This is a genomic window from Methylobacterium sp. E-046 (genome assembly GCF_022829625.1).
GTDB classification, from domain to species: Bacteria; Pseudomonadota; Alphaproteobacteria; order Rhizobiales; family Beijerinckiaceae; genus Methylobacterium; species Methylobacterium longum.
In genome coordinates, this window is sequence record NZ_JAKSYP010000090.1 from 166,759 (window position 1) to 222,682 (window position 55,924).

Annotated in this window: 53 protein-coding genes (2 of these 53 running past the window's edge); 26 read left to right on the forward strand and 27 right to left on the reverse strand. The window is 70.8% G+C overall.

Features of this window, described 5'->3' with window-relative positions; translation table 11 throughout:
* Nucleotides 1–719, reverse strand: partial view of an efflux RND transporter periplasmic adaptor subunit gene (locus MKK82_RS08075; protein ID WP_238285019.1) — the 5' portion only. Its footprint begins 391 nt before the window's first position; the window shows 719 of its 1,110 coding nt (coding positions 1–719); it begins with the start codon at nt 717–719; the stop codon falls past the left edge of the window.
* Between the two features lie 304 nt (nt 720–1,023).
* Nucleotides 1,024–1,419 (reverse strand): exopolysaccharide production protein YjbE, encoded by a 396-nt coding sequence (locus MKK82_RS08080; protein ID WP_243985259.1) that lies wholly within the window; start codon nt 1,417–1,419, stop codon nt 1,024–1,026.
* 311 nt (nt 1,420–1,730) lie between these two features.
* Between MKK82_RS08080 and MKK82_RS08085 the strand changes: the two genes are divergently transcribed.
* The 4 genes from MKK82_RS08085 to MKK82_RS08100 all read left to right on the forward strand — a co-directional run bounded on the left by MKK82_RS08085 (nt 1,731) and on the right by MKK82_RS08100 (nt 5,226).
* Nucleotides 1,731–2,492, forward strand: coding sequence for a 5-oxoprolinase subunit PxpA (locus tag MKK82_RS08085; protein ID WP_238285017.1), 762 nt, complete (start codon nt 1,731–1,733; stop codon nt 2,490–2,492).
* Nucleotides 2,489–3,226, forward strand: a complete 738-nt coding sequence (locus tag MKK82_RS08090) for a 5-oxoprolinase subunit B family protein (protein WP_238285016.1) — start codon at nt 2,489–2,491, stop codon at nt 3,224–3,226. Before MKK82_RS08085 ends, MKK82_RS08090 begins: the two co-directional genes overlap by 4 nt.
* Nucleotides 3,223–4,239 (forward strand): biotin-dependent carboxyltransferase family protein, encoded by a 1,017-nt coding sequence (locus MKK82_RS08095; RefSeq protein WP_238285014.1) that lies wholly within the window; start codon nt 3,223–3,225, stop codon nt 4,237–4,239. Before MKK82_RS08090 ends, MKK82_RS08095 begins: the two co-directional genes overlap by 4 nt.
* 198 nt (nt 4,240–4,437) lie before the next feature.
* On the forward strand, nt 4,438–5,226 hold the full coding sequence (locus MKK82_RS08100; protein WP_243985232.1) for an aldolase: 789 nt from the start codon (nt 4,438–4,440) through the stop codon (nt 5,224–5,226).
* A 6-nt stretch (nt 5,227–5,232) separates the two neighbouring features.
* Here MKK82_RS08100 and MKK82_RS08105 read toward each other — a convergent pair whose 3' ends face one another.
* Nucleotides 5,233–6,480, reverse strand: a complete 1,248-nt coding sequence (locus MKK82_RS08105) for a lytic murein transglycosylase (protein WP_238285011.1) — start codon at nt 6,478–6,480, stop codon at nt 5,233–5,235.
* Nucleotides 6,481–6,677: 197 nt separating this feature from the next.
* Here MKK82_RS08105 and MKK82_RS08110 point away from each other — a divergent pair, with 197 nt between their 5' ends.
* From MKK82_RS08110 to MKK82_RS08120, 3 genes are all read left to right on the forward strand, one after another.
* Complete coding sequence (locus MKK82_RS08110; RefSeq protein ID WP_238285009.1) at nt 6,678–7,184, forward strand: SRPBCC family protein; 507 nt, start codon at nt 6,678–6,680, stop codon at nt 7,182–7,184.
* A gap of 148 nt (nt 7,185–7,332) precedes the next feature.
* Nucleotides 7,333–8,745 carry a pyruvate kinase gene (gene pyk / locus MKK82_RS08115; protein ID WP_238285005.1) on the forward strand — a complete coding sequence of 471 codons (1,413 nt, stop codon included), beginning with the start codon at nt 7,333–7,335 and terminating at the stop codon, nt 8,743–8,745.
* An 85-nt stretch (nt 8,746–8,830) separates the two neighbouring features.
* Entirely contained in the window at nt 8,831–8,959 is a 129-nt protein-coding gene (locus MKK82_RS08120) for a TFIIS helical bundle-like domain containing protein (protein ID WP_238285004.1), read from the forward strand.
* 49 nt (nt 8,960–9,008) lie between these two features.
* Here MKK82_RS08120 and MKK82_RS08125 read toward each other — a convergent pair whose 3' ends face one another.
* On the reverse strand, nt 9,009–10,196 hold the full coding sequence (locus MKK82_RS08125; RefSeq protein WP_238285003.1) for a patatin-like phospholipase family protein: 1,188 nt from the start codon (nt 10,194–10,196) through the stop codon (nt 9,009–9,011).
* Nucleotides 10,197–10,613: 417 nt separating this feature from the next.
* Here MKK82_RS08125 and MKK82_RS08130 point away from each other — a divergent pair, with 417 nt between their 5' ends.
* On the forward strand, nt 10,614–11,141 hold the full coding sequence (locus MKK82_RS08130; RefSeq protein ID WP_238285002.1) for a GcrA family cell cycle regulator: 528 nt from the start codon (nt 10,614–10,616) through the stop codon (nt 11,139–11,141).
* 9 nt (nt 11,142–11,150) lie between these two features.
* Here the strand turns inward: MKK82_RS08130 and MKK82_RS08135 are convergent, their stop codons facing one another.
* Complete coding sequence (locus tag MKK82_RS08135; RefSeq protein WP_238285000.1) at nt 11,151–12,077, reverse strand: TAXI family TRAP transporter solute-binding subunit; 927 nt, start codon at nt 12,075–12,077, stop codon at nt 11,151–11,153.
* A 271-nt stretch (nt 12,078–12,348) separates the two neighbouring features.
* On the opposite strand from MKK82_RS08135, the gene cysK reads away from it, so the two are divergent.
* From cysK to MKK82_RS08160, 5 genes are all read left to right on the forward strand, one after another.
* A complete protein-coding gene (cysK, locus tag MKK82_RS08140; RefSeq protein WP_238284998.1) occupies nt 12,349–13,323 on the forward strand; it encodes a cysteine synthase A in 975 nt (324 codons plus the stop codon).
* Between the two features lie 279 nt (nt 13,324–13,602).
* Complete coding sequence (locus tag MKK82_RS08145) at nt 13,603–14,100, forward strand: hypothetical protein (RefSeq protein ID WP_243985234.1); 498 nt, start codon at nt 13,603–13,605, stop codon at nt 14,098–14,100.
* A 76-nt stretch (nt 14,101–14,176) separates the two neighbouring features.
* Nucleotides 14,177–14,377: a hypothetical protein gene (locus MKK82_RS08150; protein WP_243985235.1), complete on the forward strand. Its 201-nt coding sequence runs from the start codon at nt 14,177–14,179 to the stop codon at nt 14,375–14,377.
* Entirely contained in the window at nt 14,377–14,694 is a 318-nt protein-coding gene (locus tag MKK82_RS08155; RefSeq protein ID WP_238284993.1) for a hypothetical protein, read from the forward strand. Before MKK82_RS08150 ends, MKK82_RS08155 begins: the two co-directional genes overlap by 1 nt.
* On the forward strand, nt 14,687–14,845 hold the full coding sequence (locus tag MKK82_RS08160) for a hypothetical protein (protein WP_238284992.1): 159 nt from the start codon (nt 14,687–14,689) through the stop codon (nt 14,843–14,845). The genes MKK82_RS08155 and MKK82_RS08160 overlap by 8 nt, the downstream gene beginning before the upstream one ends.
* 155 nt (nt 14,846–15,000) lie before the next feature.
* Here MKK82_RS08160 and MKK82_RS08165 read toward each other — a convergent pair whose 3' ends face one another.
* Together MKK82_RS08165 and typA are read right to left on the reverse strand one after the other, a co-directional pair.
* Nucleotides 15,001–15,252, reverse strand: a complete 252-nt coding sequence (locus MKK82_RS08165; RefSeq protein ID WP_373323249.1) for an RAG2 PHD domain containing protein — start codon at nt 15,250–15,252, stop codon at nt 15,001–15,003.
* Between the two features lie 128 nt (nt 15,253–15,380).
* Nucleotides 15,381–17,207 (reverse strand): translational GTPase TypA, encoded by a 1,827-nt coding sequence (gene typA / locus MKK82_RS08170; RefSeq protein WP_238284991.1) that lies wholly within the window; start codon nt 17,205–17,207, stop codon nt 15,381–15,383.
* 394 nt (nt 17,208–17,601) lie between these two features.
* Between typA and MKK82_RS08175 the strand changes: the two genes are divergently transcribed.
* Nucleotides 17,602–20,250, forward strand: a complete 2,649-nt coding sequence (locus tag MKK82_RS08175; RefSeq protein ID WP_238284990.1) for an ABC transporter ATP-binding protein — start codon at nt 17,602–17,604, stop codon at nt 20,248–20,250.
* 63 nt (nt 20,251–20,313) lie between these two features.
* The gene (locus MKK82_RS08180; protein WP_243985237.1) at nt 20,314–21,750 is read left to right on the forward strand and encodes a cytochrome P450; all 1,437 of its coding nucleotides are present in this window, start codon (nt 20,314–20,316) and stop codon (nt 21,748–21,750) included.
* Here MKK82_RS08180 and MKK82_RS08185 read toward each other — a convergent pair.
* The 5 genes from MKK82_RS08185 to minC (MKK82_RS08205) all read right to left on the reverse strand — a co-directional run bounded on the left by MKK82_RS08185 (nt 21,740) and on the right by minC (MKK82_RS08205) (nt 25,662).
* Nucleotides 21,740–22,624 carry an alpha/beta fold hydrolase gene (locus tag MKK82_RS08185; RefSeq protein WP_238284987.1) on the reverse strand — a complete coding sequence of 295 codons (885 nt, stop codon included), beginning with the start codon at nt 22,622–22,624 and terminating at the stop codon, nt 21,740–21,742. The genes MKK82_RS08180 and MKK82_RS08185 overlap by 11 nt on opposite strands.
* Before the next feature lie 368 nt (nt 22,625–22,992).
* Entirely contained in the window at nt 22,993–23,331 is a 339-nt protein-coding gene (gene minE / locus MKK82_RS08190) for a cell division topological specificity factor MinE (RefSeq protein ID WP_238284986.1), read from the reverse strand.
* Nucleotides 23,328–24,143, reverse strand: coding sequence for a septum site-determining protein MinD (minD, locus tag MKK82_RS08195; protein ID WP_238284984.1), 816 nt, complete (start codon nt 24,141–24,143; stop codon nt 23,328–23,330). Before minD ends, minE begins: the two co-directional genes overlap by 4 nt.
* Nucleotides 24,144–24,172: 29 nt before the next feature.
* Entirely contained in the window at nt 24,173–24,898 is a 726-nt protein-coding gene (minC, locus tag MKK82_RS08200) for a septum site-determining protein MinC (protein ID WP_238284983.1), read from the reverse strand.
* Nucleotides 24,899–25,008: 110 nt separating this feature from the next.
* Nucleotides 25,009–25,662, reverse strand: a complete 654-nt coding sequence (minC, locus tag MKK82_RS08205; RefSeq protein ID WP_243985261.1) for a septum site-determining protein MinC — start codon at nt 25,660–25,662, stop codon at nt 25,009–25,011.
* Nucleotides 25,663–25,845: 183 nt separating this feature from the next.
* On the opposite strand from minC (MKK82_RS08205), the gene addA reads away from it, so the two are divergent.
* Together addA and trxA are read left to right on the forward strand one after the other, a co-directional pair.
* Nucleotides 25,846–29,364, forward strand: a complete 3,519-nt coding sequence (addA, locus tag MKK82_RS08210) for a double-strand break repair helicase AddA (RefSeq protein WP_373323248.1) — start codon at nt 25,846–25,848, stop codon at nt 29,362–29,364.
* 292 nt (nt 29,365–29,656) lie between these two features.
* Complete coding sequence (trxA, locus tag MKK82_RS08215) at nt 29,657–29,980, forward strand: thioredoxin (RefSeq protein ID WP_010682902.1); 324 nt, start codon at nt 29,657–29,659, stop codon at nt 29,978–29,980.
* Nucleotides 29,981–30,096: 116 nt separating this feature from the next.
* Here the strand turns inward: trxA and MKK82_RS08220 are convergent, their stop codons facing one another.
* The 4 genes from MKK82_RS08220 to trpA form a co-directional block, all read right to left on the reverse strand.
* Nucleotides 30,097–30,999, reverse strand: coding sequence for an outer membrane protein (locus tag MKK82_RS08220; RefSeq protein ID WP_243985239.1), 903 nt, complete (start codon nt 30,997–30,999; stop codon nt 30,097–30,099).
* Between the two features lie 234 nt (nt 31,000–31,233).
* Entirely contained in the window at nt 31,234–32,559 is a 1,326-nt protein-coding gene (locus tag MKK82_RS08225) for a bifunctional folylpolyglutamate synthase/dihydrofolate synthase (RefSeq protein WP_238284980.1), read from the reverse strand.
* A gap of 8 nt (nt 32,560–32,567) precedes the next feature.
* Nucleotides 32,568–33,464, reverse strand: a complete 897-nt coding sequence (accD, locus tag MKK82_RS08230; RefSeq protein ID WP_238284979.1) for an acetyl-CoA carboxylase, carboxyltransferase subunit beta — start codon at nt 33,462–33,464, stop codon at nt 32,568–32,570.
* A 69-nt stretch (nt 33,465–33,533) separates the two neighbouring features.
* The gene (gene trpA, locus MKK82_RS08235) at nt 33,534–34,373 is read right to left on the reverse strand and encodes a tryptophan synthase subunit alpha (protein ID WP_238284977.1); all 840 of its coding nucleotides are present in this window, start codon (nt 34,371–34,373) and stop codon (nt 33,534–33,536) included.
* A gap of 199 nt (nt 34,374–34,572) precedes the next feature.
* On the opposite strand from trpA, the gene MKK82_RS08240 reads away from it, so the two are divergent.
* The gene (locus MKK82_RS08240) at nt 34,573–35,247 is read left to right on the forward strand and encodes an HAD-IA family hydrolase (RefSeq protein ID WP_238284976.1); all 675 of its coding nucleotides are present in this window, start codon (nt 34,573–34,575) and stop codon (nt 35,245–35,247) included.
* A 96-nt stretch (nt 35,248–35,343) separates the two neighbouring features.
* Nucleotides 35,344–38,013, forward strand: a complete 2,670-nt coding sequence (locus MKK82_RS08245) for an MGH1-like glycoside hydrolase domain-containing protein (protein WP_238284975.1) — start codon at nt 35,344–35,346, stop codon at nt 38,011–38,013.
* Nucleotides 38,014–38,042: 29 nt separating this feature from the next.
* On the opposite strand, the gene MKK82_RS08250 is transcribed toward MKK82_RS08245, so the two are convergent.
* The 8 genes from MKK82_RS08250 to MKK82_RS08285 form a co-directional block, all read right to left on the reverse strand.
* Nucleotides 38,043–38,450 carry a MucR family transcriptional regulator gene (locus MKK82_RS08250; RefSeq protein WP_238284974.1) on the reverse strand — a complete coding sequence of 136 codons (408 nt, stop codon included), beginning with the start codon at nt 38,448–38,450 and terminating at the stop codon, nt 38,043–38,045.
* An 811-nt stretch (nt 38,451–39,261) separates the two neighbouring features.
* Nucleotides 39,262–39,978 carry an LrgB family protein gene (locus MKK82_RS08255; RefSeq protein ID WP_238284973.1) on the reverse strand — a complete coding sequence of 239 codons (717 nt, stop codon included), beginning with the start codon at nt 39,976–39,978 and terminating at the stop codon, nt 39,262–39,264.
* Between the two features lie 4 nt (nt 39,979–39,982).
* A complete protein-coding gene (locus tag MKK82_RS08260; protein ID WP_238284972.1) occupies nt 39,983–40,387 on the reverse strand; it encodes a CidA/LrgA family protein in 405 nt (134 codons plus the stop codon).
* Between the two features lie 333 nt (nt 40,388–40,720).
* A complete protein-coding gene (locus tag MKK82_RS08265) occupies nt 40,721–41,182 on the reverse strand; it encodes a TerB family tellurite resistance protein (protein WP_238284971.1) in 462 nt (153 codons plus the stop codon).
* A 145-nt stretch (nt 41,183–41,327) separates the two neighbouring features.
* Nucleotides 41,328–42,035: a DJ-1/PfpI family protein gene (locus MKK82_RS08270; protein WP_238284970.1), complete on the reverse strand. Its 708-nt coding sequence runs from the start codon at nt 42,033–42,035 to the stop codon at nt 41,328–41,330.
* Nucleotides 42,036–42,142: 107 nt separating this feature from the next.
* Complete coding sequence (locus tag MKK82_RS08275) at nt 42,143–42,853, reverse strand: TenA family protein (protein ID WP_238284968.1); 711 nt, start codon at nt 42,851–42,853, stop codon at nt 42,143–42,145.
* Nucleotides 42,854–42,856: 3 nt separating this feature from the next.
* A complete protein-coding gene (locus MKK82_RS08280; RefSeq protein ID WP_238284967.1) occupies nt 42,857–43,531 on the reverse strand; it encodes a response regulator in 675 nt (224 codons plus the stop codon).
* Complete coding sequence (locus tag MKK82_RS08285; protein ID WP_238285314.1) at nt 43,528–44,949, reverse strand: ATP-binding protein; 1,422 nt, start codon at nt 44,947–44,949, stop codon at nt 43,528–43,530. The genes MKK82_RS08280 and MKK82_RS08285 overlap by 4 nt, the downstream gene beginning before the upstream one ends.
* 363 nt (nt 44,950–45,312) lie before the next feature.
* Between MKK82_RS08285 and MKK82_RS08290 the strand changes: the two genes are divergently transcribed.
* From MKK82_RS08290 to dksA, 4 genes are all read left to right on the forward strand, one after another.
* The gene (locus tag MKK82_RS08290; protein ID WP_243985241.1) at nt 45,313–46,197 is read left to right on the forward strand and encodes a hypothetical protein; all 885 of its coding nucleotides are present in this window, start codon (nt 45,313–45,315) and stop codon (nt 46,195–46,197) included.
* A gap of 175 nt (nt 46,198–46,372) precedes the next feature.
* Nucleotides 46,373–47,746, forward strand: coding sequence for an MBOAT family O-acyltransferase (locus MKK82_RS08295; RefSeq protein WP_238284964.1), 1,374 nt, complete (start codon nt 46,373–46,375; stop codon nt 47,744–47,746).
* 2 nt (nt 47,747–47,748) lie between these two features.
* Complete coding sequence (locus tag MKK82_RS08300; RefSeq protein WP_238284963.1) at nt 47,749–48,777, forward strand: hypothetical protein; 1,029 nt, start codon at nt 47,749–47,751, stop codon at nt 48,775–48,777.
* Nucleotides 48,778–48,950: 173 nt separating this feature from the next.
* Complete coding sequence (gene dksA, locus MKK82_RS08305) at nt 48,951–49,370, forward strand: RNA polymerase-binding protein DksA (RefSeq protein ID WP_010683819.1); 420 nt, start codon at nt 48,951–48,953, stop codon at nt 49,368–49,370.
* 24 nt (nt 49,371–49,394) lie between these two features.
* Here dksA and MKK82_RS08310 read toward each other — a convergent pair whose 3' ends face one another.
* Genes MKK82_RS08310 through MKK82_RS08320 form a run of 3 tightly spaced genes read right to left on the reverse strand, consistent with a single transcriptional unit; the run spans nt 49,395 to nt 52,286 of the window.
* Entirely contained in the window at nt 49,395–51,122 is a 1,728-nt protein-coding gene (locus MKK82_RS08310; RefSeq protein ID WP_238284961.1) for a TadE/TadG family type IV pilus assembly protein, read from the reverse strand.
* Entirely contained in the window at nt 51,106–51,753 is a 648-nt protein-coding gene (locus MKK82_RS08315; RefSeq protein ID WP_238284959.1) for a TadE/TadG family type IV pilus assembly protein, read from the reverse strand. The genes MKK82_RS08310 and MKK82_RS08315 overlap by 17 nt, the downstream gene beginning before the upstream one ends.
* Nucleotides 51,747–52,286, reverse strand: coding sequence for a TadE/TadG family type IV pilus assembly protein (locus tag MKK82_RS08320; RefSeq protein WP_238284958.1), 540 nt, complete (start codon nt 52,284–52,286; stop codon nt 51,747–51,749). The genes MKK82_RS08315 and MKK82_RS08320 overlap by 7 nt, the downstream gene beginning before the upstream one ends.
* 585 nt (nt 52,287–52,871) lie before the next feature.
* On the opposite strand from MKK82_RS08320, the gene MKK82_RS33860 reads away from it, so the two are divergent.
* From MKK82_RS33860 to MKK82_RS08335, 3 genes are all read left to right on the forward strand, one after another.
* Complete coding sequence (locus tag MKK82_RS33860; RefSeq protein WP_279602863.1) at nt 52,872–53,279, forward strand: hypothetical protein; 408 nt, start codon at nt 52,872–52,874, stop codon at nt 53,277–53,279.
* Complete coding sequence (locus tag MKK82_RS08330; RefSeq protein ID WP_238284957.1) at nt 53,276–53,761, forward strand: hypothetical protein; 486 nt, start codon at nt 53,276–53,278, stop codon at nt 53,759–53,761. The genes MKK82_RS33860 and MKK82_RS08330 overlap by 4 nt, the downstream gene beginning before the upstream one ends.
* Before the next feature lie 347 nt (nt 53,762–54,108).
* Nucleotides 54,109–55,924 carry the 5' portion of a TonB-dependent siderophore receptor gene (locus tag MKK82_RS08335; protein WP_238284954.1) on the forward strand. Its footprint extends 353 nt past the window's final position, so only the first 1,816 of its 2,169 coding nucleotides appear in the window; it begins with the start codon at nt 54,109–54,111; its stop codon lies beyond the right edge, outside the window.

Genomic DNA, 55,924 nt, shown 5'->3' on the forward strand with positions numbered 1-55,924 from the left:
CTCTGCGGCGGAACCTCGGCGTAGGCCGCCTGCGGGGGCACCGGAAGGCTCTCGCCCGGCGGCAGCGTCACCTGAACCAAGAAGTCCGCGCGCTCGATCAGCCGCGTGACGAGGGGTGAACGATCGATGATCGCCTTGCCGAGCACCGAGCCCCATTCCTGTCGCGCCGTGGCCGCGAGGGTCCGCACCTGCGATTCGGCCGTGGTCACGGCGGCGCGGTCGGTCAGGAGGGTGCCTTCGGCTGTCTCGATCTGGGCGACCGCCACGATCCCCGCGCCGAGGCTGCGCGCGCGCCGGGCGGCGCTGCCCGAGACCTCGACCCGCGCCTGGGCCGTCTGAAGCGACGCGACGGCGCCCGCGTAGCTGTTGGTGAGCTCGGTGATCCGGGCGAGATCGAGGACGCTTCCGTAAGCGGTCAGCTCCTGCTGGTGCGGTACGGACGGTCGCGCTTCGGCGACGAGGCCGATGCGCTGCCGTTCGAGCGCCGACAGCCGGACCAAGGTGCGCCCGTCCTCGATCGCCGTGCGCGGCGTCGGGAGCCGCGCATCCGCGGTCGGGCCACTGCGCAGTGTCGGGATCAGCGGCTCGAGACGTGCGCCGATTTCCGACAGGATCGGGGCGGCGCGGGCGCGGAGACGCTCGCCGGGCTCGGTGAGAACAGCGGCCCCGGCGGCGAGCAGCAACCCCCCGATCAGCAGGAGCGTACGCCGCTGACCCACGTCCCCATCTCCCCAGTGATTGCCGAATTTACCCGGTCTTGTTTGCCAAATTTGCCTGGATAAGTACAGTGATGTCGGTTCCAGCCAATCCCGTCGTACCCCTCCGCATCCTCCGGCTCCGATGATGGCGGCCATCGCGGAAAGCCGCGCCAACGACGCCGTCGCGAGGCTTAAACACCGATCCGGGGCGTGGGACCACGCCGGTTCGCGCGTCCCGTCGCGCAACCACCGGTATCCACATGCAAGCAAGCCCGCCTCGGAACCGAGGCGGGCTTGCGCAGGACGTTTCGACGGAAGTCGTGGATCAGCAGTTGTCGTCGGCCGGAGCCGTCTGCCGATCGGCCGCCGCCTTGTTCATCGCCCCGACGGTGCCCGGCGAAGCCGGCTGCTGTCCGCCGGCGAGGTTCGCCGCGGCCGGATCGGTCGAGTTCGACTTCCCGCCCGTATTCGCCTGTGCCTGCGCGGGGGCGGTCTGCGTGGCGCCAGCGTTGTTCATGGCGCCGACCGTTCCGGGCGAGGCCGGCTGCTGGCCGCCGGCAAGGTTCTTGCTGGACTTGTCGACATCGGAGCTGCTGGGATTGGACGCCTGCTGATCCGGGCTCTTGGCCTTCGTGGTGCCGGTGCTGCAGGGCGCGGCGAGCACGGGACCGGCAGTAAACGCCAACAGCGCAAGCGCGCTTGCCAGATGAGAGACCTTCATCAATTGCTCCTCCATATTTTTGCATGAGTTTAAGTGCCGGATCGACCTGAGAGTTCCTTGAAAAGTGGAACTTTGAACGGGCTGACCCCCGCCCTGCGCTGCAGCGGCGCGCGATGACAGCAGCTCGAAGCCGACGCGCCGGCGCCGGGTCCGGGTCTTGCGGTCGGAGCCGCCCGGACGTCGGATCGGCCGCGCCGCCATGGAGGCGCACGTGCGACTTCTGGTAAGAGAGGGTGTTGAATGAGCGCAGACCTGGCCGTGCGGCATGCCGAGGCGACAGGTCCGGACCCGGCGGCGAAGGAGCGAGACCGTTGATCAGCGTGGATCTGAACTCCGATCTCGGTGAGGGCTACGGTGCCTATGCCTGCGGGGACGACGCGGCGATCCTCGGGATCGTGACCTCCGCCAACGTGGCCTGCGGCCTGCACGCGGGCGATCCCGAGATCATGGCGCAGACCTTCGCGCTGGCGAAGGAGCGCGGCGTCGCGGTGGGCGCCCATCCGGGCTTCCCGGACCTGTGGGGCTTCGGCCGCCGCCGCATGCCGTTCACGCCGGCCGAGATCGAGCGCCTCGTGGCCTATCAGGTCGGCGCCGCGCAGGCGCTGGCGTGCTATGCCGGACACCGCATCACCTACGTGAAGGCGCACGGGGCGCTGGCCAACGTCGCCGCCGAGGAACGGCCGGTGGCCGACGCCATCGCGCGGGCGGTCCGGGCGGTGGATCGCGACCTCGCGCTGCTCGCCATCGCGCTCACCGCGCAGGTCCAGGCGGGTGAGGCCTGCGGCCTGGAAGTGCACCAGGAGATCTTCGCCGACCGCGGCTACACGGAGGCCGGCCTCCTGATCCCGCGCAGCCAGCCCGGTGCGATGATCACCGACGCGGGCGAGGCCGCCGACCGCGTCCTGCACATGGTCGAGACGGGGACGATCCGAACGGCCGGGGGCAGCGCCCTTCCGACGCCGATCCGGTCGATCTGCGTGCACGGGGATTCGGCCCATGCCGTGGCCACCGCCCGCGCCGTACGCACCCGGCTGGAGGGGGCGGGCGTCACGCTGGCGCCGTTCCGGCCGTGAGCGACGTCCCGGATGAACCCCGGCTCCTCGATGCCGGCGAGGCGGCCCTGGTGGTCGAGTTCGGCACCACGGTCGATCCCGCGATCAGCGACCGTGTCCTCGCGCTCGACGACGCCCTCGGCGCCGCCCCCCTCGCGGGTCTGCTGGAGCGGGTGCCGACCTACCGGTCCCTGATGCTGCACTACGACCCGCTGGTGCTCGACCGCGAGACCCTCGTGGCCCGGGTCCGGTCGCTCGCGGCGGGCGCCACGGCGCGGGCAGCCACCCCGACGCTGTGGACGCTGCCCTGTTGCTACGACGCCCCGCACGGCGAGGACATCGTTCAGGTCGCCCAGCGGGCGGGCCTGTCGCCCGACGCGGTGGTCTCCACCCACGCGGGGGCGACCTACCGGGTCTACATGTACGGTTTCGCCCCGGGCTTCGCCTATCTCGGCGGCCTGGCGGACGTACTGGCGGTGCCCCGGCGGCAGAGCCCGCGGCCGCCCCATCCACGAAACGCCGTGATGATCGGCGGCGGCCTCGCCGCAGTCGCGACCGTGCCGATGCCGACCGGCTGGTACGTGCTCGGCGCCACGCCGGCCCGCCTCTACGCGCCGGAACGCGACCCGAGCTTCTTCGTGGGCGCGGGGGACCAGATCCGCTTCGAGCCCGTCGATGCGGCGACCTTCGACGCGCTGACCGCGCGCGAGGCGGCGGGCGAGGCGGTGGCGCGCCGCGGGGAGGCCCGCCGATGAGTATCCTCGCGATCGAGGCCGCCGGGCCGGGCGTCACGCTTCAGGATGGCGGGCGGCACGGCTATCTGCGCTTCGGCATCACGGCCGCCGGGCCGATGGATCCGCTGATGCACGCCAGCGCCAATCGCGCGGCCGGCAATCCCCTCGACGCCACCGCGATCGAGGTCTCGACCGGCGGCATCACGGTGGGTGCCGCGGGCGGACCCCTGGGGCTCGCCCTGCTCGCGCCGGGCTTCCGCGTCGCGCTGGACGGCGCGGCGCTGCCCGAGGCGGTCGCCCTCACCCTGGAGCCCGGCCAGATCCTCGCGGTGCGGGCCGGCGATGCGGGGTCGTGGGGCTACCTCGCGGTGAGCGGCCGGCTGGATGTCGCGCCGGTCCTCGGATCCAACGCTACCCACACCCGCTCCGCGCTGGGCGGTTTCGACGGTCGCGGCCTCGCCGCCGGCGACCGCCTGCCGGTGGCCGATGGCCGCGCGGGGGACGGCGCGCCCCACCGGCTCGTCGTCCCGTGGCTGGCGCGGAACGCGCGGACGATCCGGGTCGTACCGGGACCGCAGGACGACTACTTCGCCCCCGATCAGATCGCCGCCTTCCTCGACGGCCCCTGGACCGTCTTGCCGCGGGGTGACCGGATGGCGTGCTTCCTCGACGGGGAGCCGCTGAAGCACGCCCGCGGCCACGACATCGTCTCCGATGGCGTGGCGATGGGGGCGATCCAGGTGCCGGGGAACGGCCTGCCGATCGTGCTGATGGCCGACCGGCAATCCACGGGCGGCTACCCGAAGATCGCCACCGTGATCGGCCCCGACATCGGCCGGATCGCCCAACTGCGCGGCGGAACCAGCCTCACGTTCCAGAAGGTCACGGTGGCGGAAGCCGTCGCCGCGCGCCGGATCGAGCGCGATGCGGTCCGCGAGCCGGTCGCCCGCGAGCCGGTGGTGCGTACCGATTTCGCGTCGGACTTCCTGCTCGGGCTCAACCTCGTCGGCGGCGTCACCGATGGCGCTGGCTGACCAACGCGGGGGCCGCTCGGCCCGCCGCCCTCGCGAGCCCGCCATGACGGGAGGCGGGCGAGCGGGGGTGGGGATCCGCCGCCGGCGCTCCGGAACGGCGGCGTGGTCGCCAACGCCGTCGACGGCTTGAGCCCGCGCAATCTGCGAATTCACGGCCGCGACACGTCCAACCGCTATCGAGAACGGGAAGGTCCACACATGGCACACGCCGTCACCGCCTCCGGCACGCCGCCCTTGCGCAGCAACGAGCCCCTGAACGCCGACAGCGTGCGCCGCGCCCGGGTGGATCTCGCGGCCTGCCTCCGCTGGGCCGCCCGCAACGGCCTGGAGGAAGGCATCTGCAACCACTTCTCGGCCGTGCTGCCCGAGCGGCCCGACCTGTTCCTGGTCAACCCCTACGGACTCGCCTTCGCGGAGGTGACGGCCTCAAGCCTCCTCCTGTGCGATTTTCACGGAAACGTGGTCGAAGGGGATGGCCAGCCGGAAGCCACGGCGTTCCACATCCATGCCGAGTTGCACCGGCTGAAGCCCCGCGCCCGCGCAGCCTTCCACACGCACATGCCCTACGCGACGGCCCTGGCCATGCTGGAGGGCCAACCCCTGCTGTGGGCCGGGCAGACGGCTCTGCGGTTCTACGGCCGCATCGCTGTGGACGAGGATTACAACGGTCTGGCACTCGATTCCCGCGAGGGCGAGCGGATCGCCACCAGCGCCGGCGAGGCCGACGTGGTCTTCCTGAAGAACCACGGCGTGATGGTGCTGGGCGAGACGATCGCGGAAGCCTGGGACGACCTCTACTATCTGGAGCGGGCCGCGCAGGCGCAGGTTCTCGCCATGAGCACCGGGCGCACGCTCAAGATCGTGCCGGAGGCCGTCGTTCAGCGGGTGGCGGCCCAGGAGGCGGCCGGGCGCGCCGAGAGCGCGCGGCTGCACCTTGAGAGCGTCAAGCGCGTGCTGGCCCGGGACGAGCCCGCCTTCCTGGCCTGACCGCCGTCACGGCGCCGACCGGATCCTGTCCAGGAGCGGCGCGTCCGCGTAGCCGTCCGCTGACAGACCGACCGACCCCTGGAAGGCGCGCAGGGCCGCCCGCGTTCTCGGGCCGATCTTCCCGTCGACGCCGCCCGTGGGAAAGCCGCGCTCGGTCAGACGGTTCTGGATCTCGCGCCGCTCGTCGGCGGTGAGCGGCCGGTCACCCCGCGGCCAGTCGCGGGCGAAAGCGGGATCGCCGCGCAGGCGATCCGAGAGATGCGCCACCGTGAGCGCGTAGGCGAGCGCGGTGTTGTAGCGCAGGATCACGGCGAAGTTCGGCCGGAGCAGGAAGGCCGGGCCGCGGATTCCGGCGGGCAGGATCAGGGTGGCGTCCGCGGCGCCGTCCGCGAAGGCACGATCATCGACCGGCCGGACTCCGAGGGACCGCCACGCGTCGAGGCTGCGGGGCGTGGTCTCGTCGGCGAGCGCGGCGTCGAAGCCCGCGGGCAGCACCACCTCGCTGCCCCAACCCGCCCCGGATTTCCAGCCGTGGGCGCGCAGGTAGTTCGCCGTGGAGGCGAGCGCGTCGGGGACCGAGGTCCAGATGTCCCGCCGCCCGTCACCGTCGAAGTCGACCGCGAAGCGATGGTAGACGGTCGGCATGAACTGCGTGTGGCCCATGGCGCCCGCCCAGGATCCGGTGAGGCCACCGGGCATCCTGTCCAGCGGCGCCTCGTTCCAGGCCAGGATCTGGAGGGCGGCCGTCAGCTCGTCGCGCCAGTAGCCGGCACGGGCGGGATCGCCGCAGGCCAGCGTCGCGAGCGAGCGCACCACCGGCTTCACCACCGCGGGATTGTCGAGCACGGCACCGTAGCTCGATTCCACGCCCCAGAACGCCACGAGGATGTGGCGGTCGATCCCGTACCTGGCCTCGATCGCCGCGAGGGTGTCGGCATGTTCGGCGAGCTTGCTGCGGCCGGCCTCGACGCGGGCCGGGGTCACGCTGGCCTCGATGTAGTCCCAGAGCGGCCGGACGAACTCGCCCTGGCTCCCGGTGGCGGCGATCACTTCCGGATCGGCGGTCAGGTCGGCGAGCTGTGCGGTCGCGACGGTCTGCGGGACCGCTCGGGTCGTGGCGGCGGCGATGAGGTCGGCGCGGCAGGTGTCGAAGGGCTGCGCCGGCTCCGGCGCCGCGCGGGCGGTCACCGGCATGAGCGCACAGGCGAGGACGGCCAGGCCGAGCTCACGGGACATGCGCGGCGTGCTGCTCATCGCGGGCTCCGGCGATCCAGGTCGAAGGGGGCGCACAGGGTCGGACCCTCCGGAGGCCTTCTAGGCACGGATCGCTCGCGTGTCGCCCCGGAGATGGGATCAGAGGCCGAGACGCCGCTTCCGTGACCCCGGGGCCGGCGACGGGACGCGTCAGACGTACTAGATACGTCGACCTCAGCGCGATGGAGCCCAACCGCGTGACGCGCAATGCCCTCGCCGGACCTCTCGCCGTCCTCCTCGGCGTCCTCCTCGCCGACAAGCCCGCCTGCGCCATCGAAGTCACCCGCAGCCGCGACCTGCCCGCCCCGGCCGCGGCCGTCTGGGCACTGATCGGGGATTTCTGCGGGATCCAGCTCTGGCATCCCCAGGTGGAGCGCTGCATCGCGTCGGCGGACGACGACGATGACGGCATCCGCGCGCAGATCCGCGGCCTGGTCGTCAAGGGCGGCCTCGGCACCATCGTCGAGGTCGAGACGGCGCGGGACGAGGCCGGCATGAGCTACAGTTACAGCTTCATCCAGGGGCCGCTGCCGGTGCGCGCCTACAATTCCACGCTGGCGGTGCGCCCGAACGGGGCCGGCTCCACCGTGATCTGGACCGCGACCTTCGACGCCGAGGGGATGGGTGAGCCGGAGGCCGTGGCCGACATCGCGGGCGTGTTCGAGGCCGGGCTGGCCGGAATCGCCCGGGAGGCGGCCAAATAGCTCCGTCGGACTCGCGGTCTGCGACGGATATGCGCAGCTCGCGCGCCGGACCCCTCGCCTTGGCCCCATCCTGTACCGATGTGAGCGGCGTCGGCGCGCCTGATCGCCCGGCTCGAACCCGCGGCAGACTCAGGAGGCCGAGTTTTCCATGCGCCGACACCGCCACGCCAAGATTGTCGCCACCGTGGGCCCCGCCAGTGCGGCCCCCGAGCAGCTGCACGCCCTGTTCCTCGCCGGCGTCGACACCTTCCGGCTGAACTTCAGCCATGGCACCCAGGACGACCACGCCAAGGTCCACGCCGCGATCCGAAGGCTCGAGAAGGAGGTCGGCCGGCCGATCGGCATCCTGCAGGACCTGCAGGGTCCGAAGATCCGCATCGGCACGCTGCAGGGCGGTCGCCTGGAGCTGGAGGCCGGCGAGAGGGTGCGCTTCGTCCTGGAGGGCAGCGAGGGCAACAAGCAGGCGATCCCGCTCCACCACCCCGAGATCTTCGACGCCGTGGTACCGGGGCAGGAACTGCTGATCGACGACGGCCGGGTGCGGGTGCGGGTCACCGGGCCGGAGCGGACCGCCATCACCGCCGAGGTCGTCACCGGCGGGCCGATCTCCAACCGCAAGGGCGTCAACCTCCCGGGGACGTTGCTGGACCTCTCGCCGCTCACCGAGAAGGACCGCGCCGACCTCGCCTTCGGCCTCGATCTCGGCGTCGACTGGGTCGCCCTGTCGTTCGTCCAGAAACCCTCCGACGTCATCGAGGCGCGGGGCATCATCGGCGAGCGCGCCGGCATCATGTCGAAGATCGAGAAGCCGCAGGCCCTGGAGCGGATCGACGACATCATCCAGCTCTCAGACGCCGTGATGGTCGCCCGCGGCGATCTCGGTGTCGAGATCCCCCACGAGGACGTCCCGGCGCGGCAGAAGGAGCTGATCCGCGCCTGCCGGCGCGCGGTGAAGCCGGTGGTCGTGGCGACCCAGATGCTCGACTCGATGGTCAACGCCCCCGCGCCGACCCGGGCGGAGGCTTCGGACGTCGCCACCGCGATCTACGACGGCGCCGACGCCGTGATGCTCTCGGCGGAATCGGCCACGGGCCGGTATCCGGTGGAGGCCGTGGCCATGATGGACCGGATCGTCCGGAGTGTCGAAGGGCACAAGCTCTACCACTCGATCGTGGCGGCGCTAGAGCCCGGCGAAGAGGAGACGCCACCCCACGCGGTGGCGACCGCCACGGCCGATCTCGCCCAGGCCGTGCACGCTGCCGCGATCGTCGCCTACACGGCGGGCGGGACGACGGCGGCCCGGGTGGCCCGCCGCCGCCCGGCCTCCTCGATCCTGGCCCTCACGCCGAACGTCGACACCTCGCGCCGTCTGTGCCTGCTCTGGGGGGCGCACAGCGTGCTCACCGAGGATGTCGACAGCTACGAGGAGATGACCACGAAGGCCTGCCAGCACGCGCAGGACGAGGGCTTCGCCAAGCCGCACGACATCATCGTTGTCGCCGCCGGCATCCCGTTCCACACCCCCGGCAACACCAACAACATCCGCCTGATGCAGGTCTGACGGTGCCTTGGCGGGAACGCGGCCCGGGCCTCACCCGTTGACTCGAAAGCTGCGCCGTTTCGGCGCCTTACCGGAGGGCTGCCCCATGAACCTGATCGGACGCATCGTCACCAAGCTTCTCGGCAACGAGAACCGTCCCATCGACCGCGACGACCGCAACGCCAGCACGGCAACGCCGATCGGCCGCCTCGTCACCAAGATCCTGGGCAAGTAACCGCCTCGGACGCCGCGCCCTCGACGGGCGCGGCGCAGGTCGGCCGGAATCAGTTGGCGACGGCGCTGAGTGTGGCCCTTACGGCGGGAGCCGCCGGGACGGTATGCTGCCAGAACGTGCCGCTCCGGCCCTTCTCCAGCCCCTCGGCGTACAGCGCACGCATGTAGGCGGTGTCGAAGCCCTTGGCGGCGGACGCCTTCGGGCCGTTCTCGTCGATGTAGGTGAGGTTGAAGCCAATCCCGTTGCTGCGCGCCAGCGCGTAGGTCGCCGTCAGCGTCGCACGCGAGCGCGCGCGGCTCGCCGTCGTGAAGGATCGCTCAACGATGGACAGCGTGTTGTCCTTGGTGAGTTCGAAATCCGGCTCCAGGCGTCCGTTGATCACGACGTAGATCTCGGCTTTGCCGCCCGTGCGGATCCGGCCGTCACGCAGGAGCAGGGTCTGCGGCAGGGTGAAGACCGGCGTCACCACCGAGCCGTCCACATGCATCTCCTGGAAGCGCGCGTCGCCGGCCGACACGTCGATGAACTGCGGCGGGAAGACCGCCGGAATGCTGGCGGACGCGGCCAGTACGTCGCGGAACAGCTCCCGGGCGTTGGGCACGCCGCTGGCCGCGATGGCGCCCATGTTCCAGATCACCGCGCGCTGGGAATCGAGATTCGTGGTCACCACCAGCAGGCGCCGCCCCTTGGCGTGCTCCTCGGCGACCGCGCGGATCAGGTCCGAGGTCACGTACCGGTCGATCAGGCCGCGCAGGCGCCCGTCGCCGAACAAGCCCGAGCCGAACAGCACGTTCGCGATGTTGGGCGAGGCGACCAGCTCGCCGGCGACGCCGCTGGTGTAGAACTCGGTCAGGTAGGGATCGTAGGCCGCTCCCAGGAACGCGAAGGGTGCGATCAGGGCGCCGGTCGAGACACCCGAGACCAGCGTGAATTCCGGCCGCCGGCCGGAAGCTGTCCAGCCGTTGAGCACGCCCGCCCCGTAGGCTCCGTCGCCGCCGCCGCCGGAGAGGGCGAGGTAGGTGAAGCCGGCGCTGCGCCGCTGCGGATTGGCCGCCAGTTCGGCGATGGTCTCCACCGAGGCGTCGGCGTAGACGCGCGCACCCGGGATGCCCGGCACGCTGGCCCCGACCGCCTGCTCGGCCGTGTAGGCCGTGCGCGGCACGCTTCCGCAGGCCGCGAGCTGACCCGCGAGCCCGACCGCGGCCAGCATGCGCAGACCCTTCTGACGGAAACCCATCGTCCTCATCCTGATCCGTGGTCCGCAGCCACTCTGCCACACGGAACGAGCTTGGCCGTACCGGCTGTTCCCGCTTAGCCGGCCAACCGGAGCAATATGGCCGCGCTGTTGCGCAGGAGTCACGATCCCATCCGATCGCGGCGCAAGCGTGGCCGTTGCGGGCGGTCAGCGCCGGGCGGGCGCCATTGCCGGTGGACAGGCGCCGCCACCGGCGGGCAGCCGCCCTTGCAACGCTCGGGAGCGCCGCGCTAGGGTCCTGCCGTGGCCCGGCGGGACAGGGTGTCGCACGCAGTGCGGCAGCCGGCGCATGGGTGCGCAGTCTGCACGGCAGCATGAACAGCCGGATGACGGGTCTGACGGCCCGCATCATAGACCGCGGACCTTGGCGATTCTCGGGCTGCAGGGCGGAGGGGGACTATGGAAGCGGGCCTGGGCTGGACGGATGATCGCGTGGCTCTGCTGCGCCGGCTTTGGGAGGACGGGCAGAGCGCGAGCAAGATTGCGGCGCAGCTCGGCGGCGTCACCCGCAATGCCGTCATCGGCAAGGTGCATCGCCTCGGCCTCGCCGGGCGCGCCCGCGGCGGCGAGGAGGGGCAGGTCGCCGCCCCGCCGTCGAAGATCGTCGAGATCGAGACCGCCATCGCGGTGGTGGAGACGCAGGCGCCCGAGCCGGTGGCGATCCTCTCGCACCGCCCCGCGCCGGAGTTCACGCCGCCGGTCCCGGCGCCGGAGCCGGTCGCCCTTCAGGTCTCCCAGCGCGTCACGATCATGGACCTCCGGGAATCCATGTGCCGCTGGCCCCTCGGCGATCCGACGACGCCGGAATTCCGGTTCTGCGGCGCGCGATCGATCACGGGGCTCCCCTACTGCACCCATCACGCGGAGATCGCGTATCAGCCGGCGACCGAGCGGAAGCGGGATCGCCGCGTGGCGTCGTTCCGCTGAACGACGCTCTCAGCGCGGCACGAGCCCGGCCTGACGCAGGACGCGTAGGGTTGCCGGGTTGATGGACTCTGCCGGGACGAGCCCGGCGAGATTCCGCGGATGGGTCGTGCCGAAATCCGCCCGCGCGATCGCCCGGACGAGGCGGTCGGCCGGTTCGCCATCGAAGCCGGGGCGCGCGAGCACGAAGCTCCAGGAGCCCACGGTCTCGATCGGCGCGGTCTGACCCGGGAAGCTCCCGGCCGGCACGGTGAGCCTCTTCGTCGCGGATCCCGGCCGCGCGAGCTGCGCGATCGCCGCCTCCGAGGGCCCGAAGAAGCGGGCGCCGCCCGGCGCATTGGCCATGGCCAGGAAGCCCGGCCAGTCCAGGCCGCCGCCCCAGAGGGCGTCGGCCTGTCCGTCCCGCACCAGGGGCGGCCCGTCGCCGGCGCGGTCCAGCAGGATCGGGCGGATGTCCCGCTCGGGATCGAGACCCGAGGCGCCGAGCGCGGCGCGCCCCATCACGGTGAGCCCGGACTTGTGGGTGCCCAGCACCACGGCGCGACCGCGCAAATCCGCCACCGCCCGGATTCCGCTCGCCGCCGGGACGGCGAACAGGCCCGGCGTGGCGTAGATCGGCGACAGCACGGTGAGGCCGCCCTCCGCCAGGGCCGGATAGGCGTACTCGCCCTGGACGAGTGCGAGGTCGACGCGGCCGGCGCGCAGAAGCCCGATATTCTCGGCCGAGCCACCCGTGGACCGGGTCTCGACCGTCAGCGCGGGATCAACCGTCCGGAGCGCGGCCACGAAGGCCTCGCCGAAGGCTGGAAACCCGCCCCCGGGGGTCGCCGTGGCCAGGACGAGATGGGCCGGCTCGGCCGACAGCGCCGGACGCACGACGATGAATCCGAGTCCCGAGGTGAGAACACCCCTGCGCGTCGATCCCTCGGCATGGTCCACACGGATTCTCCTCGATCAGTCCGCTGCGGCGAATATCCGGCCCGACCCGATGTCGGAGAAAGATCTTCTATCGCGATGCCGTGGACCAGCAAAGCTGTCCTACACGTGGCCGCAAGTACCGGAAAAAGCGGAAAGAACTTTCGGTAACGGCACTTAGCCCGATTGCCCCGGCCGCGGCAACGCGATATCGCAGCCTCCCGACAGACCGGCAGAGCATGCCGTCCGTCCGACCCGACAAGTCTTAGACGCTTACACGAGCAGGAGCTCCGCGATGGCCGATTCCCTCAACGCGCCGGCGAAGGTCGGCCACGGCCGTGTCTACGGCTCGATCACCGAGACGATCGGCAACACCCCCCTGGTGCGCCTCAACCGCCTTCCGAAGGAGCATGGGGTCGACGCCGAGATCCTGCTGAAGCTCGAGTTCTTCAACCCGATCGCCAGCGTGAAGGACCGCATCGGCGTCAACATGATCGACGCGCTGGAGGCCTCCGGCAAGCTCCAGCCCGGCGGCACGCTGGTGGAGCCGACCTCGGGCAACACCGGCATCGCGCTGGCCTTCACGGCCGCGGCCCGGGGTTACCGCCTGATCCTGGTTATGCCGGAGACCATGTCGCTGGAGCGGCGCAAGATGCTCGCCTTCCTGGGCGCGGAGCTTGCGCTCACGCCCGGCGCGCAGGGCATGAAGGGCGCCATCGCCAAGGCCGAGGAACTCCTCAAGGACATCCCCGGCTCGGTCATGCCGCAGCAATTCTCCAACCCGGCCAATCCCGAGATCCACCGGAAGACCACCGCCGAGGAGATCTGGAGCGACACCGACGGCCAACTCGACGCCTTCGTGGCGGGCGTGGGCACCGGTGGCACCGTGACCGGCGTCGGCGAGGTCCTGAAGCCGCGCCTTCCGCACCTGAAGGTCTTCGCCGTGGAGCCGGAGGATTCCCCGGTGATCTCCGGCGGCCAGCCGGGTCCGCACAAGATCCAGGGCATCGGCGCCGGCTTCATCCCCGACAACCTCCACACCGACATCCTCGACGGCGTGCTGAAGGTCACCAACCAAGCTGCCTTCGACACCGCCCGGGCGCTCGCCCGGCTGGAGGGCATCCCGGGCGGCATTTCGACGGGCGGCAACGTGGCCGCGGCCCTCGAACTGGCCAAGCGGCCGGAATTCCAGGGCAAGCGGATCGTGACGATCGCCTGCTCGTTCGCCGAGCGCTACATCTCGTCGGCGCTGTTCGACGGGATCGGCTGAGCGGCCACGACCGGATCATCCGGTGCTCATGTCGCGGGCGCCCGTGGCATGAGCACCGGAACCGGTGAAGCCGCCGCTTCACCACTCAAGTAATCTTGAAATCCTCTCCATCGCGTCGAGGCGACAACACGATCGATATCGACGCGATCGAAAGTATCATCTACTTATCTCCCAATAGTCTCGCGACATCGTTGCTCGACCGCCCTGCCCCATCTCGAGCCTGGATCTTCGTTCGCCATTCCGATACGGCCAAACCGGTGATCGGACGGAGATTTCGACATGCGCGGCTTCCTGGTGATCCTGTGCTGCCTCTGGGCGCAGTCCGGACTGGCCCAGGGCTTCGCGATCCGCGACCTGACGAGCATCGCCGAGCAGGCGAGACGCGCGTTCGGCGCCGGATCGTCGGCGCGGGCCGAACCGCGTCGCCTGGCCCTGACCTGCCCCGCCTGTGACGGCGCCCCTACGGTCGATCTGCAACTCGGGCGTCTGAACGACGGCACCGAGGAGCGGGTGCGCTCCGGAAAGACGTCCCTCGGCGCGCTGGAATCCATCTGTCTGAAGCGCAATCCGGATTGCCGGCTCTCCGGCATCTCCGCCGGACCGGCGATCGGCTGGATCAGCGTCTACCCGGTCGAACGAGGCGGCGGGGCGACCGCCGTGTTCCTCCGCGACGGCGACCTGCTCTCGATCGAGGCACACGCCGCGAACCGCGAGACCGCCGCGGAGGCGGTCCAGCGGCTGGCGCAGGCCATCATGCCGCGAGTCGTCGGGCGCTGACGGCCCCGCTCGGCCGGCCTCGCGCAACCGTCCTCCTCGGCCCCCGTTGTCCCGCGAAGACGGAGAGAGGCGAACCATGACAATGCAGGAAGACCGATCGTCGCCGGGCGACACCGGCACCGGGTCCGGCGGCGAGGCGCGGGATCCGGCCGCGACCGACCGCCGGACCGATGCGGCCCGACAGGACCGCGACGCACCGCCCGCCGCGAAGCCCGAGCTGAGCGAAGCGATCGACCGCGCCACGGCTTCCGTCGGCCAAGACGACGGAAAGCGCTGATGCCCAGGCTGACCAGCGATTCCGGAACCGTCACCCGCAAGCCCGACGACGCGGTCGGCACGCGCGGGGATCCGCCCGCCGGCGGCGGGCACCAGACCGCCGAACAGGCGGCCGTCACCGAGATGGGCTCGGGGGGCGAGGCGCGCCCCGAGCCCAAGGACGGCTGGGGATCGACCGGGGAGCCCGGACGATCACCGCCGGCCGTGGGCGGCTCGTCCGGCGGGCATTCCGATCAGAAGGCGTCGCGCGGCCCGGCCGCGGACGAGAAGGTGGCGGGCGGCCGCTACCGGGCGGAGCGGGAGAACCAGAGTGAGTGAGCGCGAGACGACCGAACCGAAGCCCGAGAAGCCGAAGAACATCGCGCCGGATGCGGTGAAGGATCCGAACGAGAAGACCGACGGCAAGCCCGGGCTCGGGCCATCGGGCGGCGGAAGGCAGAACGACGAGACCGATCCCGGCGGCAGCTGAGCCGTTGGCGCTCCAGGCCCGGCGGGGGGCGACGCTCGACCGATACGGTCTGGAGCATCGCGCCGCAGGAGCAGGCAGCGCGAGGATCTGGGCCATGGCTGCACGACACGCGCCGCCATGGCCCACGACGCTCAGCGCGACCGTCGTGTCGGCGATCAGGTGAGCCGGAAGGCGATCGGATCCGCAGCCAGCCGCACGTCGTCCGGTCGGCAGCCGGTCTCGATGCAGGCGTACCGGATCGCGTCCTGACGGGTCCGGAAGATGCCGCCGGCCCGTCCACCGGCCGCGACGGCCACCCAATGGCCCTCCCCGTCCTGGCCGACGAGATACGAGGGCGGCGCCGCAGCGTGCGGCCGGACGGGGGGAAGCGGAGTCAACGCGACGGGCATGGGAGTCACGGGGTTCACGCGGCCCTCGAAGGACCGCAAGGCCGAGCTAAGCCGCCCGGCATAAGGGTTCGAGGGACGGCCGACCCACGTGGCATAAACGTCCCGTGAGCAACCGGGCATGAGCGCCCGGTTGCCGGCCGTTCATCTCAGGCTGCGCTGTCCTTCGACGACCGCTCGACGCGCTTGCGATCGTTGGGATCCAGCACGGTCTTGCGCAGCCGGATCGACTTCGGCGTCACCTCGACCAGCTCGTCGTCCTGGATCCAGGCGAGCGAGCGCTCGAGCGTCATGCGGATCGGCGGCGTCAGGCGGACCGCCTCGTCCTTCGAGGTGGTGCGGATGTTGGTCAGCTTCTTGCCCTTGAGCACGTTCACCTCGAGATCGTTCTCGCGGTTGTGCTCGCCGATGATCATGCCCTGGTAAACCTTCCAGCCCGGCTCGATCATCATCGGGCCGCGGTCCTCGAGGTTCCACATGGCGTAGGCCACCGCCTCGCCCTTGTCGTTCGAGATCAGCACGCCGTTGCGGCGGCCGGCGATCTCGCCCTTGAAGGGCTCGTAGGCCTTGAACAGGCGGTTCATGATCGCCGTGCCGCGGGTGTCGGTGAGCAACTCGCCCTGGTAGCCGATCAGGCCGCGGGTCGGGGCGTGGAACACTAGGCGCAGGCGGTCACCGCCCGACGGCCGCATCTCCAGCATCTCGGCCTTGCGCTCCGACATCTTCTGGACGACGACGCCCGAGTGCTCCTCGTCGACGTCGATCACGACCTCCTCGATCGGCTCGAGCAGGCCGCCGTCCTCGTCCTTCTCGTAGACGACGCGCGGGCGGGACACCGCGATCTCGAAGCCCTCGCGCCGCATCGTCTCGATGAGGATCGCGAGTTGCAGCTCGCCGCGGCCGGACACGTAGAACGAGTCCTTGTCGGCCGCCTCCTCGATCTTCAGCGTGACGTTGCCCTCGCCCTCCTTGAACAGGCGATCGCGGATCATCCGGCTCGTGACCTTGTCGCCCTCGGTGCCGGCGAGGGGCGAGTCGTTGACGATGAACGACATCGTCACGGTCGGCGGATCGATCGGCTGGGCCTGGATCGGGGTGTCGACCTGCGGATCGCAGAACGTGTCGGCGACGGTGCCCTTCATCAGGCCGGCGATCGAGACGATGTCGCCCGCCTCGCCGATGTCGATCGGTGCGCGCTCCAGGCCGCGGAAGGCGAGGATCTTCGAGACGCGGCCAGTCTCCACGACCTTGCCGTCGCGCGAGAGCACCTTGATCTGCTGGTTCGGCTTCACGGTCCCGGAAGCGATGCGACCCGTGATGATCCGGCCGAGGAACGGGTTGGCCTCGAGCAGGGTGCCGAGCATGCGGAACGGGCCGTCCTCGACCTTGGCGGGGGGAACGTGCTTGAGCACCAGTTCGAACAGCGGCTCCAACCCCACCGACGGGTCGGCGTCGGGGCTGTCGGCCATCCAGCCGTTGCGGCCCGATCCGTACAGGATCGGGAAGTCGAGCTGGTCGTCGGTGGCGTCGAGCGCGGCGAACAGGTCGAACACCTCGTTCACGACCTCGGTGATGCGCGCGTCCGGACGGTCGACCTTGTTGATCGCTACGATCGGGCGCAGGCCGATCTTCAGCGCCTTGCCGACCACGAACTTGGTCTGCGGCATCGGCCCCTCGGCGGCGTCCACGAGGACGATCACGCCGTCGACCATCGACAGGATACGCTCGACCTCGCCGCCGAAATCGGCGTGGCCGGGGGTGTCGACGATGTTGATGCGCGTGTCCTTCCAGACGACCGAGGTCGCCTTGGCGAGGATCGTGATGCCACGCTCCTTCTCCAGGTCGTTGGAGTCCATCGCCCGCTCCTCGACCCGCTGATTCTCGCGGAAGGTGCCGGACTGGGCCAGCAGCTTGTCGACCAGGGTCGTCTTGCCGTGGTCGACGTGGGCGATGATGGCGATGTTGCGCAAGTTCATGGCGGCCCGAAACGGGTTGTGCCGGCTCCCTGGCGGCCGCGCGGCGCGGCCGTCCGCGCCGGTTCAGGTACGGAGTCGTGGTGGTTGCGTCGCAATATAAGGACATGCGTCCATGAGCAAGGCCGACGCGCGCATGGCGGGTGCCTCATATCGGGATTGCGGCCGCATGAGCCTGTCCAGCCGGAGCCGTAGCGGTAGAGATCAGCGTCGCGGGCTCCTCCGGGCGCCGCGGCGTGCCCTATATGTCGATGCGAATGCGGCTGCCGAACGATGACGTATGAGGCGGCGCCGGTGAGCCGAGCGTGCCGGGCGCCCGCCCCGGTCGTATGGTCGCACCGGCGCGGACCGATTCGGCATCGCCCTCGACAGGATGGGCCCTCAGCGGACGGACACGATGCGCGCGCTTGAGCCGCGGCTCTTCTCGTATATCTGGCGCTATTCGAAGGGCGATCAGCTCAAGATCTGCGCCGTGGTGATGGCCTCGCTGCCGTTCTACTTCGCGTCGCTCGACCTGCCCAAGCGCATCGTCAACGATGCCATCACCGGCAAGGCGTTCTCGCACGGCGAGGCGACGGCCTCGTTCCTCAACATCACCGTGCACTGGCCGGACGTACTCGGCGGCGGGACGACCCAGCTGTTCGAGGGCTTCCAGCTGGACCGGTTCGAGCTGCTGCTCGGGCTCTCGACCCTGTTCCTGTCGCTCGTCCTGATCAACGGCGCGTTCAAGTTCTGGATCAACCTGCAGAAGGGGATCCTCGGCGAGCGGATGCTGCGCCGGCTGCGCTTCCAGCTCTTCTCGCTGATGCTGCGGTTCTCGCCGGAGGCGCAGCGGGAGGTGAAATCCTCCGAGACGGCGACGATCATCCGCGACGAGGTGGAGCCGATCGGCTCCTTCATCGGCGACGCGATCGTGGTGCCGGTCTTCCTCGGCACCCAGGCCGCCACCGCGCTGGCCTTCATCATGATGCAGAACCTGTGGCTCGGCTTGGCGGCCGGCGGCATGGTCGGCGTGCAGATGACCGTCATCCCGCGGCTGCGCCGCGAGATCATCCGCCTCAGCCGGCGGCGCCAGATCGCATCGCGCAATCTCGCGGGCCGCGTCGCCGAGGTTCTCGACGGCCTGCCGGCGGTCCTCCTGAACGACACGGGCCGGTGGGAGCGGGCGGAAATCGGTGACCGCCTCTACAACCTCTACGACCTGCGCCTGCGGATCTACAGGCGCAAGTTCGCGGTCAAATACCTCAACAACCTGCTCGCGCAGGTCACGCCGTTCCTGTTCTACGCCATCGGCGGCGTCTTCGCCCTGAAGGGCGAACTCGACATCGGCCAGCTCGTCGCCGTCCTCGCCGCCTACCGCGACCTGCCCCCGCCCCTCAAGGAACTGATCGACTGGGACCAGCAGCGCCTCGACGTCGAGGTGAAGTACGAGACCGTGGCGGCGCATTTCGGCCCGCAGCGCCTCCGGCCGGCGGAATCCGAGACCGCGGCGGCGCCGCCGCATCTCGGGACGCCGCTCAAGATCGAGGGCCTGACGCTGCGCGACCCGCAGGGCGGCAATCCGGTCGAGGTCGGGGACGTGGAGGTGCCCCTGCCCGGCCGGTTCGCGCTGGTCCCGTCCGGCTCGGTCGCGCAGGAATTCGCCCGCGTCCTGGCGGGCCTGCAGTCGGCGCCGAACGGCCTGATCCGCATCGGCGAGCACGACCTCTCCACCCTGCCGCGCCCCGCCCATGCGCGCCGCATCGCCTACGCGAGCAACGAGCCCGTGCTGTTCCCCGGCACGGTGCGCGACAACATCCTCTACGGTCTGCGGATCTGCCCGCTGCGGACCGGCACCCTCGACCTGAGCCGGGCGCAGATCAACGAGGCGGTGAAGACCGGCAACCCCTGCGACAGCGTCGACGATCCCTGGATCGATTATCAGCGGCTCGGCGTCCGCGACGCGGCGGATCTCGACGAGCGGCTCCTCGACCTCCTCGTCCGGCTGGATCTCGGCGACGACCTGTACCGGTTCGGCCTCGGCGCGCTCAGCTCGATCACGCACGAGACGCCGGCGGGCCAGCGGATGATCGCGGCCCGGGAGCACCTGCGCGAACTCTTCGTCCAGAAGGGCCTCGCCGACCTCGTCATCCCGTTCGCCCGGAGCCGCTACAACGATCAGGCGACCGTCGGGGAAAACCTGCTGTTCGGCGTGCCGCGCGACCCGACGCTGACGGATCCGCGGCGCCTGGCGGGCACAACCCTGTTCCGCGAGGCGCTCGAGAAGGTCCAACTCCTCGACGAGCTCGATCGCATGGGCGTCGCCATCGCCAGCAACCTGAAGGACATATTCGCCGACGTGCCGCCCGGCCATCCGCTGTTCCGGCGCTTCTCGCTGATCACCCCGGACGCGCTGCCGGACTACCTCCATCGGCTCTCCCGCCTTCCGGACGAGGGACGCCTGAGCGAGGCGGACAGCGTCGCGTTCCTGGCCCTGACCCTGGCCTACGTGGAGCCGCGGATGCGTTTCGGCCTGCTCGACCAGGGCCTAGCCATGCGCATCGTCGGAGCCCGGGCGGTCGTGCAGGGCATGATGCACGGCGAGGACGGGTGCGACGTGGAATCCTACGATCCCAACAGGATCAACCCGCGCAGCACCGTCCTCGACAACCTCCTGTTCGGCCGCATCGACACCGCCCGGATGCACGGTGAGGCGCTGATCCAGCGGGAAGCGCGCGCGGTGTTCCGGGAGTTCGATTTGGAGCGACCGATCCAGCGGCGCGGCCTGGACAAGGCGGTGGGCAATCGCGGGCAGTTGCTGGCCGAGCGCGTCCGCGTGCGGATCGGCCTCGCCCGGGCGATCCTGCGGGACCCCGAGATCCTCGTCGTCGACCGCGTGGACGAACACCTTGAACACGGCGTCGAAACGCTGCTCGCGGTCACGGGCGCGGCGCTGCCCCGGGCCAGCTTGGTGGCAAGCCTCTCGGCAGAGGCGGATCTCGATCGGTTTCCCGAACGGCTGCCGATCCGCGGCGCCGAGACACGCCTGCGCACCGCGGCCGAATGACATCGGCGGGACACAGGGATCCGGCGGTTTACAGGTGCCCCGTCTGCGGCCACAGGTAGTCGCATGCCCACGTTTTCGGACGCGATCGAGACCCCGGCTCAGACGACCGGGAGGCTCGCCGACCTGCCCCGCGTGGTGCCGCCGCACCGCGTGCCGCCGGAGCGCGAGCTGCCGATTCCGGCCTATCTGCGCTCGATCCGCGACAACAGCCTGACGGGCTTTCCGCGGCGCGCCTTCGAGGAACTCGTCACGCGCCGCGGCCTCCTCGGCCGGTCGAGCTTCGTCCTCAGCGATCCGGAGGCGATCCGACGGGTGCTGGTCGAGAACCAGGCGAATTACGCACGGACCACCGGGACGACGCGCATCCTCCGCCCGATCCTGGGCGACGGGCTCCTGATCAGCGAGGGCTCCGCGTGGCGCCACCAGCGCCGCACCCTAGCGCCTGCCTTCACACCGCGGGCGATCGACGGTCTGGTGCCGCACATCGCCGCCGCCGTGGAGAAGGGCTTGGACGACATCGCCGCCGAGGCCGCGGCGGGTCCGGTTGACCTGTTCACGTCGTTCTACCGGCTGGCGCTGGAGATCGCCGGACGGGCCATGTTCTCGGTGGGGATGGACGCGCACGGGACCGACCTGCGCGCCTTCATCGCCGAGTACGCGGAGCGGATGGGCCGCCCCCACCTCCTCGACATCGTGATGCCGCCGGGCTGGCCGGTGCCCCTCGACTGGTCGCGGTCACGCTTCCGTCGGCGCTGGATCCCGTTCCTCGACCGCATCATCGCGGCGCGCCAGGCGTCGGATCGGCACGACACCGGCTCGGGGGATCTGCTCGATTTGCTGGCGACGGCGCGCAACCCGGATACGGGGGCCGCCTTCACACCCAAGGCGCTGCGCGACCAGGTCGCGACGATGATCCTCGCCGGCCACGAGACAACGGCCGGCACGCTGTTCTGGGCGGCCTACCTGCTGGCCCTCGCCCCCGACCTGCAGGAACGCGTCGCCGCCGAGGCGCGCGGGGCCGACCTCGCGGACCCCACCGGCTGCCAGAGCGACGGCCGGCTCCCCCTCACCCGCGCGGTGATCGACGAGACCCTGCGCCTCTACCCGGCGGCCTTCGTGGTCGTCCGCCGGGCGCTCGGCCCGGACACGGTGGCCGGCCACGCGGTGAAGAGGAATGACGTCGTGATGGTCAGCCCCTGGGTGCTGCACCGGCACCGAAGCCTCTGGTCGGATCCGGAGGCGTTCGATCCCGGCCGCTTCCTGCCGGGCGCGCCGCCGCCGCCCCGCTTCGCCTACCTGCCCTTTGGGGCCGGCCCGCGGGTCTGCATCGGGGCGCAATTCGCGCTCAGCGAGGCCGTGCTGTCGCTGGCCCGGTTGCTGGCGCGGTTCCGCATCGTTCTGGACAGTCGCGAGCCGGTCCTTCCGCAGGCGGTGGTGACGACCCAGCCGGACCGGCACCCGCTGTTCCGGCTGATTCCGCGGGACGAAGTCAGCCCCTGATCCCCGTAATCGTCGCAGAGATCGCCCGCGGATCGCGCATCGGCCAGCGGTCGGTCTCGACCTGGGCCAGGAAGACGTCGAGGAGACGGTTATAGGCGTCGGGCTCCTCGACCGAGAGGGCGTGGCCGGTGTTGGGCAGGACCGCCAGCGCGGCGGATGGAATCGCCCGCTTCAGCATCAGGCTTGGCGCGAGGCAGGGCCAGTCCTCGTCGCCGGCGACGATCAGCGTCGGCGCGGTGAGCCGGCCCAGGGCTTCCGTCAGGTCGTAGAGCGAGGGGCGTTCCTTCTGCACGCCGGCCTGCGTGTTGGCCGCGCCCAGCGCCGAATGTTCCGCCAGCATCCGCTTGAACTCGGCGTGCCCGCGGGGGTCCTTGGTCTCGAACTGCACCCGGGTCGGGCCGACGGCGTAGCGCTCGGCGAAGGCGGCCATCCCGTCCCGCCGCAGCGCCTCCGCGGTGGCGTCCGCCTCGGCGCGGAACTGGGCCTGCCGCTCGGGCTCAGCGCCGTAGCCGCAGCCGCCCAGGCAGAGCGACAGAACGCGGCCTGGATGGCGCAGGCCGAAATGGAGGGTCGCGAAGGCGCCCATGGAGATCCCCGCGACGTGGGCCTTCGGGGCCCCGAGATGGTCGAGGATCGCCAGGATGTCGTCGGCGGCACGGGCCTGCGTGTAGGCCGAGACGGCCTCGGGCACGTCGGAGGGCGGGTAGCCGCGGGCGTTGAACGCGACGGCGTGGTAGCGCCGGCCGAAATGGCGGAGCTGCGCCTCGTAGCTGCGGTGATCGCCGGCGAACTCATGCACGAAGATCAGCGGTGTCCCGCGCCCGCTCTCCTCGTAGTGAAGGCGCACCCCGTCATCCGTCGTCGCGCTCGGCATGTCGCTCCCTCCGCGGGTTCCCGAAGGATCCGGCCCGCAGCGCGCGACCCCGGTCCCGACCCTGTCCTCGATGCGACCCGTCCGTCGTTCCGGGACCGCGCCCCGGAAGGCGAATTCCGGAGCCGGCGCCGGTCGAAGGCCTAGCCCCGGCGGGGTTCCCCGTCCGGAGCTAGGCCTTCGACGGGGGCTATCACCGTCGCTGACAATCGGGGCGGCATCCGGGTTCCAACGTCCCCGAACATCGCGGACTTTCTACGCGGACGCGCCTCGCGGCGGACCGAGGCGGAACCCGCACGCAGAAAGCCGCACCCGGCTTACCGGGCGCGGCTTGCGCATGTCGATACCGGCGGGCGCGGTCCCGTTCCGGCTCAAGCGGCCTTCTTGGAAGCCGCCTTGGCGCCGCCCCTGTTGGCGGCGACCTCGGCGAGCTTCGCCGCCAGCTTGGCGTCGAGCTTGCCGCCCACGCCGAGCGGAAGCTCGATGTCGAGGCCGAGGGTCGAGACGCCCTCGCCGCGCTCCAGGGTGACTTTCACCTTGTCGGGCTCCACCGCGACATGGTTGGCGATCACCGCCAGGATCTCCTCGCGGAGCTGGAGCACGAGGTCGGGGCGACCCGACTCGGCCCGCTCGTGGGCGAGGATCAGCTGAAGGCGGTCGCGGGCGACCGCTCCGGAGTTGCGCTTCTGGAAGATCCCCAGGATGCTCATGCCGCCCTCCGCATGAACAGCTTGTCGAGGAAGGACTTGCGCTCGACCGGCAGGCTCATCGGCACGTCCTCGCCCTTGAGCCGGCGCGCTGCGTCGGCGTAGGCGCGCGCCGGGGCGCAGAGCGGGTTGTTGAGGGTCACCGGGCAGCCGAGGTTCGAGGCGCGCAGCACCTCCTGGCTCTCGGGGATGATGGCGAGCAGCGGGATCGACAGGATGTCGAGCACGTCCTCGGTCTTGAGCATGTCGCCGCGGTCGGCCCGGCCCGGGTCGTAGCGGGTGAGGATCAGGTGCTTCTCCATGTCCTCGCCCTTCTCCGCCTTGGCGGTCTTGGAATCGAGGAGGCCGATGATCCGGTCGGAGTCGCGCACCGAGGAGACCTCGGGGTTGGTCACGACCACGGCGACGTCGGCGTGGTGCATGGCGAGCTGGGCGCCGCGCTCGATGCCGGCCGGCGAGTCGCAGATCACCCAGTCGAACTTGTCGCGCAGCTCCTGCATGACCCGGGCGACGCCGGCGTCGGTGAGCGCATCCTTGTCGCGGGTCTGGGAGGCCGGCAGCAGGTGCAGGGTCTCCAGACGCTTGTCCTTGATGAGCGCCTGCGGGAGCTTGGCGTCGCCGTTGACCACGTTGATGAGGTCGTAGACGACCCGCCGCTCGGCGCCCATGACGAGGTCGAGGTTGCGCAGGCCGACGTCGAAATCGACGACGCACACGCTTTGCCCACCCTGCGCCAGGGCCGCTCCGAGGGCTGCGGTCGTCGTCGTCTTGCCGACGCCGCCCTTGCCCGATGTGACGACGAGAACCTTTGCCACGCGTCGATCTCCCTTAATCCAGAGCTGACTTAGTCTAAGCTCGCCATTCGGATGTTGCCGCCATCGAGCCAGACCTGGGCGGCCTTGCCGCGCAGGGCCGTACCCATGTCCTCCGCCGTCCGCACGAGGCGGTCGATCCCCAGCAACTCGGGCTCGAATTTGCGGCAGTAGATTCGTGCGCGCGGGTTGCGCGCAGCGCCGGCGATCGCGCGTCCGCGCAGGGCTCCGTAGACGTGGATGGAGCCGCCCGCCAGGATCTCGGCGCCCGATGAGACGGACCCCATGACGGTCACGTCGCCGGTCGGGTTGATGATGCTCTGTCCGGAGCGGACCGAGCCCTCGACCGTGATCGAGGTCACCACCTGCGGCTCCGGCTCGGCCGGGGTCGGGATCTCGATCGTCTCGGACGGGTGTCCGTTGACGAGGAGAGGCGGCAGACCTTCGGCGACCGCGTCGGCGCCCTCGATGCCGAGGACCGCGATGCCGCGGGCCTTCAGCTCACGCATGAGCGTTTCGAGGGCGTCCGGCTCGGGCTTGAACCGGGCGCAATCCAGGATGACGGCCCGGCCTTGCAGCAGGGTCGGCGATCGCTTGAGTGCCGCGTCGAGACCCGCGAGCCACTCGGGAAGCGGCGGCTCGGGGGAAAGGGCCAGGGCCTTGAAGGCCCGTCCGCGCAGGCTGAGCGGCCGGGGCGCGGAAGGAGCCGCCGCGGGGGCGGTCTCCGGATCGATCGGCTCGGGGTGGGTCTCGCTCATGTCCGCCCGTTAAGAGTCCTTACCGGACCATTGACGGCGGGTATGGTTACCGAAGGGTTAAGTTTCTGATCCGGTCGGCAAATTCTGCCGGGATCCTGGTATCGAGGGGTTCAACCCCGCTCCAACAGGTTGAGCTTGATCGCGTCGTCCAGGAGCCGGACCTCGACGGCCTGACCCCGGAAGGCGGGATCGAGATCGTCGGCCGCGCGGTAGAGACCGTCGATCGCCACGAGTTCCGGCTCGAACTTGCGGCACCAGATTCGCGCCGCCGGATTGCCCGCGGCGCCCGCGATGGCGCGACCGCGGAGGGCTCCGTAGATGTGGATCGACCCCCCCGCGATGACCTCGGCCCCGGAGGCGACGGCGCCCAGCACCGTGACGTCGCCCTCGAGGTTCAGCACGGTCTGACCCGAGCGCACCGGCGCGTCGAGGATCAAAGACCGGACCGTCTCCTTGGGCTGCGGCTCGGTCGGCGCGGCTTCTCCGGGCGTGTCGATCTCCCCGGCCGGGCGACCGCCCGACAGGGCCGGCGGCAGACCATCCCCCAGGAGGGCGGGCGGCGCCCCCTCGATGCCCAGGACCGCGATGTTACGCGCGGTGAGTTCCGCGAGCAGCCCGTCGAGGTCCTCGCGGCCGAGCCGCAGGCCCGCGAGGTCGAGGATCACCGGCCGGCCGGCGAAGAAGTTCGGCGCGCGCCGGTTCAGGGCGTCGAGATCGCCGAGCCAGTCGCTCACGGGGGGCACGGGGGCCAGGACGGTGGCCATGAAGGAGCGGCCGCGGAAGCGGATCGGCGGGCGCACCGGCTCGGATGTCGGCTGGGTCACGGGCGTGTTCGGTGTCGCGGAAGGGTCGTCCGCATCCATGCGGCGGCGCCGCGTCCGGGGCAATCCCGCAACGCCCGGTGTGACGCCTTGGCGACCCCGCGGGCGCGTTTCTGTTGTAGAGAGATGCGCCCGCCGAGCCGGACAGGACCGTTGAGCAGCGCGACCACGCCCGCCATCCGACCCTTCGTTGTCGACGACCTCACCCGGGCGAACCAGCGCCGGGCCGCCGATCCGCGCGCCTCGGCCTGGGTCTCGGCCAACGCGGGCGCGGGCAAGACCAAGGTTCTCACCGACCGCGTGGTCAGGCTGCTGCTCGACGGCGCCCCGCCCGGGCGGATCCTGTGCCTGACCTTCACCAAGGCGGCCGCCGCCAACATGGCGATCCGGGTGTTCCGCCTCCTCGGGCGATGGGTCACGCTGGACGACGCGGCGCTGGCCGCCGAACTCGAAGAGCTGACCGGCGAGCGGGCGGGGGCGGAGCGCCTGCGCATGGCGCGGCGGCTCTTCGCCCGGGCCGTGGAGACACCCGGAGGCCTCAAGATCGAGACCCTCCACGCCCTGTGCGAGCGCCTGCTGCACATGTTCCCCTTCGAGGCGAACGTGCCGGCCCGCTTCGTGGTGCTCGACGAGGCCAAGGCGCGGGAACTCTTCGACATCGAGATGGCCAACGTGCTGGCGGACGCCGTGTCGAACGGCGACACGCCGCTGAGCGCCGCTCTGGCCCGGGTGGCCCCGGAGGCGACAGGCGACACGCTCCGGGCGGCGATCCGCTCGGCGATGCGCGCCCGGGGCCTCGTGGGTGATTCGGCCGGCCTCGAAGCCGCGTTCGCCCGCCTGCACGACGCGCTGGGTCTCGCCGCGGAGGAGAGCGCCGAGCGGATCGAGGCGGCGATCCTGGAGGGCGGCGCCGGCTGCCGGCCGGACGATCGGGCCGCCCTGATCCAGGCGCTGCGCACCGGCAAGGCCAACGACGAGAAGCTCGCCGACGCCCTGGCGGCCGCCGAGGCCGAGCGGGCGCGCTCCGAGGACCTCCCGGACCGGTCCGAGGCGCTGGCGCTGTACCGGGCCGTCTTCTTCACCCAGAAGGACGAGCCGAAGGCCGACGGCAGCCTCGGGACCAAGAGCGTTCCGGCCGGCGTGAAGGAGGTCCTGATCGCGGAGCGCGACCGTCTGGACCCGCTGTCGGACCGCCTGCGCGCCGCCCGCGCCCATGCGCGGACTCACGCCTTGTTCCTGTTGGCCGCCGAGATCCACCGCCGCGTCGAAGCCCAGAAGGCCCGGCTCGGCGCCCTCGACTTCGACGACCTGATCCACAAGGCCCTGGACCTGCTCGGCCGGGTCGGCGCCGGCTGGGTCCTGTACAAGCTCGACCGCGGCATCGACCACGTGCTGGTCGACGAGGCGCAGGACACCAACCCCGAGCAATGGGCGATCCTGCGCGCCATCACGCAGGAATTTGCCGCCGGCGAAGGCGCGCGCACCGGCAGCCGCACGCGTTTCGCGGTGGGCGATCCCAAGCAGTCGATCTACGGCTTCCAGGGTGCGGAGCCGCGGGAATTCGCCCTGACGCGGGCCTCCTGGATCGCCGAATCGCGCGCGGCCGGGTTGGACTTCGCGGACGTGCCGCTCACCCTGTCGTTCCGCTCGACCAGCCTGGTTCTGCGCGCCGTCGACGCGGTGTTCGCCCTTGACGCGCACAACGAGGGCCTGTCGTTCGAGGACACGGTGCGCCGGACCGTCCATGCCAGTGCGCGGCCCGACGCCCCCGGCGCGGTCGAGCTCTGGCCCATCGCCGAGCCGGAACCCACGGCCGAGCCGGATGCCTGGACGGCCCCGGTGGACGCCCTGGAGACCAGCGCCCCCGCGATCATCACCGCGCGGCGGGTGGCGCAGGCGGTACGAACCTGGACGAGCCAGGGCGATGCCACGGGCCGGGCGTGGCGACCCGGCGACGTGCTGATCCTGGTCCGCAAGCGCGGCCCGGCCTTCGAGGAGGTGATCCGCGCGCTCAAAAGCCTCGGCGTCCCGGTGGCCGGGCAGGACCGGCTGGAGGTCTCCGCCCATATCGCGGTGGCCGATCTCGTGGCTGCCGGGCGGGCCGGGCTCCTGCCCGCCGACGACCTGACCCTCGCGACGGCTCTCAAGACGCCCCTGGTCGGCCTCACCGACGAGGACCTCGTGCGGATCGCGGCCCGTCGCGATCTGTCGGAGACGCTGGAGGACGCCCTTCATCGCCACGCCGCGTCGGGCGATGCGGCGGCGCGGCGCGGCCTGGAGACGCTCGCGGAGTGGATCGCGCTCGCGGGCCTCCACGGGCCTTTCGGCTTCTACGCCCGGCTGCTGGGGCCGCAGAATGGCCGGGCCAAGCTGGTCGCCCGACTCGGGGGTGAGGCGGGCGACGCCATCGACGTGTTCCTCGCCGCCGCCGCACAGGCCGAATCCGCCGAGGACGCGCCCTCGCTGGGCGGCTTCCTCGCCCGCTACATCGATGCCGAGGCCGGACACACGGTCAAACGCGACCTCGAATCGGGCCGCGACGAGGTCCGGGTCATGACGGTGCACGGCGCCAAGGGCCTGGAGGCGCCGGTGGTGGTAGTCCTCGACGGGTGCGAACCCCTCGGCCGCAACGATCCGCCCCTGCTGCCCCTGGCGGCGAACGGAGCCGTGGTGCCGCCGGTCTGGTCCAGCGGCCGGACGCAGGATTGCGCGGCGACGGAGACCGCCCGTGCCGCCCTGCTCGCCCGGGCGCGGCAGGAGCACAACCGCCTCCTCTACGTGGCCATGACCCGGGCGGCCGACCGGCTGATCGTCGCGCCCTTCCGCGGCCACGAGCGCGAGACCGAGACAGCCTGGTGCCGGATGGTGCAGGCCGGCCTCGAGGCCGCGCTGGGCACGGGCCGGATGGTCGAGCTGCCCTACGGACCGGCGACGGTCTGGCACGACGGCAGCGACGCATCCCGCGCACCCGAGGTGCCGCGTCCAGCGGCGGCGCCACGGCCTGCGCCGGACTGGCTGCGCAGCCCGGTTCCGCCGGAGCCGGAGTTCCAGACGCTCAGTCCCTCAGACGCCCTCCGCGCGGCGGACGGCGCCCGCGTTCCGCCGCCGCGCCTGGCGGAGGCCCAGGCCCGACGCCGCGGCATCCTGATCCACGCGCTGCTCCAGCATCTGCCCCGCGTCGAACCGGCCCGCCGCGAGGCGGCCGGGCTGGCCTTCGTGCAGGCACGGGCGCCGGGGCTGCCCCGGCCGGCCTTCTACGGATTGGTGCGATCGGTCCTGCGCATCATCGACGACCCGGATCTCGCCCCCCTCTTCGCGCCCGACGCGCGTGCCGAAGTGAGCCTGTCGGGTCGGGTGCGGGCGGGGGGCGCCGAGCGGCCGGTCCAGGGCCGCGTCGACCGCCTGTCGGTGACGGCCGACACCGTACGGATCGCCGATTTCAAGACCGGGCGCCCGCCCGAGGCGGAGGCGCCGCTGCCCCCCGCGGAGGCCGGACAGATCGCCGTCTACGCACGGCTTCTCGGTCAGATCTATCCGGGCCTGACAATCCGTCCGATGCTCATCTGGACCTCGGGACCGGTAATCCGCGAGCTGAGCGCGGACGACATCGCGGCGGCCCTCGACCGGGCCGGGATCTCCGCCTGACGCGGAGTCGATGCGGCCTTCGGTGATCGCGTCGTTCGGCGCGGTCCGGCCGGGCGCAGGAGTGGAGCGACGCGACCGGACGGGCCTGACCGACTGGGCGTCCGGTCGACCCTCCGCTACGGGTCCGGCATGCGCCAGCACACATGCGTGGGGTGCATCCCCATCAGAGCGCTCGCCCGAGGGGCTCGACTTCTTGACCGCACGCGGGCCCGTCTCCAATTCTGGATGGACCGCGCGGGCCCCTGCCCGCTCGACGCCGCACGACGTGCGGCGCAGACCGAAAGGTAACGTGATGGCGACGGTGAAAGTAACCGACGCGAGCTTCGAGCAGGACGTACTCAAGTCCGCCGAGCCGGTCGTGGTGGATTTCTGGGCGGAGTGGTGCGGCCCCTGTCGCCAGATCGGCCCGGCGCTCGAGGAGATCGCGACCGATCTCCAGGGCAAGGTGAAGATCGCCAAGGTCAACGTGGACGAGAATCCGCAGATCGCCGCCCAGTACGGCATCCGCTCGATCCCGACGCTGCTGCTGTTCAAGAACGGCGAGCGGGTCGACCAGAAGGTCGGCGCGGCCCCGAAGGGTGATCTGTCTCGTTGGATCGGTGCGCAGACCGCCTGATCCCGCGCATCGGGCACGCAAAAAGAAAGCCCGGCCGCAAGGCCGGGCTTTCTCGGTTTCAGGACCCAATTTTTATAGCAGGCCCCGGGCTTGTGCCCGGGACCGGTCGTCCGGTCTCAGTACGAGCCGAACTTGTAGTTCAGGCCGGCGCGGACGACGGCGAACTCGGCGTTGTTGCGAACCGGCACGTTGTTGAACACCGGCACCAGACCGGCCGGGGTGATGTAGCCACCGACCAGCGGCAGACCCGTGTTGCGGCCCTGATCGAGGTTCACGTACAGGCCTTCGACCTTCAGCGTGACGGCCGAGGAGCGGAAGAAGTTCAGGAACGAGTCGGTGGGCAGGGCGTACTCGATACCGCCGCCGACCGTCCAGCCGGTGACGAAGCTGCTGCGGCTGCCGGAGAAGTTCTGGAACGCGACGCGCGCGCCCTGGTCGCCCGTGGCGTAGGCGAAACCACCGGTGCCGTAGAACAGCACGCGGTCGAAGGCGTAACCGAGGCGGCCGCGAACGGTGCCGAAGAAGTCGAGCGTGCTGAGCAGGCCGTTGGCCGGCACGAAGTTGCCGAAGCCGGCGCCCGGGGCACCCGCGATGGCGAAGCCCTGGCGACGGCCGCCGAAGTCGAGGTACTGAGCGTCAGCCTCGAAGCCGACGACGACACCCGTGCCCGGGGTGAACTGGTAGTTGTAGCCGATCTGGCCACCGCCGGAGAAGCCTTCGTTCTGGTTACGGCCGTAGGTCAGCGAGGAGCCCGGGGTCAGGATCGGCGGGACGAACAGGCCGCCGGCGGCCGTGATCGCCACCGGGTTGGCGCCCGGGATCTGCGTGAAGCTGTTGTTGCCGTTGCTGCTGGCGTCGAAGGCGTAGCCGGCATTGATACCGAAGTAGGCGGCGGTCCAGGGGAACACCGGAGCGGGCGTGAAGATCGGCGGCGGCGCAGCGCGGCGCGGCAGGTCGGCGGCCGAAGCGGCGGCGGTGAGCGCCGTGAAGGCGGCGAGAGAGGTGAGAAGCTTCTTCATTACTGTGATCCCCAGCATTAGCCCGATCGCCAGTGAAATTATGCGATCGTGACCGCCGTGGATGTAGCTTAGCTGCCACAGCCGCTGGAAAGCGTGGCCGTGGCGGGCTGTCGGCGGGATCAATTGCGGCGAATCGACGACCTTCCGAAGCGGGAGTCCAGAGCTGGCGAGATGTCCAGTGAGGATCCGTGAGCCGACTGCAGCCGACTCGGCCCCGCCCAGACTGGCGACGACTCAGACAGGCGGGGTGTCGTTGGCCGCCAAGACTAAGCCGGCCAAGTAGAGCGATCCGCAGATCAGGATCCGGGGCGGACGCTCGAAGGAAATGTCTTTCACGAGTGCGAGAGCCGCCTCGACGCTCGGCGCCGCATAGGTCGAGAGGCCGACGCTCTCGCCGATCCGGGCGACCTCCTCGGCGGGGCGTGCCGCCAGCGTTCCTGTGATCGGGACGGCGACGAGGGCGCGCGCGAGACCGACGAAATTGCGCAGGAAGCCGTCGGCGTCCTTGGTGCCGAGCAGACCGACGACGAGCACCAGCGGCACGTCGCTCTTCTCGCCCAGATCCGCCATCGCGGCGGCCAGGATCCGGCCTCCGTCGACGTTGTGGCCGCCGTCGAGCCACAGCTCGGCGCCGGGATCCAGTTGCGCGGCGAGGCGCCCGCGGCCGAGGCGCTGCAGCCGGCCGGGCCAGTCGACGTCGGTGAGTCCCTTCTCCAGCGCCTCGATGCCGATGTCGCCGAATCCTGCGGCGCGCAGCGCCGTGATCGCCGTCCCGGCGTTGACCAGCTGGTGCCGGCCGGCGAGCTTGGGACGCGGCAGGTCGAACAGATCGGTCTCGTCCTGATAGACGAGGCGACCGCGCTCCTCGTGGACGGAGAAATCCTGGTTGCCCACCAGGATCGGGCCGGCCCCGACCGCCTCGGCGCGGCGGCACAGCACGGCGTCGGCCTCGGCGTAGTCCTGCGCGGCGATCACCGCGGGACAGCCGCGCTTGAAGATCCCGGCCTTCTCGGTCGCCACCGATTCGACCGTGTCGCCGAGGTACTCGGCGTGGTCGCGCCCGATCGGCGTGACCACGGAGCAGGCCGGCTGCGCGATCACGTTGGTGGCGTCGAGCCGGCCGCCGAGGCCGACCTCGAGCAGCAGCACGTCGGCCGGGCTCTCGGAGAACAGCAGCAGGGCGGCCGCCGTGGTGATCTCGAACATGGTGATCGGCTCGCCGTCATTGGCGGTCTCGCAGCGCGAGAACGCGTCGGCCAGCCGGTCCTCGTCCACGAAATGGCCGCCGCCGATGCCGCCGATCCGGATCCGCTCGTGGAAGCGCACGAGGTGCGGCGAGGTGTAGACATGTGCGGCGAGGCCGCCCGCTTCGAGGATCGCCCGCATGAACGCGATGGTCGAGCCCTTGCCGTTCGTCCCAGCGACGTGGATCACCGGCGGCAGCCGATGCTCCGGATGGTTGAGGCGCGCGAGCAGCCGCTCGATCCGCCCCAGCGACAGATCGATGGTGCGGGGATGCAGCGCCAGGAAGCGCGCCATCAGGGCATCGGACGAGGCCATGCGCGGGACTATGCCGCCTCGGGGGCGGAGAGCGACGTGCCCGCCTCGGCGGCGTTGGTGAGGAGCTTGCAGAGGCGGGTGATCGTCTCCCGGAGCTGGTGGCGGTGGACCACTTGGTCGACCATGCCGTGCTCGCGCAGGTATTCCGCCCGCTGGAAGCCGTCCGGCAGCTTCTCGCGGATGGTCTGCTCGATCACCCGGGGGCCGGCGAAGCAGATCAGCGCCCCCGGCTCGGCGAGGTGGACATCGCCCAGCATCGCGTAGGAGGCGGTGACGCCGCCCGTGGTGGGGTTCGTCAGCACGACGATGTAGGGCAGCCGCGCGGCGTTGAGGCGGCGCACCGCCACGGTCGTGCGCGGCATCTGCATGAGCGACAGGATGCCCTCCTGCATCCGCGCGCCGCCGGAGGCCGCGAACAGCACGTAGGGCGTGCGCTTCTCCAGCGCGGTCTCGGCGCCGCGCACGAAGGCCTCGCCCGCCGCCATGCCGAGCGACCCGGCCATGAAGCCGAATTCCTGCGCGGCCAGCACCATCGGCAAACCGCCGACCCGCCCGTAGCCGATCTTGAACGCGTCCTGCAGCCCGGTCTTGGCCCGCGCCTCCTTGAGCCGGTCCACGTAGCGCTTCTCGTCGCGGAACTTCAGCGGGTCCGGCGCGACCTCGGGCAGGGCCACGTCGATCCACGTGCCCTCGTCGAACATCATCTTCAGGCGCGCCTGGGCGCTCATCTTGAGGTGATGCTCCGAGCCCGGGATGACCCAGTGGTTGGCCTCCACCTCCTTGTGGAACACCATCTGCCCGGTATCCGGGCACTTCACCCACAGGTTCTCCGGCGTCTCGCGCTTGAACAGGGTCTTGATCCGGGGGCGCACCACCTCCGAGATCCAGTTCATCGGTTCGACCATCGACTCGCGTCCGTCCGCTTCAAGCCTGCGCCAATATCAGGTTGGCCGTGCTCCGCCGCCAGGGGCCGCTCAGGCGGCCCGTTCGACGCCCGCCGCGCGCACGCCCGCGGCCAGCTCGCGCACCAGGTCCACCACCGCGGCGACGCTCCCGGCCTGGGGCCGGCCGTCGCCGTCGAGGGAGCGCACCAGCGCGTCGACCAGCGCCGAGCCGACCACGACACCGTCCGCCCCCTTGGCGATGGCCGACGCGTGCGCGCCGGTCTTCACGCCGAACCCGACCACGACGGGCAGCTCCGTGTGCCGCCGGATCCGCGCCACCGCGTCCGAGACCTTGCCGAAATCGGGGGTCGCCGTCCCGGTCACGCCGGTGATCGACACGTAGTAGACGAATCCCGCCGTGTTCGCGAGAACCGCCGGCAGGCGCTTCTCGTCCGTGGTCGGCGTGGCGAGCCGGATGAAGGCGAGGCCCTTGCCGAGCGCCGGCAGGCACAGCTCGGCATCCTCCTCCGGCGGGAGGTCGACCACGATCAGGCCGTCGACGCCGGCCGCCACCGCGTCGTCCAGGAACCGGTCGACGCCGTAGGTATGGATCGGATTGTAGTAGCCCATCAGCACGACCGGCGTGGTGTCGTTCCCGGCGCGGAAGCGGCGCACGAGGTCGAGCGTGCCCGGCACGGTCTGCTTGGCCTTCAGCGCCCGCAGGCCCGCCGCCTGGATCGCCGGGCCGTCCGCCATCGGGTCCGTGAAGGGCAAGCCGAATTCGAGGATGTCGGCCCCGGCGCCGGGCAGCGCCTTCAGGACCTCCAGCGACGTCTCGGGATCGGGATCGCCGGACATCACGTAGGTGACGAGGACGGCCCGGTTCTCCGCGCGGGCGCGGGCGAAGGTGGCGTCGATGCGGCTCGGCATGGATCTGGCAGACTTCGCGGTTGCAGGGCCGTCGGCGGCCCAGGGTTGCACCCGCGCTACACCAAAGGCGCCGGCCCGTGAAGCGGGGCGCCACGTCGAAGGGTCCGGCTCCGGTCGCCCCGCTCGTCCCGCCCCAGCGACGCGCGGCCATGCGTGCCGGCCGGTTGCCCGCGCCCCGGCGCCCGCGTAGCGCTGCGCCATGCCCGAGACGCCCCTGCCCGCGCGCCGCTTCGCAGCGCTCCTGTTCGACATGGACGGCACGATCATCAGCTCGCTGGCTTCGGCCGAGCGGACATGGTCGCGCTGGGCCCGGGCGCACGGACTCGACGTCGCGACGTTCCTGCCGACCATCCACGGGGTGCGCTCGGTGGAGACGATCCGGCGCCTCGCCCTGCCCGGAATCGATCCCGAGGCCGAGGCCGCCGCGATCACGCGGGCCGAGATGGAGGATGTCGGCGACATCGTCGAGATCCCCGGGGCGCGCACCTTCCTGGACTCGCTGCCGCGGGAGCGCTGGGCGATCGTGACATCGGCGCCGCGCGCCCTGGCGGAGCGGCGGCTCGCGGCCGCCGGCATGCCGACGCCCGGCCTGATGATCGCCGCCGAGGACGTGACGCACGGCAAGCCGGCGCCGGATTGCATTCTCCTGGCGGCCGCGCGCCTCGGCATCGCGGCGCTGGACTGCCTGATGTTCGAGGACGCGCCGGCCGGCATCCAGGCCGCCGACGCGGCGGGCTCCCCGGTCGTGGTCGTCACCGCCACGCATCAAGCGCCGATGCGCACCGCTCATGCCCGGATCCCGGACTTCCGGCGGCTTCGCGTCGACGCGACCCCGGAGGGTGTCCGGGTGGCCCTGGCCGGCGAGGCCAGCTGAGCCGGAGTTTGCCACCGCACGGTCGAGGTTGACAGGGTCGCGACCGGTCGCGGCAGTATCCGCGAACCGGAAGTCGGGTCCAGGAGCCGCCAGTCCATGACCGAACCCAACGGCGTCCCGCGCCCCCTCTTCGAGACCGCCGAGGGTCGCCGGCTCGCGCAGGCGCGCACCGACCCGGCCTGGCGCCGCTGGGGTCCGTATCTCAGCGACCGGCAATGGGGCACCGTCCGGGAGGATTACAGCCCGGGCGGCGACGCCTGGGACTACCTGCCCCACGATCACGCCCGCGCCCGGGCCTATCGCTGGGGCGAGGACGGGATCGGCGGGTTCGGCGACCGGCACCTGAACTGGTGCCTGTCGCTGGCCCTGTGGAACGGCCGCGATCCGATCCTGAAGGAGCGCCTGTTCGGCCTGACCAACCAGGAAGGCAACCACGGCGAGGACGTCAAGGAACTCTACTACTACCTCGACGGCGTCCCGACCCACGCCTTCATGCGGATGCTCTACAAGTACCCGCAGGCCGCCTTCCCGTACGAACAGCTGGTCGTCGAGAATGCGCGGCGCGGGCTCGACGACCCGGAATACGAGTTGCTCGACACCGGCGTGTTCGACGCCGGCCGCTACTTCGATGTCGGGATCGCCTACGCGAAGGCGGCCCCGGACGACATCCTGATGCGCGTCACCGCCACCAACCGCGGGACGGAGGCCGCCGACCTGACCCTGCTGCCCCAGCTCTGGGCGCGGAACACGTGGTCGTGGAAGCAGGGCACCCCCCGGCCGGAGCTGATGGCCGGGTCCGACGACGCGGTCTGGGCACGCCATCCCGCGATGCCGCCGATGCTCTTCCACGCCGAGGACGCGCACGAACTCCTGTTCACCGAGAACGAGACGAACACGCACCGGCTGTTCGGCAGCGGCCCCGCCGAGGGCTTCTACAAGGACGGAATCGACCGCTGCGTCGTGGGCGGCGACCCGCACGCCGCCAACAGGCTGTCGGGCACCAAATGCGCCGCCCGCTTCAACCTGCACTTGGCACCCGGAGAGACCCGCACCCTGCGCCTGCGCCTGCGCGCCGAATCCGCCCCGGGGGAGCCCTTCGCGGATTTCGACGCCGTCTTCGCGGAGCGCGAGGCGGAAGCGGACGCCTTCTACGCGGCGCTCCAGGCGCCCATCGCCGATCCCGACATGCGGCTGGTCCAGCGGCAGGCGTTGGCCGGCATGCTCTGGTCGAAGCAGCTCTACCACTACGACGTGCGCGAATGGCTCGCGGGCGATCCGGCCCAGCCGGCCCCCGCCCCCGGGCGCCGCCAGGGGCGCAACCGCGACTGGGCGCACCTGCGCGCCAACGACATCATCTCGATGCCGGACGCCTGGGAATACCCCTGGTTCGCCTCCTGGGACCTCGCGCTTCAGGCGATCGTCTTCGCGCTGATCGATCCGGATTTCGCCAAGAACCAGCTCCTGCTCCTCGTGGACGAGGCCTACGCCCATCCGAACGCGGCGCTGCCGGCCTACGAATGGGGGTTCGGGGACGCCAATCCGCCGGTCCACGCCCTCGCCGCGTGGCGGGTGTTCGAGCTCGACCGCGCGCTGACCGGTACGCCGGACCACGCCTTCCTCAAGCGTGTCTTCAACAAGCTCACCCTGAACTTCACGTGGTGGGTCAACCGCAAGGATTCCGACGACCGCAACCTGTTCCAGGGCGGCTTCCTGGGCCTCGACAACATCGGCATCTTCGACCGGTCGAAGCCGGTGGGCGACGGGGCCACGCTCACACAGTCCGACGCCACGGCCTGGATGGCGACCTACGCCCTCAACCTGATGCGCATCGCGATCGAGCTGGCGCTGCAGGACCCGACCTACGAGGACATGGCGGAGAAGTTCTTCGAGCACTTCCTCCTGATCGCGGCCGCGACCGGCGCGGGCGTCTGGGACGAGGACGAAGGCTTCTTCTACGACGTGATCGAGACCCGCGACGGCCGGCGCCTGCCGATCAAGGCGCGCACCATGGTCGGCCTCGTCCCGATCTTCGCGGTGGCGACGATCAGTGCCGGCGACCTGGAGCGGCTGCCATCCCTGCGTGCGCGCATGACGTTCTTCCTGAGGAACCGTCCCGATCTGGCGGTGCTGGTCTCGCGCTGGAACGAGCCCGGTCAGGAGCAGACCGCCCTGCTGTCGCTGCTGCGGGGCCACCGGCTGAAGGCGCTGCTGCAGCGTGCCCTCGATCCGGCCGAGTTCCTCTCGGAGCACGGCTTGCGCGCCGTCTCGCGGGCCTACGCCGAGACGCCGTTCTGCTTCGCGTGGGACGGCCGGGATCTCGGGCTCGCCTACGAACCCGCGGAGTCGCGCTCCCGTCTGTTCGGCGGCAACTCGAACTGGCGCGGTCCGGTCTGGTTGCCGGTGAACTACCTGCTCATCGCCGGCCTGAACCGCTTCCACGATTATTACGGCTCGGACTTCCGGGTCGAGGCCCCGACCGGCTCCGGCCAGACCTCATCCCTCCGCGAGATCGCACAGGACCTGGCCCTGCGGCTGATCGGCCTCTCCGCCCGCGGATGTGACGGGCAGAGGCCCGTCTACGGTACCAGCCGGATCGAGCAGGAGGATCCGCATTTCCGCGATCTCATCCTGTTCTACGAGTATTACGACGGCGAAACCGGCCGCGGCGTCGGCGCGTCCCACCAGACCGGCTGGTCCGGTCTCGTGGCCCTGCTGATCCAGGAGGTCGCGACCGCGCAGGCCCCGGTCCCCGGTCACCCACGCTGAGTGCGGCGGCGGATGATGCCGGAGGCGACCTACTCCGCGGCGTGACTCGTCCGAAGCCGCTGGCTCAGCCCGATCTGGCGCGAGATGCTCGACCGGCGGGCGCTGTAGGTCGCCGCGACCAAAGGGTAGTCGACCGGAAGGCCCCACTTCGCCTTGTAGGCCTCCGGCGTGAGCCCGCGGATGGTCAGGTGACGGCGCAGCGTCTTGTACGGTCTTCCGTCCTCGAAGCTGATGAGGGCGTCCGGCCTGACCGAGGCCCGGATCTGAGCCTCTGTCGGACGGCTGATCTTCGGTTCCGCCGAACGGTCGAGGCCTGCGATCGAGCGATGAACCTCCGACAGGAGATCCGGCAGGACGCCAGCGGGAACGCTGTTGCGCGTCACGTAGGCACTCAGGATCTTCGCGGCGAGCTCGACGCTCGGCGAGGCGTTCGGCATGGTCGTCTCCTCGGTGCTCTTGATCTTCGAACGCGGCGCGTCTCAGCCCTCGAATGGCGATGGCGCGGTCCGCCATTCGTCGTCGCGAGACTGCGATTACAACCGCCACGCGCTTTATGCGCACTCAGTTCTACTTTTAATAGAAACATGCGGTCAATATCGGTGACCGCGTCGGTTTGCCGTTTCGAGTGCGGTGCGGCAGCGAAGACTCACCGGGGCGAAATTCACGACACTGTGGCCCGTAGCTTTGCCGTGAAATCTGTCGTCAGTCCGCCTCACGAGCGGGGAGCGGCCACATTCCAAGATTAACCTTAAATCCGCACGTAAACAAATACATTTACTCGTCACAAACCATTCTAATGATATTAATTATACAATATTCATTTATACATGGCTGGCCCGGGTCGTCGCATCTTACCCAGTCAGGAAATCGTCAGCGATCAAGATCGAACAGATGCTTCTTGATGTCGCTCCATTGAAAATAAATGCGTTGGAGATGCTCAGATAAATTGATCGTTTCAACGTTTTTGAAGGCTATTGGATAACGGTACTCACCGCGCCGAAAGAATCTTCGTCCAAGCTTGTCGCCGGTTCACATGCACGTCGGCAGCGAGCACGGCCTCCGCAGCATCCGAATGGGCGGAACGGGCGCCGGTTGCTCGAGGCGTTGGGTGGTCCGCCGGGCCTCGCTCCGGTGCGTCAGCGCCTGATTCCGGATCTGGGTCCGGGCCCGGGCGTCGCGCGGGCGCCGGATGCACGAACCTTTCCCGCGACCGACCTGCCGAACCGCCCGTCGTCCGGCCGCACGCCGTCAGAACAGCAGGTGCAGCGCCAGCGGCGCCAGGATCGCCGTCAGGAAGGCGTTCAGCCCCATGGCGATGCCCGCGAAGGTCCCCGCCACCTCGCTCACCTGGAAGGCGCGGGCCGTGCCGATGCCGTGCGCCGCGAGGCCGGCCGCGAAACCGCGGGCGCGCATGTCGCGGATGCGCAGGGCATCCATCATCGGCGTCACCAGGATGGCGCCGATGATGCCGGTGAGGATCACGAGGATCGCGGTCAGCGTCGGATCGCCGCCGAGGGCCTCCGCGATACCCATGGCGACGCCCGACGTCACCGATTTTGGCGCGAGCGACACCAGGATCGGCTGGGGGATGTCGAGCAGCCGCGCCAAGCCGATCACGACCGCCAGCGTCGTCGCCGCCCCCGCCGCGAGCGCGGCCAGCATGGGTACCAGCGCGCGCATCACGGTCGCGCGGCGCTCGTAGAGCGGCATGGCCAGCACCACGGTGGCCGGTCCCAGGAGGAAGTGCACGAACTGCGCGCCCTCGAAATAGGCCGCGTAGGGCGTGCCGGTCGCCGCCAGGACGCTGCCCACCAGCACCACGGTGATCAGGACCGGGTTCGCGATCGGGTGCCGGCCCGTCGCTGCGGCGATGCGGTCCGCCAGGACGTAGGCCGTCAGCGTCACCGTCAGCCAGAGCAGCGGCGTCTTGGCGAGGTAAACCCAGAGGGAGAAGTCGCCGCCCATCCCGTCAGGGCTCCCCGTCGGTCCCGCGCCGCTCCACCAGGGCGGCGACCGCGCGGAACACCAGGACGGTCACCAGAAGGGACAGGGCCGTGGAAACCACCAGCACGACGGCGAGCTTGACGCCCTGCGCCCGCAGCAGGTCCAGCCGGCCGACGACGCCGACTCCCGCCGGGACGAACATCAGCGACAGGTTCATCAGCAGCCCGCGCGCCGTCGATTCGAGGGTGCCGTCGGTGAGCGGTCGCGGCAGGAAGCGCGGCAGCCCGATCCGGGCGTCGTCGCGCAGCAGCAGGAAGCCGAACATCAGCCCCATGCCGATGACCGGACCCGGGATCGGTACGCCCGCCCCGCGGGCCAGGGCCTCACCCAGCAACTGGGCGAGCAGGATCAGCGCGAGGCTCGCGATCATCGGTCGGCTCGTCGGCTGGCGCGCCCTCCGGCGCCGTGGCGACCGGGGTTGCCGAAGCGCGCGCAACGGAACGGGAGCCTGAGGGGACCCGCACCCGCGCGCGACGCGGCCGGGCGAGCCGCGGCAGGCGGGCGGGGCTCCACCATCGTGACCCTCATCCTGGAGATCCGGCACGCGGCGGAGGCCGCGCAGGCGGCCCCGGGCGATCTTCGCGGACACGCGGCGCGCGGTCGGGGATCGGCGCGCCGTCGCCGAAGCGAGGTCCGTCGCATCGTCCGCGTCCGCGGACGCCGCGCCTCGACGAGCCCGGTTGCGGAGCGATCCGGCACGACCCTAGGCCGCTGCGCCGCCCTGCTGACCGCCCTGCCGCGCGGCCGCGATGGCGGCGTCGTCGAAGCCGAGCAGCCGCCCGAGCCGTTCGACCAGCGCCTCCTCGAACTCATCGACGCGGCCGTCGGCCGCGGCGACCGACCACGCCATGGTGAGCAATTCCTGGCGCTCGTCCCGGTCGGCCTCGTGGGGAAGCATCTCGACGAGGCTGACCACGTCCCGGATCTCGGCGTCCACCGCGGTGGCCCGCTCGATCAGCACGCGCGCCGCCTCCGGTCCGTCGGCGTAGTGGCCCTGGACGAGGCGCCACAGGCGCTCGCTCTCGGAGGGGGCGAGGATGCCGTCGACCCGCGCCACGTGGACGAGGAGCGCGGTGGCGGCGAGATGCGTGTCGTCCACGACCTCGATATGGCCGACGCCGAGAGCCTCGGCCGCGTAGGCGCGCAGGCGTGCGATCAGGGACATGGCGGCTCCGGCGGATCTTGAACTGCACAGTTCGGCCGGGCGTATCCCGCCGTCAAGGTTGCGAGCACAGGTCGTGCCAGAGCGTGGCAAGGCTGCATCGCTTCCGCGGCGCGCCCGCCCGGCTCCCGCGGTACTCCCGCACGGCTCAGCGGCGCGCCGCCTCGGTCGCACCGGCTACGAGCGGCGCCAGGATCGCCTCCGCGGCGCGGACGATCGCGGGGCCGGCCTCCGCGGGCGTGCCCGCCCGGAAGGGCGGCTCGGGGGCGTACTCGGCCACGAGCTGCGCGGTGCGGGCGTAATCGGGATCGCGCAGCCGCGCGGCGAGGGCGAGGCCCAGATCGAGCCCCGCCGAGATCCCGGCCGCCGTGACCCGGTTGCGGTCGAAGACCACGCGCTCCGCCACCGACTCGGCGCCGAGGAGCGGCAGGACCGCGTCGCGCACGCACCAGTGCGAGGTCGCGCGGTAGCCCCGCAGGAGTCCGGCCGCGCCGAGGATCAGCGATCCGGTGCACACGCTGGTCACCAAGGTCGCCCGCGCGGCGCGGTCGCGCAGGAAGGCCAGGAGCGCGTCGTTCCGCATCTGGGCCGGCGTCCCGTCCCCGCCGGGGACGAACAGGACGTCGAGATCTGACGGGCAGGCCTCGAAGCTCCCGGTCGCCACGAGGGCGAGGCCCGTGTCGCTCGCGACCGGACCCGCCGACTCGGCGACGAGGTGCAGCTGGCCCGGCGCCAACCCCGCCAGCAGCGCCTGCGGACCCACGAGGTCCAGGGCGGTCATGCCGGGATAGAGGACCATGGCGATCCGGACCGGGCGGTCGCGGACAGGCGCGACAGGAGACGGCGCGACGGGCATCGGCGCGATCCGCGTCGGCCCATCGGCCGCCCCGGCGCGCGACGGCCAGAGAGCGGTCGCCGCCAGCGCGGCCGTCACGAGGGCGCGGCGGCTCGGGGCGGCCCCGGTCACAGGGGCCAGGACGCGTCGCGGTAGGCGCTGTCCCAGAACATCCATTCGAGGCGGGTCGCCTGCGCGAAGGCCCGGTGCATGCGGGCCAGCGACGCGGGTGACGCCGCCCCGGCCGCCCGGTCGGTGGCGGCGATCATGGCGGCCACCGCGGTGGCGAACTCGGCGCCCGCGTAGGTGTCGATCCAGGCCCGGTACGGGTTGGCGGGCGCCGCCCGGGCGAAGATATCGTCGCCCACCGCCTTGTAGATCCAGAAGCACGGCAGCAGGGCCGCGCACAGCACCTCGAACGGCTCCGCGTAGGCCGTGGCCAGCAGGTAGCAGACGTAGTGATCGCAGGCCGGCGTTTGCGGCGTCGCCGCGAAGGTTTCCGGGCCGATCCCGTAGTCGCGGAAGAAGCCGCCATGGAGGGCGCGCTCGACCACGATCGCGTCCTGCGCGGCGCGGGCGAACTGCACGATCCCGTCGGGCTCGGGCGCCTTGGCGGCGGCGAGGCTGAGGGCGCGGCCGAAGCCGATCAGGTAATGGGCGTCCTGCACGATGTAGTGCCGGAACCGGTCCTGCGGCAGTGTGCCGGCCGCGAGTTCCGCGTTGAACGGCATCACGCGGATCGCCTCGTAGGCGGCCGCGTTGCGCGTCCAGGCGTCCCGGGAGAACGAGCCCGGCCCGCCGTCACCGGTCGTGGCGTGGCCCTGGGCTGGGATTTCCATGCCTCAGCCCTGCCGCTGGGCGTGGGTGACGGCGACGTGGATCAGTTCGGCGAGGGTGCGCACCCCGAGCTTCTGGCGCATCTGCGAACAGGCGTTGGTCACGGTCTTGTAGCTCACCGACAGGTCCGCCGCGATGGCGCCGTAGGAGCGCCCCTGGGCGAGGCGGGTCAGGATCTGCTGCTCGCGGGGGGTCAGCTGCGATTCGGGCGTCCGGCGGGCATCGGCGCGCAGCATCGCCACCTCGGTGGCGAGCCGCCGGTCGAGGTAGACCTCGCCGATCCGCACTTTCCCGAAGGCCTCGAACAGCTCCGCGGAGGCGTGATCCTTCAGGACGTAGCCGAGGGCCCCGGCCTCGAGGGCGCGGGCCACGATCACGGGATCGTTGTGCATGCTGAAGACCAGGATCCGCGTGTCCGGCGCGACCGCGCGGATCCTGCGGATCAGGCCCAGCCCGGCCATGCCGCTGCCCTGGAAGGTCAGGTCGCAGATCACCACCGGCGGCCGGAGCCGGTGGAAGATCCGGTAGCCGCCGACCACCGTGGTGGCCTCCGCGATGGTCTCGACGCCGGAATCCTCCAGCACGCGTCGACAGCCCTGCAGGACGATCGGATGATCGTCGATCACGAGGACCGGCAGACGCGTCGCTGCGATGTCGATCTGGGAGGCGATAGCGTTCATGCGCGCGGCGCGTTGTTCTCGTCGCCCCGTTCAGGCGGAACGGGGATCGTGATGCGGACGATTGCGCCCGGACCGGCATTGTCAAGGGCGAAGGTGCCGTCCAGGGCCTCGACGCGCTCGCGCATCCCCGACAGTCCGAGCCCCGTGCCGTGCGCGGCGGGGATCCCGGTGCCGTTGTCCCGGATCGTCACGGTGAGCCTGCCGTCCGTCTCGGAGGCCTCGGCCTCCACCCGGGTCGCGGCCCCGTGCCGCACGGCGTTGGTGGCGCTCTCCTGGACGCAGCGGAAGACCGTGAGATCGACGAGGTCGCCGTATCCGCGCGCCAGACCGTCGAACCGGCCGTCGATGGCCAAGCCCGGATGTCGCTGGGCGAAGCCGCGCAGGAGCAGGTCGAGGCAGGTGGCCAGCGGTGCCTGACCGAGCCCGTGCGGGCGCAGGCGATTGAGGAGTTCCCGGTTCACGGTCTGGACCTGACCGACGATGGCGCTGATCTCGGCCGCCCGGACGCCGAGCTTCTCGCGGCTGGGCTCGCCCGGTCCGGAAGCGATCCGGGCGATCGAGGCGGCGTTGGCCTCCAGGGCGAAGAGGCAGGGACCGAATTCATCGTGGAGTTCGAGGGCGGTGCGGCGGCGCTCGTCGTCCTGCGCGGTGAGAAGCTGCCGGTTCAGCCGCCCGTTGGCGGCGCGGACCTCGCCCAGGGCCTCCGCCACCTTGTTGAACCGGTCGGCGATCACCGCGAGTTCCCGGGCTCCGGGGGGTTCCAGCCGCGCCGTGTAGTCGTGGTGCTCCAGCCGCGTCAGGCCGTCGCCCAGCCGCCGCAGCGGCGCCAGGATGCGGCCGAGCGCGACGTAGAGCGCGATCAGCATGGCGGCGTTGATCGCCAGGGTCGTGAGCGAGAGCGCCCGGGCGTAGCCCCAGATCTCGTCGATCTCGTCGAGCGGCTGGGTGGTGATCTGCGCGGTGCCGAGGCGCTGGCCGTTCACCGCGATCGGCAGGGTGTGCCGCTCGATCGGCGGCATGATCAGGTCAGCGAACCAGTGCGGCGCCTCGCGTTCGGACCGGTGCGGGGGCGCCGGATTGCCGATCCGATCCCCATCGGCGTCGAGCACCGCGACGCGGACGTGCCGCAGCACCTTGAAGCGCAGGTCGAGGGTCTGGAGGAGCGTGTCGGGCGACGCCGTGTCGGAGAGGCGGATCGTGTCGGCGACCAGCGACTCGACGGTGGCCAGGGAGGCCCGGGTCTCGACCCGCACCGCCGAGCGCGCGTTCAGCACGATGACGCCGCAGGACACGAGGGCCGCCAGCGCGTCGATGAACAGCACGACGGCGACCAGGCGCGCGCGCGTGGACCACCCCGCCCACGGCCAGCGGGCCGCGGCACGGCCGGAAGGCTCAAGCGTCCTTAACGTCGGGAGCAGCGTCGGCCGGGTATCCACCCCGAGACGCTTAGTGCCGTTCCCGACCGCGTTGCAATCGGAAGCGGCGAAAGTCCCCGACGCGACGCCCGCACCCATGCCGGGCCGGCATCCTCTTCGGCGGCGCGGGCGCTCGCGCGGACCGCAGCGGTCGATCCCGCTACCGAATCTTAAGCAGTGTCGGGATATCCTGTGGATAGCTGGACCAGGACTGGCCGCGCCCGCAAGTCGGATCGACATCTTTGCGCCGTATTGCGGCTCCTCTATCGCGGTCCAGTCGAACAACCTTCGCAGTGACGAAGGGAAGCGACCGGTCGTGGGGAGCCCGGTCGCGCGCGTCGTGCATCGTGTCAGAGACCCCGGACCATGATCGATCTCGCCCTGGATTCCTCCGAGACCCGAGCGACTCGGCCGCCGGAGGCGCGCACCGGGGCGACGCCGCGGCTGCGCATCGTCCTGCTGAGCCTCGCCGGCGCCGGCGCGCTCGGCGGCTTCGGAATCGCGGCCTCGACCGTGATGTCGGGGCTCGCCGCCCCGGCACCCGTTAAGTTCGTATCGTCTGGCCGCGCCGCCGACTGGCCTGAATTGAAGGACGGCCTGCCCGCCCTGGCCGTGGCAGGTCAGCCGGGCGCCGCACCGGTGCGGACGGACGCGCCGGCTGAACCCGCCGCCCCGTCGCCGCGGATGGCGAGCCTGCCCGAAGCGTTCACGCCAGCCCCGGCGCCCGCCAAGGCCGCCGCCCCCGTCAAGGCCGCCGTCCAGATGTCGCCCGCAGCCCAGGTGTCGCCCGCGGCCCAGATATCGCCCGCGGCCCAGGCCACAGCCGTCCCGGTACCGCCGGCCCGCCGCATCCCGGTGCCGACCCCGGTCGTTCCCGTCGCTGCCGCCCGCCAGGTGGTTCCGCTGCCGCCGGCCCGGATGGCCGCGCTCCAGCCGCCGCGCGCGTCCGAGACCGTGCGGGCCCGCGAGGTGGCGGAGCCGGCCGCCGCGCCCAAGCCGATCGCCGCGCCCAGCCATTCCGAGAAGACCGAGAAGCCGGCCCGCAAGACGGTGGCTGTCCAGAAGGCGCCGGCCGCCGTGAAGACCGCCGAGAAGCCCAGGAGCGTCACCGCCACGGCCGTCGCCCAGGCCGAGGCGGCGCCTGAGGAGACCGAGGTGCTCGGGATCAAGATCCCGTCCCTGGCCCCGGCCGGACGCAAACTGAAGGAGAGCGTCGACGCGCTCGGCGAGGCGGTGAAGAGCGTCTTCTGAGCGGCCCGCCGCCCCAGAAGGAAATTCACTCGCCCCGCACCTCCGGTCGAGGCCGACCGTTGCATCCCCATCGCCGGGTCGCGATTGACGGGCCGGTCCCGATCCCCGACAAGGCGGTCCCTTCCGCTCGGAGACAACGGCGGCCCGTCCGGGCTCCTCCGCGCCGCCTCGCCCGATGCTGTTCAACTCCTTCGTCTTCCTCCTCGCCTTCCTGCCGGCCGCCCTGATCCTGCACGGGCTGGTCGCGCGCGCCGCGCCCGCGTGGCGCCTGCCGCTCCTCGTCGGCCTGTCCTTCGTGTTCTACGGCTGGTGGGACGTGCGTTTCGTGCCGCTGCTCGCCGGCTCGATCGTGGCGAACTGGTGCGTGGCCCGCGCCTATCGCCGGTGGCCCGGCCGCTGGCTGATCCCGGCGGCGATCGCCGCCAACCTCGGGCTCCTCGGGCTGTTCAAGTATCTCGACTTCTTCGCCGACCTCGCCAACCTGATCCCCGGCCTGGAGGCGCCGCGCCTCGGGCTGGCCTTGCCGCTCGGCATCTCGTTCTTCACGTTCCACCACATCATGTACCTCGCCGACCTCAGGGCCGGCCGGGCGCCGAGCTTCGGGCTCGTGAAATACGCCCTCTACATCGCCTACTTCCCGCAGGTTCTCGCCGGCCCGCTCGTGCGCTGGAGCGAGATCATGCACCAGTTCGACGAGGCGCCCTACGCCCGGCCCGACGCCGCCGAGCGCTTCGCCCGCGGCTTGATGCTGCTGACGGTGGGTCTCGCCAAGAAGGTGTTCCTCGGTGATCCGCTCGCGCAATACGTGAATCCGGTGTTCCAGGCCGCCGCCGCCGGCAAGGCCGTCACGGTGGTGGAGGCCTGGCAGGCGACGCTGGGCTTCACCTTCCAGATCTACTTCGACTTTTCCGGCTACACCGACATGGCGCTGGGGATCGCGCTGCTGTTCGGCCTCGTCCTGCCGCAGAATTTCGACGTCCCCTACCGCGCCACGTCCCTGCAGGATTTCTGGCGGCGCTGGCACATGACCCTGTCGCGCTTCCTGCGCGACTACCTCTACATCCCCATGGGCGGAAACCGGCGCGGGCTGCCGCGGCAGATCGGGGCCCTCGCCGCGACCATGACCCTGGGCGGACTCTGGCACGGGGCCGGCCTGACCTTCCTGGCCTGGGGGGGGCTCCACGGGCTCGGTCTCGGCGCCGGCCTGCTGGCGCGGCGGGCCCGGATCGCGATACCCGCGCCGCTCGGGTGGCTGCTCACCAGCCTCTTCGTCGCGCTGACCTGGGTGCTGTTCCGGGCGACGAGCTTCGAGGCGGCGCTGCTGATCTTCAAGGGTCTGTTCGGACTGGCGCCGCGGGGGGTCGGCTTCAAGTGGCGCACCATCGCGGTGGCCGCCCTGGTCGCCACGGTCGGGCCGACCGCCTGGGCGGCGGTGCATCGCCTGCCGCCCAGGCGGCTCCTCGCCTTCGGATTCGCACTCCTGTTCGTGATCGTCCTCCTCAAGATCGGCGACGATGCGAATTACGAGTTCATCTACTTCCAGTTCTGAGGATGGCGGATCCCCGACTCACCCCGGACCGGGACTGGCGCGGCGACTGGCGCGGCTTCGCCCGCACCCTGCTCCTGTCGGTGGCCGGCCTGTTCGCGGGCTATCTCGCCCTCGCGGTCCCGGTCGACCCCTACGACACGGGCCGTTCGGAGCTGCTCGCCCGCGGCGCCGTGCGCCCGCAGGGTCCGCGCACCGCCTCGGCCGTCCGCGGGCGTGATCCGGCCTACACGGGCGCGGTGATCGGCAACTCGCACATCCAGCTCATCGAGCCGGCGGCGCTGAGCCGGCTCACCGGCATCCCCTTCGTCCAGCTCTCGGTTCCGGCGACGGGTCCCACGGAGCAGTTCGCGCTGCTCGGCTGGTACCTGCAGCACCACGCCCGGCCCGACGCGATCGTGCTCTCGGCCGACGCCTTCTGGTGCGCCGACGACCCGTCCTTCCCGAGCGAGCACGGGTTTCCGTACTGGCTGATCGGCGACTGGCCCGCCTATCTGCGGGGCCTGATCCGCTTCTCCGCCGCGCAGGAGACGGTCAACCGCCTGGGCTGGCTCCTGTCGCCCCGGCGCAAGACCGCCGCCGCGGACGGCTGGTGGGATTACGAGCGCAACTACCTCAGCCAGGGCTTCGGCATCGACCCCGCCAAGAAGGCGGCCCTGGAGAAGCCGGCCGGCCCCGACGCCGAGCCGCACCACGGCGGCCCGTTCCCGATCGCCGACCGGCTGCGGGCGGAGCTGGCGCGGGTCCCGGCGCGGACGCCGGTGGTGGTGGTGTTCCCGCCGGTCTACGTCCGCGCTGAGCCGCCCCCCGGCAGCCCCCGCGCGCGCGCCGAGGCCGCCTGCCGGGCGCAGGTCCGGTCGGTGCTCGCGACGCATCCCGCGAACGCCGTGGTCGACTGGCGCGACGGCCGCCCCGGGGCGGCCGATCCCGACCAGTTCTTCGACCAGACCCACTATCGATTGCCGCTCGCCCGCGCGCTCACGACTGACATTGGCGCCGCAATCGTACGATTGCGGACTCAGATGACAGAGTAAAACATCTGTACCGTGTCCTGTTTGCCGCACGCGGCCGTGCAATGACGCCCTGTTACCGGCCTCGCTCGTCTGCGCGTTGTGGCGCCCAGGCACCTCGACTATACGGCACCTCACGTTAGCGCCGCGCACCGGCCATCCCCTGGTGGGCGGCTCGAATCCAGCGAGGGTGACGCATGGCGAAGGTGACGCTGGAGGACGGCTACGTCCCGTCCGACGACGAGCCCTTCATGAATGACCGGCAGCGCGAATATTTCCGTCGCAAGCTGCTGAGCTGGAAGAACGACATCCTGCGCGAGGCGCAGGACACCCTCGTGGCGCTCCAGAGCGAGAACGAGAATCATCCCGATCTCGCCGACCGCGCCTCGTCGGAGACCGACCGGGCGATCGAGCTGCGGGCGCGGGACCGCCAGCGCAAGCTCACCGGCAAGATCGACGCGGCCCTCGCCCGGCTGGAGGACGGTTCCTACGGCTTCTGCGAGGAGACCGGCGAACCGATCTCGCTGCGCCGCCTCGACGCCCGGCCGATCGCCACCCTGTCGCTGGAGGCGCAGGAGCGGCACGAGCGGCGCGAGCGGGTCTACCGGGACGATTGAGGCCGGCCCGGGCCGGCCCCGCGGCTACTGCGTCAGCCGCAGCGCGCCGATGCTCGCCTGGATCTTCTGGAAGGCGCCGATCAGGTCGTCCGCATTGTTGGCGAGGAAGAACTGGCTCGGCGACGAGGCGCAGTTCTTCAGGAGCGTCTGGCCGGCCGCGTCGATCGGGTCGGACGCGATGCTGAAGCCGATCGTGTAGATCGAGATGTTGACCTGTCTCGCGTTGTAGCAGGCCTCTTTCGTCAGCTGATCGAGGGCGTTCCGGGCACCGTTGGCATCCGAGACGTTCTGGTACTGGGTGGGCATCCGCGCGTTCGCGCTGGTGTTGTTGGCGTTCTGGAAATAGCCGGCCGCGAAGTACAGCGAGCCGGTGGGCGCGCTCGTATTGGCCGTCCAGCTGTTCGTGCCGTCGGTCATCAGGATGATGATCTTGTTGATCGTCGTCGCGTTCGTCGTGCTGGAGGTGACGGCATAGGCCGCGGGCGCGTTCAGGCTCGAGTAGCTGCTCGAGAACACGCTCTTCGGCGAGAGCGTCCGCCAGCCCCACATGAAGCCCTCGTGGATGTTGGTCGAGCCCAGGGGCGCCATCTTGCCGATGAGGGTCTTGAGCACGCCCTGATCGTTCGTGAGCGGCTGGAGCGGCTGGGTCGTGCAACCGAAATTCGGGCCGTTGGGGATCCCGACATAGCTGCTCGAGATGGGGTTGCGCGGGCTCACGTACTTGCACGCCCGGCCGAGCGAAGCATCGTACGACAGGTTCTTATTGATCGCGCAGCTGCCGACGGTGCTGCTCGTGTCGTCGTCGATGTAGCTGTTGTACGACCAGTAGCTGCCGCTGCTGTCGGTGTAGCCGCGGTAGGTGCTGGTGGCGTCGCCCGGCTCGTCGGGGGCGAAGAGCGGCACGAAGTAGGAATCCTTGGATCCGGAGGTCGGTGCGCCGTCCTGCACGTTCAGGGGATAGGGCAGCGATTCGAGGCAGCCGCCCCAGCTCCAGCCGGAATTGACCGCCTGCAGCTTCGTGAAGATGTCGAAGCGGTTCACGAAATTCGAGCTGGCGGCCGAGAGCACGTTGGTCCAGTGGTAGGCGGATTGTCCCGCCTGATCGATCCAGGTGGCGTAGCGGTAGGTGGCCGGGTTCACCGCCACCGCCCCCGCGAACGGCACGATGGCGATGCGCGTCGCGCTCGAGAAGGCGTTGCTGCTGTAGACGTAGTTGACGAAGTTCGTCGCCGCGGTCTGGGCCGCCTGCAGCTTCGACTGGCCGCCGCTCGACGCGGCCATCGAGCCGGTGTTGTCGAGAACCAGCGCGATCTCGAAGGTCTTCGGCAGCGGCGTGGCGCATTGCGACTTGGCGCCGGGATTGATGCGCGCGGTGCCGGTGAGCTTGCCGAAGAAGGTCGTCGACACCTTGTGGGCTTTGAGGGTGATCTGGCGGGGATTGTCCGTGATGATCAGGGGATCCACCACGAGATCGGTCAGCCCCATGGCGCCGGTCATCGTCGTCTGCGCCATCGCGTTGAGGTCGGCCGTGGTCGTGGTCAGCGGCGTCTGGCACAGGAGCAGCGCGGTGGCGTCGGTGGCCGCCTGCAGCTTGGTCTCGAGGCGCGTCGCGAAGCCGTAATCGATTGCCGCGCCGGAGAGCATCAGCATCGGCATGCTGAGGACGGCGAACAGGATCGCGACGTTGCCGCGCCGGTCCCGGAACGGGCCGGGCCGGTCCTGCGGTGCGGGGCGGTCAGGGTGCCGTGCCATCGCAAGCCTTCGCGTTGGTCATCGGCATCACGACCTCGGTGTAGGTGTTGGTGCCGTAGGTCTTGCCGCCCCGGGTCGGCCAGGGGACGCTGCTGGAGAAGTTGATGGCGCTGCTGACGCCCTTGGCGAGCTTGACCAGCGCGCTGCCGATCATCGGCGTGTAGGTGATGCTGACCTCGGCCAGGACGTAGCGCATGCCGGCGGTCTGGTAGCCGAGCGGCACCGTCAGGTCGTTGGCCGCGCCGGTGATGCGGGGGATCGCGTTGGCGTTTGAGACGCTCGAACAGACCGTCGGGATGACGGTGGCGCCCTTCACGCCGACGCCCATGGCGCTCACGATGATCTTCACGTTCGCGGTGTCGAAGGGGCGCATCACCAGGGTGGCCGAGGCGACGATGTCGTTCATCACACCCGTGCTGATCGGGTTCTGCGCGTCGCCCTGGGCCGTGAGGTCGGCAACGGTACGGGCGAGCAGCGTCAGCTTGCGCCACTCGTCGATCGCGTGCGCTAGTTCGGTCATGCCGGCCCAAATCGCCAGCAGGACCGGCAGGATCACGGCGAATTCCACCATGGCCGTGCCCCGGCGGTCGCGCCGCAGCCGCCGGGCTCCGCGGGCGACGCGCCTCAGCACGGACTGGCTCCGACGATCTGATAGGGCTCGGTGCGGAACACGGCCGTCGAGGTGAGGAGGCTCGATCCGGCCCCTTCCCCGCTGGTGAATCGCCGCGTGCCCAGGCCCAGCAGGTTGAAGAAGGTCGGGAACTGCACCGCGGCGGTGACGACGACGATCGTGCCCGGCTTGGCGCAGGCGTAGTTGGTGCCGAAGCCGGTGCTCCACGTGCCCGTCGCGGCGTTGATCGGCGTCGCCGGCGCGGCGCCCGCGAAGGTGTTGGCGGTGGCGACGTCGATCTTCACGCCCTGGCAGTTGAACAGGGTCGGGATGAGGGCGTTGGGCGGACCGCACATCGTGGTCTTCAGGTTCGCGAGCAGCACGGCCGGATCGGTCTGGCCGGAATTCGCCAGCTGGAACTGGCCGGTGAAGATCGTGCGGACGGCGGTCTGGAGGGCGCGGTCGAAGTTCTGCGTGGCCCAGATCTGGAAGGCGATCTGGAACACCGCGCCGCACAGGGCGAGGAAGGGGAGCGCGACGAGGGCGAACTCCACCGCAGCCGCGCCGTCGGAGTTTCTCCGAAAACGGGCCGGGATGCAACCTGAAGTCTTGTTCTCCAACCGGAGCGATCTTGCCCAACCAATCATGCGCTTTTGCGGCTGCTGAAAACAAGCATCCAAGCAGATGTGCCGCCGAGACTTTGCAAAAGTCTTAAGCACGAGGTGCCGACGGTCTATCGGCACGCTATTTCCCGGTACAACCTCGACTTGCGCGAACGCCGCTTCGTCTCGCGGTTTGGGTTCGAAGAGTCGTGACCCTGGATCAGTGCCGGCCCCCGGCGGCCGTGCCGGCATCGCATGTCCGGACCGGTGCCCGGCGACCGTCCGATCCCAGGGTATCCGGCCTCCCCGTCATCCTGAGGCGGTCGCGCGGCGTGCCGCAAGGTCGGGCTCCCGCAAAGCCTTCGCCGGGCTCCGGGACCCGAGGATGAGGGCGGGACGGGAAAGCCGTTTCGTCCGTGGACGCCGGCCTCGCCGTCGCATCGTGTCCCCGGGTGCGGCCCTGCCGGCGTTCCGGAACCGTTGACGCGCCGTCGCTCAGCGCCACCTCGTCGGCAGCAGGCGGGGCCGGAGTGCCGAATGAGATGTTCCCGGATCGCGATCGTCGCCGGCGCGGCGCTCGCGCTCGTCGGCTGCGAGGCCCCGAAGCCGGGAGCGGCTGGTCCGCCTGGGCCGAAGGGCGAACAGGGTCCGGCGGGGCCACAGGGACCGGCGGGCCTGAACGGTGCCACCGGCGCGCGCGGCCCTGCGGGCGAGCGCGGTCCCGCCGGCCCGCCGGGCGCCGCCGGGCCGGCCATGAACGCGCAGATCCGGCTCGACGTGGCCTGCCACCGCGACGAGGAATTGATCGGTGCCTATTGCCGGGGCATGGCAGTCGTGCCCTCCGTGACCGTCACGGAGGGCGTCGCCACGGTGGGCTGCCTCGACATGACCGCCAAGGCCGCCAAGGACGCGCAGCCGGTCGCCGTCTGCATGAGGAAACCATGACACCCCGGATTCCCGCCGCCCTGCCGGCGTTCCTGCTGGTCCTGCTGGTCTCCTCGGCGTCCGGAGCGCAGCCCTTCGTGCCCGCCGAGCGCGCGGCGATCGACCTCGTCCGGGAGCGTCGCACGACCGGCTTCACGACGATCGGACGGACCCTGGCCTATGCCCAGCGGGCGACCGGCGGCGCCTTCCGGCTCGGCGGCTACAAGGTGGATTATCGCCCGGACGCGCCCTTCGCCCGGGTGCGGATCTGCTACCGTCTGGGCATCGATCCGCCGACCTGCGGGCTGGATTACCGCGTGGCCGTCAACCCGCCCCATGTCGAACCGGCCGACCGTTTCAACGGCCTGACCCGCGATCTCGAGCACGGGCCACAGGCCTTCCTGCGGGCGCTCGCCCGGGAGACGGATCTCCAGCGTCAGCCCGACATCCTGCGCAGGATCGAGGCGGCGCTCGACCCCTACAATCCGTACGACTGGCGCTGAGAACGCGGATCCGGCGGCGGGCGTGACCGCTCTGACGGCCGGTCGCCACCGGTCGTGGCCACCGGCACGCCGGAGTCGCGCCGGTCGACGCAGGTCGTCGGCCGACCACGCGGGCCGCCCGATCCGTATCCGGCAGGCGTCGACAGCCCGTCCAGGTGGCGCAAACGCTGTGGTGGCGGTACAACAGGCGGACCTGGCGACGCCGCGGGTTACAACGATTCCAGGATCCGGCCGAGCCACATTCAAATGCGTACAAACTAGGATTTTTTGCGCAGGCGCGTGCAAGCTTGACCAGAAATGTTTCCGAACTGTAGCGGACGCTTTTTACCCTGAGTTGGTTCGCGTTCGTGGCCGGTCTGAGCACAAAACCCAAGCGCAGCAGCGCGCGCGCCGTTTCAGCGGCTGTCATCCTCGCGGCCCAGACCGGCACCCTGAGCGGTCTGGGATCGAGTCCGGCGCGGGCGCAGCTTGCCGCCGACGCCACCCAGGAGGTGCAACTCGACGAGCTGTCGGTCGCGGGGACCGGCGGTCCGCGCGTCGCCGTGGACGGCTATCTCGCCCGGAACAGCGTCGGCGCGACGCGCACCGACACGCCCCTGCGCGAGGTTCCGCAGACTGTCGTGGTCGTGCCCGATCAGGTGCTCACCGACGCAGCAGCGACGCGCATCGACACGGCCCTGGACCTCGCCGGTGTCGGCCGCGCGAACAACTTCGCCGGCCTCGGCCTGAGCGAGTTCACGATCCGCGGCTTCTCCACCGGCGAGTATTTCCGCAACGGCTTCCCGATCAACCGGGGCTATCCGAACTCCCCCGACATCGTCTCGATCGAGCGGATCGAGGTCCTGAAGGGACCCTCGGCCTTCCTGTACGGCCGCAGCGATCCGGGCGGCACCTTCAACATCGTCACCAAGCAGCCGCTGGCCGAACGGACCTTCGCGTTCGGAACCCAGTACGGGAGTTTCAATCAGAAGCGCAGCACCTTCGACGCCACCGGCGCGCTCGACCAGGACGGCCACGTGCTCGCCCGCGTTACCGGCGCGGTCGAGGACAACGGCAGTTTCCGCGACTTCGTGCACGGCGATCGCTACTACGTCGCGCCGGTCATCGCTTGGAAGCCGTCGGCCGATACCACGATCACGCTCGAGGGCGAGGTGCTGAGCACCGCGACGACCTTCGACCGCGGCGTCGTGCCCATCAATGGCAACCTGCGCGCCCTGCCGCGCAACCGCTTCATCGGCGAACCCGGCATCCCGCCGGTTCGCAACGACAACGCGCTCGGCCAGCTCCGCATCGAGCACCGGCTCGATCCGGACTGGGTGGTCACCGCGGGTGCGCAGGCGCTCGGGGGCCGTCTGCTCGGCGACGGCGTGGGTGCCATGAACGTACTGGGCGACGGCCGGACCCTGCGGCGCACCTTCGAGCACCGCGACCTGAGCTGGTCCGATCTCGACCTCCAGCTCAACCTCGCGGGCAAGTTCGAGACCGGCCCGTTTCGCCACACCCTGCTGATGGGCCTCGAATACGACAGCTACCGCTACCGGGAGATCTTCAACCGCTCCAACGCGAATACCAATCCGTTCGCCCTCGACCTGCTGGCACCCCGCTACGGACAGGTTGCGCTGCCGCCGCTCGGCTCGATCACGAACTTCCTGCAGAACATCCAGAGCTACGCCGGCTACATCCAGGATCAGATCGACCTCACGCCGCGTCTGCACGCGCTCGTCGGCGTGCGCGTCGAGGATCTCGGCCTCGTCTCGACCGATTATCGCACCGGGCGCACCACGAGCCTGCAGGACACGGTGGCGACGCCGCGCTTCGGCCTCGTCTACGATCTCACCGACGCGGTCGCGCTCTACGGCAATTACGGGCGCTCCTTCTTCCCCAATACCGGTACGGACCGTTCGGGACGCCCCTTCGCGTTCCAGCAGGGCGAAGGCTACGAGGCCGGCGCGAAACTCAATCTGCTCGACGGCACCCTGAGCGCCACCGCGGCCGTGTTCGACATCCGGCGCACCAACGTCCTCACGGTCGATCCGGTGGACCCGAACTTCAGCGTCGCGGCCGGCACCGTGCGCAGCCAAGGCTTCGACCTGACAGTGGCCGGCTCTCCGGCACCCGGCTGGCGGGTGTTCGGCACCTACACGCATGTCGACGCCGCCGTCG

Excerpts from the sequence above, each read along its gene's own strand:
- MKK82_RS08255 (WP_238284973.1), bottom strand. The coding sequence starts at position 39,978 with ATGGGCGGCGACTTCTCCCTCTGGGTTTACCTCGCCAAGACGCCGCTG.
- typA (WP_238284991.1), bottom strand. The coding sequence starts at position 17,207 with ATGAACTTGCGCAACATCGCCATCATCGCCCACGTCGACCACGGCAAG.
- MKK82_RS08275 (WP_238284968.1), bottom strand. The coding sequence starts at position 42,853 with ATGGAAATCCCAGCCCAGGGCCACGCCACGACCGGTGACGGCGGGCCG.
- MKK82_RS08260 (WP_238284972.1), bottom strand. The coding sequence starts at position 40,387 with ATGATCGCGAGCCTCGCGCTGATCCTGCTCGCCCAGTTGCTGGGTGAG.
- MKK82_RS08225 (WP_238284980.1), bottom strand. The coding sequence starts at position 32,559 with ATGGCCTCGTCCGATGCCCTGATGGCGCGCTTCCTGGCGCTGCATCCC.
- MKK82_RS08080 (WP_243985259.1), bottom strand. The coding sequence starts at position 1,419 with ATGAAGGTCTCTCATCTGGCAAGCGCGCTTGCGCTGTTGGCGTTTACT.
- MKK82_RS08155 (WP_238284993.1), top strand. The coding sequence starts at position 14,377 with ATGCCCAGGCTGACCAGCGATTCCGGAACCGTCACCCGCAAGCCCGAC.
- MKK82_RS08270 (WP_238284970.1), bottom strand. The coding sequence starts at position 42,035 with ATGCCCGTCGCGCCGTCTCCTGTCGCGCCTGTCCGCGACCGCCCGGTC.
- pyk (WP_238285005.1), top strand. The coding sequence starts at position 7,333 with ATGCGCCGACACCGCCACGCCAAGATTGTCGCCACCGTGGGCCCCGCC.
- MKK82_RS33860 (WP_279602863.1), top strand. The coding sequence starts at position 52,872 with ATGAGATGTTCCCGGATCGCGATCGTCGCCGGCGCGGCGCTCGCGCTC.
- trpA (WP_238284977.1), bottom strand. The coding sequence starts at position 34,373 with ATGCCGAGCCGCATCGACGCCACCTTCGCCCGCGCCCGCGCGGAGAAC.
- MKK82_RS08150 (WP_243985235.1), top strand. The coding sequence starts at position 14,177 with ATGACAATGCAGGAAGACCGATCGTCGCCGGGCGACACCGGCACCGGG.
- MKK82_RS08100 (WP_243985232.1), top strand. The coding sequence starts at position 4,438 with ATGGCACACGCCGTCACCGCCTCCGGCACGCCGCCCTTGCGCAGCAAC.
- dksA (WP_010683819.1), top strand. The coding sequence starts at position 48,951 with ATGGCGAAGGTGACGCTGGAGGACGGCTACGTCCCGTCCGACGACGAG.
- MKK82_RS08240 (WP_238284976.1), top strand. The coding sequence starts at position 34,573 with ATGCCCGAGACGCCCCTGCCCGCGCGCCGCTTCGCAGCGCTCCTGTTC.
- MKK82_RS08250 (WP_238284974.1), bottom strand. The coding sequence starts at position 38,450 with ATGCCGAACGCCTCGCCGAGCGTCGAGCTCGCCGCGAAGATCCTGAGT.
- addA (WP_373323248.1), top strand. The coding sequence starts at position 25,846 with ATGCGCCCGCCGAGCCGGACAGGACCGTTGAGCAGCGCGACCACGCCC.
- accD (WP_238284979.1), bottom strand. The coding sequence starts at position 33,464 with ATGGTCGAACCGATGAACTGGATCTCGGAGGTGGTGCGCCCCCGGATC.
- MKK82_RS08105 (WP_238285011.1), bottom strand. The coding sequence starts at position 6,480 with ATGAGCAGCACGCCGCGCATGTCCCGTGAGCTCGGCCTGGCCGTCCTC.
- minC (WP_238284983.1), bottom strand. The coding sequence starts at position 24,898 with ATGAGCGAGACCCACCCCGAGCCGATCGATCCGGAGACCGCCCCCGCG.
- MKK82_RS08180 (WP_243985237.1), top strand. The coding sequence starts at position 20,314 with ATGCCCACGTTTTCGGACGCGATCGAGACCCCGGCTCAGACGACCGGG.
- MKK82_RS08300 (WP_238284963.1), top strand. The coding sequence starts at position 47,749 with ATGGCGGATCCCCGACTCACCCCGGACCGGGACTGGCGCGGCGACTGG.
- MKK82_RS08175 (WP_238284990.1), top strand. The coding sequence starts at position 17,602 with ATGCGCGCGCTTGAGCCGCGGCTCTTCTCGTATATCTGGCGCTATTCG.
- MKK82_RS08330 (WP_238284957.1), top strand. The coding sequence starts at position 53,276 with ATGACACCCCGGATTCCCGCCGCCCTGCCGGCGTTCCTGCTGGTCCTG.
- MKK82_RS08095 (WP_238285014.1), top strand. The coding sequence starts at position 3,223 with ATGAGTATCCTCGCGATCGAGGCCGCCGGGCCGGGCGTCACGCTTCAG.
- cysK (WP_238284998.1), top strand. The coding sequence starts at position 12,349 with ATGGCCGATTCCCTCAACGCGCCGGCGAAGGTCGGCCACGGCCGTGTC.
- MKK82_RS08290 (WP_243985241.1), top strand. The coding sequence starts at position 45,313 with ATGATCGATCTCGCCCTGGATTCCTCCGAGACCCGAGCGACTCGGCCG.
- MKK82_RS08280 (WP_238284967.1), bottom strand. The coding sequence starts at position 43,531 with ATGAACGCTATCGCCTCCCAGATCGACATCGCAGCGACGCGTCTGCCG.
- MKK82_RS08245 (WP_238284975.1), top strand. The coding sequence starts at position 35,344 with ATGACCGAACCCAACGGCGTCCCGCGCCCCCTCTTCGAGACCGCCGAG.
- MKK82_RS08120 (WP_238285004.1), top strand. The coding sequence starts at position 8,831 with ATGAACCTGATCGGACGCATCGTCACCAAGCTTCTCGGCAACGAGAAC.
- MKK82_RS08130 (WP_238285002.1), top strand. The coding sequence starts at position 10,614 with ATGGAAGCGGGCCTGGGCTGGACGGATGATCGCGTGGCTCTGCTGCGC.
- MKK82_RS08265 (WP_238284971.1), bottom strand. The coding sequence starts at position 41,182 with ATGTCCCTGATCGCACGCCTGCGCGCCTACGCGGCCGAGGCTCTCGGC.
- trxA (WP_010682902.1), top strand. The coding sequence starts at position 29,657 with ATGGCGACGGTGAAAGTAACCGACGCGAGCTTCGAGCAGGACGTACTC.
- MKK82_RS08145 (WP_243985234.1), top strand. The coding sequence starts at position 13,603 with ATGCGCGGCTTCCTGGTGATCCTGTGCTGCCTCTGGGCGCAGTCCGGA.
- MKK82_RS08310 (WP_238284961.1), bottom strand. The coding sequence starts at position 51,122 with ATGGCACGGCACCCTGACCGCCCCGCACCGCAGGACCGGCCCGGCCCG.
- MKK82_RS08125 (WP_238285003.1), bottom strand. The coding sequence starts at position 10,196 with ATGGGTTTCCGTCAGAAGGGTCTGCGCATGCTGGCCGCGGTCGGGCTC.
- minE (WP_238284986.1), bottom strand. The coding sequence starts at position 23,331 with ATGAGCATCCTGGGGATCTTCCAGAAGCGCAACTCCGGAGCGGTCGCC.
- MKK82_RS08295 (WP_238284964.1), top strand. The coding sequence starts at position 46,373 with ATGCTGTTCAACTCCTTCGTCTTCCTCCTCGCCTTCCTGCCGGCCGCC.
- MKK82_RS08220 (WP_243985239.1), bottom strand. The coding sequence starts at position 30,999 with ATGAAGAAGCTTCTCACCTCTCTCGCCGCCTTCACGGCGCTCACCGCC.
- MKK82_RS08185 (WP_238284987.1), bottom strand. The coding sequence starts at position 22,624 with ATGCCGAGCGCGACGACGGATGACGGGGTGCGCCTTCACTACGAGGAG.
- minC (WP_243985261.1), bottom strand. The coding sequence starts at position 25,662 with ATGGCCACCGTCCTGGCCCCCGTGCCCCCCGTGAGCGACTGGCTCGGC.